At 66.8% G+C, this 55618-nt stretch carries 54 protein-coding genes (2 of these 54 only partly in view); 17 read left to right on the top strand and 37 right to left on the bottom strand.

Features of this window, described 5'->3' with window-relative positions:
- Window positions 1-209: the end of a heme exporter protein CcmB gene (locus ACOTSS_RS05370; protein ID WP_448690493.1), read on the top strand. It extends 439 nt beyond the left edge of the window; the window shows 209 of its 648 coding nt (coding positions 440-648); its start codon lies beyond the left edge, outside the window; the stop codon is at window positions 207-209.
- A 24-nt stretch (window positions 210-233) separates the two neighbouring features.
- Here the strand turns inward: ACOTSS_RS05370 and ACOTSS_RS05365 are convergent, their stop codons facing one another.
- The 6 genes from ACOTSS_RS05365 to secE form a co-directional block, all read right to left on the bottom strand.
- Window positions 234-623, bottom strand: a complete 390-nt coding sequence (locus ACOTSS_RS05365) for a hypothetical protein (RefSeq protein WP_448690492.1) — start codon at window positions 621-623, stop codon at window positions 234-236.
- A 116-nt stretch (window positions 624-739) separates the two neighbouring features.
- Window positions 740-1435 carry a 50S ribosomal protein L1 gene (rplA, locus tag ACOTSS_RS05360; RefSeq protein ID WP_095383393.1) on the bottom strand — a complete coding sequence of 232 codons (696 nt, stop codon included), beginning with the start codon at window positions 1433-1435 and terminating at the stop codon, window positions 740-742.
- Window positions 1436-1439: 4 nt separating this feature from the next.
- On the bottom strand, window positions 1440-1871 hold the full coding sequence (gene rplK, locus ACOTSS_RS05355) for a 50S ribosomal protein L11 (protein ID WP_095383380.1): 432 nt from the start codon (window positions 1869-1871) through the stop codon (window positions 1440-1442).
- A 359-nt stretch (window positions 1872-2230) separates the two neighbouring features.
- Window positions 2231-3166: an acyl-CoA thioesterase gene (locus ACOTSS_RS05350; protein ID WP_448690491.1), complete on the bottom strand. Its 936-nt coding sequence runs from the start codon at window positions 3164-3166 to the stop codon at window positions 2231-2233.
- Window positions 3167-3275: 109 nt separating this feature from the next.
- Window positions 3276-3812, bottom strand: coding sequence for a transcription termination/antitermination protein NusG (nusG, locus tag ACOTSS_RS05345; RefSeq protein ID WP_095383375.1), 537 nt, complete (start codon window positions 3810-3812; stop codon window positions 3276-3278).
- Between the two features lie 28 nt (window positions 3813-3840).
- The gene (gene secE / locus ACOTSS_RS05340) at window positions 3841-4038 is read right to left on the bottom strand and encodes a preprotein translocase subunit SecE (protein WP_095383372.1); all 198 of its coding nucleotides are present in this window, start codon (window positions 4036-4038) and stop codon (window positions 3841-3843) included.
- 509 nt (window positions 4039-4547) lie between these two features.
- Between secE and ACOTSS_RS05335 the strand changes: the two genes are divergently transcribed.
- Window positions 4548-5168 carry a PilZ domain-containing protein gene (locus tag ACOTSS_RS05335; RefSeq protein WP_448690490.1) on the top strand — a complete coding sequence of 207 codons (621 nt, stop codon included), beginning with the start codon at window positions 4548-4550 and terminating at the stop codon, window positions 5166-5168.
- A 23-nt stretch (window positions 5169-5191) separates the two neighbouring features.
- Here ACOTSS_RS05335 and sugE read toward each other — a convergent pair whose 3' ends face one another.
- The 4 genes from sugE to ACOTSS_RS05315 form a co-directional block, all read right to left on the bottom strand.
- On the bottom strand, window positions 5192-5512 hold the full coding sequence (sugE, locus tag ACOTSS_RS05330) for a quaternary ammonium compound efflux SMR transporter SugE (protein ID WP_448690489.1): 321 nt from the start codon (window positions 5510-5512) through the stop codon (window positions 5192-5194).
- 151 nt (window positions 5513-5663) lie between these two features.
- The gene (locus tag ACOTSS_RS05325) at window positions 5664-7772 is read right to left on the bottom strand and encodes a malate synthase G (RefSeq protein ID WP_448690488.1); all 2109 of its coding nucleotides are present in this window, start codon (window positions 7770-7772) and stop codon (window positions 5664-5666) included.
- Between the two features lie 103 nt (window positions 7773-7875).
- Window positions 7876-9075: a GGDEF domain-containing protein gene (locus ACOTSS_RS05320; protein ID WP_448690487.1), complete on the bottom strand. Its 1200-nt coding sequence runs from the start codon at window positions 9073-9075 to the stop codon at window positions 7876-7878.
- 403 nt (window positions 9076-9478) lie between these two features.
- Window positions 9479-11188 carry a chloride channel protein gene (locus ACOTSS_RS05315; protein WP_448691294.1) on the bottom strand — a complete coding sequence of 570 codons (1710 nt, stop codon included), beginning with the start codon at window positions 11186-11188 and terminating at the stop codon, window positions 9479-9481.
- 131 nt (window positions 11189-11319) lie between these two features.
- Between ACOTSS_RS05315 and ACOTSS_RS05310 the strand changes: the two genes are divergently transcribed.
- Window positions 11320-11763: a MarR family winged helix-turn-helix transcriptional regulator gene (locus tag ACOTSS_RS05310; protein WP_448690486.1), complete on the top strand. Its 444-nt coding sequence runs from the start codon at window positions 11320-11322 to the stop codon at window positions 11761-11763.
- A gap of 16 nt (window positions 11764-11779) precedes the next feature.
- On the opposite strand, the gene ACOTSS_RS05305 is transcribed toward ACOTSS_RS05310, so the two are convergent.
- The gene (locus tag ACOTSS_RS05305; RefSeq protein ID WP_448690485.1) at window positions 11780-12430 is read right to left on the bottom strand and encodes a cation transporter; all 651 of its coding nucleotides are present in this window, start codon (window positions 12428-12430) and stop codon (window positions 11780-11782) included.
- A 139-nt stretch (window positions 12431-12569) separates the two neighbouring features.
- Here ACOTSS_RS05305 and ACOTSS_RS05300 point away from each other — a divergent pair, with 139 nt between their 5' ends.
- The 5 genes from ACOTSS_RS05300 (at window position 12570) to ACOTSS_RS05280 (ending at window position 17359) form a co-directional block, all read left to right on the top strand.
- The gene (locus ACOTSS_RS05300; protein ID WP_448690484.1) at window positions 12570-13778 is read left to right on the top strand and encodes a hydrolase; all 1209 of its coding nucleotides are present in this window, start codon (window positions 12570-12572) and stop codon (window positions 13776-13778) included.
- Window positions 13775-14776, top strand: a complete 1002-nt coding sequence (locus ACOTSS_RS05295; RefSeq protein WP_448690483.1) for an arginine N-succinyltransferase — start codon at window positions 13775-13777, stop codon at window positions 14774-14776. The genes ACOTSS_RS05300 and ACOTSS_RS05295 overlap by 4 nt, the downstream gene beginning before the upstream one ends.
- Window position 14777: 1 nt before the next feature.
- Window positions 14778-16025, top strand: a complete 1248-nt coding sequence (locus ACOTSS_RS05290) for an N-succinylarginine dihydrolase (RefSeq protein WP_448690482.1) — start codon at window positions 14778-14780, stop codon at window positions 16023-16025.
- A gap of 279 nt (window positions 16026-16304) precedes the next feature.
- On the top strand, window positions 16305-16553 hold the full coding sequence (locus tag ACOTSS_RS05285; RefSeq protein ID WP_448691293.1) for a hypothetical protein: 249 nt from the start codon (window positions 16305-16307) through the stop codon (window positions 16551-16553).
- Between the two features lie 50 nt (window positions 16554-16603).
- Window positions 16604-17359 carry an alpha/beta fold hydrolase gene (locus ACOTSS_RS05280; protein WP_448690481.1) on the top strand — a complete coding sequence of 252 codons (756 nt, stop codon included), beginning with the start codon at window positions 16604-16606 and terminating at the stop codon, window positions 17357-17359.
- On the opposite strand, the gene ACOTSS_RS05275 is transcribed toward ACOTSS_RS05280, so the two are convergent.
- From ACOTSS_RS05275 to ACOTSS_RS05265, 3 genes are all read right to left on the bottom strand, one after another.
- A complete protein-coding gene (locus tag ACOTSS_RS05275) occupies window positions 17310-18347 on the bottom strand; it encodes an alpha/beta fold hydrolase (RefSeq protein WP_448690480.1) in 1038 nt (345 codons plus the stop codon). The two genes, ACOTSS_RS05280 and ACOTSS_RS05275, sit on opposite strands and share 50 nt — an antisense overlap.
- Window positions 18348-18408: 61 nt before the next feature.
- Window positions 18409-20028, bottom strand: coding sequence for an MFS transporter (locus ACOTSS_RS05270; RefSeq protein ID WP_448690479.1), 1620 nt, complete (start codon window positions 20026-20028; stop codon window positions 18409-18411).
- Between the two features lie 190 nt (window positions 20029-20218).
- Complete coding sequence (locus ACOTSS_RS05265; RefSeq protein WP_448690478.1) at window positions 20219-21598, bottom strand: DEAD/DEAH box helicase; 1380 nt, start codon at window positions 21596-21598, stop codon at window positions 20219-20221.
- 335 nt (window positions 21599-21933) lie between these two features.
- On the opposite strand from ACOTSS_RS05265, the gene ACOTSS_RS05260 reads away from it, so the two are divergent.
- Window positions 21934-23406: a glycerol kinase gene (locus ACOTSS_RS05260; protein WP_448690477.1), complete on the top strand. Its 1473-nt coding sequence runs from the start codon at window positions 21934-21936 to the stop codon at window positions 23404-23406.
- Window positions 23407-23418: 12 nt separating this feature from the next.
- On the opposite strand, the gene rpmE is transcribed toward ACOTSS_RS05260, so the two are convergent.
- From rpmE to ACOTSS_RS05195, 13 genes are all read right to left on the bottom strand, one after another.
- Window positions 23419-23646: a 50S ribosomal protein L31 gene (rpmE, locus tag ACOTSS_RS05255; protein ID WP_053554681.1), complete on the bottom strand. Its 228-nt coding sequence runs from the start codon at window positions 23644-23646 to the stop codon at window positions 23419-23421.
- Between the two features lie 227 nt (window positions 23647-23873).
- Complete coding sequence (fabZ, locus tag ACOTSS_RS05250; protein ID WP_448690476.1) at window positions 23874-24353, bottom strand: 3-hydroxyacyl-ACP dehydratase FabZ; 480 nt, start codon at window positions 24351-24353, stop codon at window positions 23874-23876.
- 4 nt (window positions 24354-24357) lie between these two features.
- A complete protein-coding gene (locus tag ACOTSS_RS05245) occupies window positions 24358-25062 on the bottom strand; it encodes an OmpH family outer membrane protein (protein WP_448690475.1) in 705 nt (234 codons plus the stop codon).
- On the bottom strand, window positions 25062-27752 hold the full coding sequence (gene bamA, locus ACOTSS_RS05240; RefSeq protein WP_448690474.1) for an outer membrane protein assembly factor BamA: 2691 nt from the start codon (window positions 27750-27752) through the stop codon (window positions 25062-25064). Before bamA ends, ACOTSS_RS05245 begins: the two co-directional genes overlap by 1 nt.
- 71 nt (window positions 27753-27823) lie before the next feature.
- Window positions 27824-28954, bottom strand: coding sequence for an RIP metalloprotease RseP (rseP, locus tag ACOTSS_RS05235; RefSeq protein WP_448690473.1), 1131 nt, complete (start codon window positions 28952-28954; stop codon window positions 27824-27826).
- Window positions 28947-30110 carry a 1-deoxy-D-xylulose-5-phosphate reductoisomerase gene (locus ACOTSS_RS05230; RefSeq protein WP_448690472.1) on the bottom strand — a complete coding sequence of 388 codons (1164 nt, stop codon included), beginning with the start codon at window positions 30108-30110 and terminating at the stop codon, window positions 28947-28949. The genes rseP and ACOTSS_RS05230 overlap by 8 nt, the downstream gene beginning before the upstream one ends.
- 1 nt (window position 30111) lies before the next feature.
- Window positions 30112-30789, bottom strand: coding sequence for a phosphatidate cytidylyltransferase (locus ACOTSS_RS05225; protein WP_448690471.1), 678 nt, complete (start codon window positions 30787-30789; stop codon window positions 30112-30114).
- A gap of 3 nt (window positions 30790-30792) precedes the next feature.
- Window positions 30793-31479 carry a polyprenyl diphosphate synthase gene (uppS, locus tag ACOTSS_RS05220; RefSeq protein ID WP_448690470.1) on the bottom strand — a complete coding sequence of 229 codons (687 nt, stop codon included), beginning with the start codon at window positions 31477-31479 and terminating at the stop codon, window positions 30793-30795.
- A 122-nt stretch (window positions 31480-31601) separates the two neighbouring features.
- Entirely contained in the window at window positions 31602-32156 is a 555-nt protein-coding gene (gene frr / locus ACOTSS_RS05215) for a ribosome recycling factor (RefSeq protein WP_448690469.1), read from the bottom strand.
- Between the two features lie 13 nt (window positions 32157-32169).
- On the bottom strand, window positions 32170-32901 hold the full coding sequence (gene pyrH / locus ACOTSS_RS05210) for a UMP kinase (protein WP_448690468.1): 732 nt from the start codon (window positions 32899-32901) through the stop codon (window positions 32170-32172).
- Between the two features lie 116 nt (window positions 32902-33017).
- A complete protein-coding gene (gene tsf, locus ACOTSS_RS05205) occupies window positions 33018-33944 on the bottom strand; it encodes a translation elongation factor Ts (protein WP_448690467.1) in 927 nt (308 codons plus the stop codon).
- Between the two features lie 142 nt (window positions 33945-34086).
- On the bottom strand, window positions 34087-34920 hold the full coding sequence (gene rpsB / locus ACOTSS_RS05200) for a 30S ribosomal protein S2 (RefSeq protein WP_448690466.1): 834 nt from the start codon (window positions 34918-34920) through the stop codon (window positions 34087-34089).
- Window positions 34921-35182: 262 nt separating this feature from the next.
- Window positions 35183-35392: a hypothetical protein gene (locus tag ACOTSS_RS05195; RefSeq protein ID WP_448690465.1), complete on the bottom strand. Its 210-nt coding sequence runs from the start codon at window positions 35390-35392 to the stop codon at window positions 35183-35185.
- Window positions 35393-35727: 335 nt separating this feature from the next.
- Here ACOTSS_RS05195 and ACOTSS_RS05190 point away from each other — a divergent pair, with 335 nt between their 5' ends.
- Window positions 35728-35988, top strand: a complete 261-nt coding sequence (locus ACOTSS_RS05190; protein WP_448690464.1) for a hypothetical protein — start codon at window positions 35728-35730, stop codon at window positions 35986-35988.
- Here ACOTSS_RS05190 and ACOTSS_RS05185 read toward each other — a convergent pair.
- Window positions 35951-36745: a CDP-alcohol phosphatidyltransferase family protein gene (locus ACOTSS_RS05185; protein ID WP_448690463.1), complete on the bottom strand. Its 795-nt coding sequence runs from the start codon at window positions 36743-36745 to the stop codon at window positions 35951-35953. The two genes, ACOTSS_RS05190 and ACOTSS_RS05185, sit on opposite strands and share 38 nt — an antisense overlap.
- Window positions 36746-37480 (bottom strand): phosphatidylserine decarboxylase, encoded by a 735-nt coding sequence (locus tag ACOTSS_RS05180; RefSeq protein WP_448690462.1) that lies wholly within the window; start codon window positions 37478-37480, stop codon window positions 36746-36748. It lies immediately after the preceding gene.
- Window positions 37481-37618: 138 nt separating this feature from the next.
- On the opposite strand from ACOTSS_RS05180, the gene ACOTSS_RS05175 reads away from it, so the two are divergent.
- Window positions 37619-38833 carry an NADP-dependent isocitrate dehydrogenase gene (locus tag ACOTSS_RS05175; protein WP_448690461.1) on the top strand — a complete coding sequence of 405 codons (1215 nt, stop codon included), beginning with the start codon at window positions 37619-37621 and terminating at the stop codon, window positions 38831-38833.
- A 341-nt stretch (window positions 38834-39174) separates the two neighbouring features.
- Window positions 39175-40962 (top strand): cation:proton antiporter domain-containing protein, encoded by a 1788-nt coding sequence (locus ACOTSS_RS05170; RefSeq protein ID WP_448690460.1) that lies wholly within the window; start codon window positions 39175-39177, stop codon window positions 40960-40962.
- A 7-nt stretch (window positions 40963-40969) separates the two neighbouring features.
- On the opposite strand, the gene ACOTSS_RS05165 is transcribed toward ACOTSS_RS05170, so the two are convergent.
- Complete coding sequence (locus ACOTSS_RS05165) at window positions 40970-43924, bottom strand: M16 family metallopeptidase (protein WP_448690459.1); 2955 nt, start codon at window positions 43922-43924, stop codon at window positions 40970-40972.
- Window positions 43925-44019: 95 nt separating this feature from the next.
- Here ACOTSS_RS05165 and ACOTSS_RS05160 point away from each other — a divergent pair, with 95 nt between their 5' ends.
- Window positions 44020-44874 carry a carbon-nitrogen hydrolase family protein gene (locus ACOTSS_RS05160; protein WP_448690458.1) on the top strand — a complete coding sequence of 285 codons (855 nt, stop codon included), beginning with the start codon at window positions 44020-44022 and terminating at the stop codon, window positions 44872-44874.
- A 134-nt stretch (window positions 44875-45008) separates the two neighbouring features.
- Here the strand turns inward: ACOTSS_RS05160 and ACOTSS_RS05155 are convergent, their stop codons facing one another.
- Together ACOTSS_RS05155 and ACOTSS_RS05150 are read right to left on the bottom strand one after the other, a co-directional pair.
- Window positions 45009-45245, bottom strand: a complete 237-nt coding sequence (locus tag ACOTSS_RS05155; RefSeq protein WP_448690457.1) for a hypothetical protein — start codon at window positions 45243-45245, stop codon at window positions 45009-45011.
- Between the two features lie 174 nt (window positions 45246-45419).
- Window positions 45420-46217, bottom strand: coding sequence for an NUDIX hydrolase (locus tag ACOTSS_RS05150; RefSeq protein ID WP_448690456.1), 798 nt, complete (start codon window positions 46215-46217; stop codon window positions 45420-45422).
- Window positions 46218-46318: 101 nt separating this feature from the next.
- On the opposite strand from ACOTSS_RS05150, the gene ACOTSS_RS05145 reads away from it, so the two are divergent.
- The 3 genes from ACOTSS_RS05145 (at window position 46319) to dgcA (ending at window position 49338) form a co-directional block, all read left to right on the top strand.
- The gene (locus ACOTSS_RS05145; protein WP_448690455.1) at window positions 46319-46933 is read left to right on the top strand and encodes a DUF4126 domain-containing protein; all 615 of its coding nucleotides are present in this window, start codon (window positions 46319-46321) and stop codon (window positions 46931-46933) included.
- Between the two features lie 324 nt (window positions 46934-47257).
- Window positions 47258-48136, top strand: coding sequence for a MurR/RpiR family transcriptional regulator (locus ACOTSS_RS05140; RefSeq protein ID WP_448690454.1), 879 nt, complete (start codon window positions 47258-47260; stop codon window positions 48134-48136).
- Between the two features lie 215 nt (window positions 48137-48351).
- Window positions 48352-49338 carry an N-acetyl-D-Glu racemase DgcA gene (gene dgcA / locus ACOTSS_RS05135; RefSeq protein WP_448691292.1) on the top strand — a complete coding sequence of 329 codons (987 nt, stop codon included), beginning with the start codon at window positions 48352-48354 and terminating at the stop codon, window positions 49336-49338.
- A 225-nt stretch (window positions 49339-49563) separates the two neighbouring features.
- Here the strand turns inward: dgcA and ACOTSS_RS05130 are convergent, their stop codons facing one another.
- Genes ACOTSS_RS05130 through ACOTSS_RS05110 form a run of 5 tightly spaced genes read right to left on the bottom strand, consistent with a single transcriptional unit; the run spans window position 49564 to window position 53799 of the window.
- Window positions 49564-50409, bottom strand: a complete 846-nt coding sequence (locus tag ACOTSS_RS05130; protein WP_448690453.1) for a hypothetical protein — start codon at window positions 50407-50409, stop codon at window positions 49564-49566.
- On the bottom strand, window positions 50406-51374 hold the full coding sequence (locus ACOTSS_RS05125; RefSeq protein ID WP_448690452.1) for a hypothetical protein: 969 nt from the start codon (window positions 51372-51374) through the stop codon (window positions 50406-50408). The genes ACOTSS_RS05130 and ACOTSS_RS05125 overlap by 4 nt, the downstream gene beginning before the upstream one ends.
- Window positions 51371-51856, bottom strand: a complete 486-nt coding sequence (locus ACOTSS_RS05120; protein WP_448690451.1) for a hypothetical protein — start codon at window positions 51854-51856, stop codon at window positions 51371-51373. Before ACOTSS_RS05120 ends, ACOTSS_RS05125 begins: the two co-directional genes overlap by 4 nt.
- Before the next feature lie 15 nt (window positions 51857-51871).
- Window positions 51872-53314: a hypothetical protein gene (locus ACOTSS_RS05115; protein WP_448690450.1), complete on the bottom strand. Its 1443-nt coding sequence runs from the start codon at window positions 53312-53314 to the stop codon at window positions 51872-51874.
- A gap of 14 nt (window positions 53315-53328) precedes the next feature.
- Window positions 53329-53799, bottom strand: a complete 471-nt coding sequence (locus ACOTSS_RS05110) for a penicillin-binding protein activator LpoB (protein ID WP_448690449.1) — start codon at window positions 53797-53799, stop codon at window positions 53329-53331.
- Here ACOTSS_RS05110 and ACOTSS_RS05105 point away from each other — a divergent pair.
- Window positions 53753-55618, top strand: partial view of a hypothetical protein gene (locus tag ACOTSS_RS05105; RefSeq protein WP_448690448.1) — the 5' portion only. 177 nt of this gene lie beyond the right edge of the window; the window shows 1866 of its 2043 coding nt (coding positions 1-1866); it begins with the start codon at window positions 53753-53755; the stop codon falls past the right edge of the window. The genes ACOTSS_RS05110 and ACOTSS_RS05105 overlap by 47 nt on opposite strands.

Below are 55618 nucleotides of genomic sequence, written 5' to 3'. Positions count from 1 at the left end.
GCGCCGCGCTGACCGCGAACCTCAAGAGCGGCAGCGCGATCGGCGGGCTGCTCGTGCTGCCGCTCGCGGTGCCGCTGCTGATCTTCGGCGCCGGAATGCTGGACCCGTCAGGACGCGGGGCGGTGAAGCTGCTCACGGCGTCGAGCCTGCTGCTCACCGCGATCGGGCCCTTCGCGGCGGGTGCGGCGCTCAGGGGGCTAAGGGAATGACCGCAAGCGACCGATTGCGGATGGTCAGTGGGTTACTTGCTCGTAGCTGATCTTTACCCCGGACAATTTTCCCGCCTGCGCAAAGAGGCGGGATTTGGCGGCGTAACGTATCAGCAAATGGTCTGGAGCAAGCCATCTCATCTCTGCCCAAGGGCCGCCCCATTCACCTGTGGTGGCAGCGCCATGATCGTCGTCGGCGCGAAAAATGTTGCCGATACCGGACGGCATAGCCCCCCGCTTCACCACGGAGATTTGTGTCGAAAAGGTGGTGGTAGCGCCACAGTCGCGCTGAAACATCACTGCGCTGTACAGTCCATCAGGAGAGTCGGCGCGGCTGATCCGGCTGTTGGCGCATCCATCGGAGCACCCGCTCACAGCCATCAGTCCAACGCTGAGGATGCCGATGCGTAGCATGGAGGGAGGTGTAGCTTATGCGCCCCCGGGGTCAATGGCGGCTTCCCACCCCATAGCCGCCATAAGAAAAGGGCCGGAGTTTCCCCCGGCCCTTCCCTATAACGTGTGCGCTTCGATCAGGCGCCGATTTCGGCGGTGTCGACCTTCACGCCCGGGCCCATCGACGACGACAGCGCGATCTTGCGGACGTACTTGCCCTTCGCGCCGGCCGGCTTCGCCTTGACGATCGCGTCGACGAAGGCGTCGAAGTTCTGGCGGAGCTTTTCCTCGCCGAACGACAGCTTGCCGATGCCGGCGTGGATGATTCCGGCCTTTTCGACGCGGAACTCGATCTGACCGCCCTTGGCGGCCTTCACGGCTTCGGCGACGTTCGGGGTCACGGTGCCCAGCTTCGGGTTCGGCATCAGGCCCTTCGGACCCAGCGTCTTGCCGAGGCGGCCGACGATGCCCATCATGTCCGGCGTCGCGATGACGCGGCCATAGTCGAGGTTGCCGGCGAGCATGTCTTCCATCAGGTCCTCGGCGCCCACCTTGTCGGCGCCGGCGGCCAGCGCCTTGTCGGCATTGTCGCCGCGCGCGAAGACCGCGACCTTGACGTCCTTGCCGGTGCCGGCGGGCAGCGTCACGACGCCGCGGACCATCTGGTCGGCGTGGCGCGGATCGACGCCCAGGTTCATCGCGATTTCCAGCGTTTCGTCGAACTTGGTCGACGCGAGCTCGCGCACGGTCTTGATCGCTTCATCGACGGCGTGCAGCTTCAGCGCGTCGACCTTGCCCTCGAGGGCCTTCTGCTTCTTGGTCAGCTTTGCCATCGGTTCAGCCCTCCGTCACTTCGAGGCCCATCGAGCGGGCGCTGCCTTCGATGATCTTCGTCGCCTGCTCGATGTCGTTGGCGTTCAGATCCTTCATCTTGATCTCGGCGATCTCGGCGAGCTTCGAGCGCGCGATCTTGCCGCCGCTGATCTTGCCGGGCTCCTTCGAACCCGACTTCAGGTTCGCGGCCTTCTTGATCAGATAGGTCGCCGGGGGCGTCTTGGTGACGAAAGAGAAGCTCTTGTCGGCATAGACGGTGATGATGGTCGGGGTCGGGGTGCCCTTGTCCATGGAATCGGTCGCGGCGTTGAACGCCTTGCAGAATTCCATGATGTTGACGCCGCGCTGACCGAGCGCCGGCCCGAGCGGCGGCGACGGGTTCGCGGTGCCGGCGGGCACCTGCAGCTTGATGTAGCCGCTGATCTTCTTGGCCATGATGGCCTCCTTTCTTTCTGTCGCCCCGGACCTTGATCCGGGGCTCAAAATAAGCGGTCGAACGGAAGGGCTTGTGCCCCTTCCTCCCGCGCGGAATCACGCCCGTATCTGACGCGAAGCGCGGCGCATAGGCGCAAGCGGGGAAAATTGCAAGCGGAGGCGCAGGCCGGTGGTGACTCGGTTTGAAGGCAAGCGTGCGATTTTTCTTTCTTCGTCACCCCGGACTTGATCCGGGGTCCCGCTTTCCCCGCCGCTCTAGCGGGACCCCGGATCAAGTCCGGGGTGACGAGGCAGAGAACGGCGCCTTCCAAATCCAAACTGAGCCACCACCCGCAGGCCGGGATCTCGCCCTGGCGTTCCTATCCGGTCGGCGGCCGATACCGCACAAGTCCTTCCTGCACCGCGGTCGCGATCAGCGTGCCGTCGCGGGTGTAGATCGACCCGCGGCACAGGCCCCGGTCGCCGCCGGTCCACGGGCTGTCCATGACGAAGACGAACCATTCGTCGACGCGAACGTCACCATGAAACCACATCGCATGGTCGAGGCTGGTCGACACGAGCCCCGGCGTCCAGAAATTCACCCCATGCGGCAGCATCGCCGAAGACAGCAGCCCCATGTCCGAGGCGAAAGCGAGGAAGCCGCGATGGACGAGCGGGTCGTCGCCGATCGGCGCCGCGACGCGGAACCATTGATAATGCTGCGTCGCCTTCGCCGACGCGGGCGGGCGATAGCTGCGCACCTCGAACGGCCGGCGGCGCGCCATATGCGCGAGATGCCGGTCCGAGATATGGGGATCGGCCGCGATGAAATCGGTGAAGTCCCAGCATTCCTCGGGGGGCAGCAACTCGGGCATCGCGACCTGGTGCGACAGGCCGGCGGCGGGATGCTGGAACGAAGCGGTCAGGTTGAAGATGACCTTGCCGTCCTGGCGCACCACGACGCGGCGGTTGGAGAAGCTGCGCCCGTCGAAGTCGCGGTGGATGCGGAAATGCAGCGGCTTGGTCTCGTCGCCGCCGCGCAGGAAATAGGCGTGGAGCGAATGGACCTGCTTGCCCTCATCGACGGTGCGCGCCGCCGCCATCATCGCCTGCGCGATCACCTGCCCGCCGAAGATGCGGTCACGCGCGGTCGTCGCCAGCGCGGGAAAGGTGAATTCGTCCTCGAGGCCGGGGACGGGGTCGAGATCGAACAGCTTCGCGACCGCGCCGACCACGGTTTCCGGCGGCACGCTGGCGTTGATCTCCCGCGCGCGGTCGATGCGCGCCTGGATTTCTGTGGGAGAAAGAGTGGTCATGATGCAGAACCCCTTTCGTCATTCCGGCGAAAGCCGGAATCTCCCGCTATCATTCTGTCATGACGCACGAGATCCCCGCCTTCGCGGGGATGACGACCTGTCGGGGTCGTCATTTCATCCGTTCGACCTGCTCGAAGTCGAGCTCGACGGGGGTGGCGCGGCCGAAGATCGACACCGAAACCTTGACCCGCGCCTTGTCGAAGTCGAGTTCCTCGACGACGCCGTTGAAGCTCGCGAACGGGCCTTCGAGCACCTTGACCTGGTCGCCGATCTCGTAATCGACGCGGATTTCGGTCTTCGGGCGCGCCGCGGCCTCTTCCTTGCTGTTCAGGATGCGCGCGGCCTCGGCCTCGCTGATCGCCTGCGGCTTGCCCATCGAGCCGAGGAAGCCCGTGACCTTCGGCGTATTCTTGACGAGGTGATAGACATCGTCGGTCATCGTCAGCTTGGCGAGGACATAGCCGGGGAAGAATTTGCGCTCGGCCTGCACCTTCTTGCCGCGCTTGACCTCGGTGACGGTTTCGACCGGCACCTCGACGGCTTCGACGAAATCGGTGAGGCCCATGCGTTCGGCTTCGGCCACGACCGAATCGCGGACCTTGTTCTCGAAACCCGAATAGGCGTGAATGATGTACCAGCGCGCCATAAGTCTGCGTATCCCTGTGAAAGCGCGCTCAGCGCGCGAGCGACGTCAGCCAGCCGACGATCGCGTTGAAAACCGTGTCGATGCCCAGAAAGAACAGCGCGAGCAGCGTCGTCATGATCAGCACCATGATCGTCGTCTGCATCGTCTGGCGGCCGGTCGGCCACACGATCTTGGTGGCTTCGGTCTTCACCTGGTTGACGAATTCGCCAATCTTGGGCTTCGCCATGTCGATCGTCCTGTTCCTGCCTGTTCAATGGTTCCGGCCAGATGGGTTGCCGCTCCGTCCGCGTCAAGCGCGTTTCGGGCAATAGTCCGCCCACCCTCCCCGGCATGCCGGCGAAAGGCGGAACGAAAACGGCGCATCTGTCCGAATGAAAGCGGCCTTTAGCCGTGCCCCCTGTTCTTGGCAAGCGATAGCCGCATGGCGTCGAGCTCGACGGGCGGCACGGCGAAACCCCGTTCGGGTCGCGCGCCTTTTTTTCGCGGAAATTTGTCCCACTTCGCGTCAGAAGCCGGAACGATTGCGACAAGGCTGACAGTAATCGCGATTAAGCTGCTGATAAATCGCAATAATATATAATATTACAAAGGGGTGAAGATTAATATTAGATTAGCGATGTTATGGCGATAATCTTTGTAAATTTACATCATTGCAAATCAGAGCCACCATGGATCGCATAACCAGAACATTCGCTGGCTCTGTCTGGGCGCGCAGGCTTTGATACGGAGAATAGCATGAATGTATCCCGGGTCCCCCACCCATCGGGAATCGCTTCAGACCTGACGGACGCCGATCGGCGTAGCAGCAGTCGTCACTGCACCGTCTATCGCATCGCCACGATCGAGCGCGAGGGCGACGCCGGCTTCTGGCGCGTCCGCAATATTTCTGACGAAGGCATGATGCTCGCGGCGAATGTGCAGGTCGACCCCGGCGAGCGCCTGCAGATTGCGCTGTCGGACAGCATCAGGCTGTCGGGAGAGGTCGTCTGGGCCGAAAACGGGCGCTGCGGCGTCGCGTTCGACACGCCCATCAACGCAGCGGAATTGCTGAAGCAGCTGGCGGCCGGGCAAAAGGCCTCGGGCTATCGCCCGCCGCGGCTGGCGGTCCGCGGCCATGCGACGATCGTGACCGACGACGGCCCCCGCGAAATCGACGTGGTCAATCTGTCGCAACAGGGCGCGGGGCTCGTCCATGACGGCGAGCTCGAGGTCGGAACGAAGCTCGAGCTGGTGCTGTGGGGCGGCATCCGGCGGCGCGGCATCGTCCGCTGGTCGCGGCAGGGACAGAGCGGCGTCTGGCTCACCGCGCCGCTCGAACAGGCCGACCTCGAAAGCATCCGCCGCTTCGAGGACTGACCCGCGCGATGATCGTCGCCGGTTCAGGCCGGCGACGACAGTTTCATCAGCACCAGCCCGGCGACGATCAGCAGCGCCGCCGCGATCCGCATGGCGCTCGCCGCTTCGCCGAGCACCCATATGCCGACCAGAAACGCGCCCACCGCACCGATCCCGGTCCAGATCGTGTAGGCTGTGCCGAGCGGCAGCGCCTTCATCGACAGCGCCAGCAGCGCAAAGCTGGCGGTCATCGCGACGATCGTGACGACCGACGGGCCGAGCTTGCTGAAGCCGTCCGACTGTTTCATCGAAAAAGCCCAGACGACTTCGAGAAGTCCGGCGATCACCAGGTAAATCCACGCCACGGGCAGCCTCCTTCAAGGGCCGCCGGGCCGTCCCGGACTTCAAACCCGCACCGGCGGGCGGGGACGTGGCCCCTATGCTGCCCGGGGAGGGCAGCGGCCAATCCCCTACCCATCCCCCGGCCGGCTGGCAATCCCGCAGGAGCGCGCCGCCTTACGCCGCCTTCTTCGCCTGCCGGAACCTGTGCAGCAGCGGCTCGGTATAGCCCGACGGCTGCGCCGCGCCCTCGAAGATCAGCGCGCGCGCCGCCTGCCAGGCGATGCCGTCAGGGGTCAGCTTTTCATAAAGCGGGTCGCCAGCGTTCTGCGCATCGACCTTCGCCGCCATCCGCGCAAGCGCCGCGTCGACCTGTTCCTCCGTGCAGACGCCGTGGAGCAGCCAGTTGGCGAGCGCCTGCGAACTGATCCGCAGCGTCGCGCGATCCTCCATCAGCCCGACGTCGTCGATGTCGGGCACCTTCGAGCAGCCGACGCCCTGGTCGATCCAGCGCACGACATAGCCCAATATCCCCTGGCAATTATTGTCGAGCTCGCGGGTGACCTCGGCCTCGCTCCAGTTGCGCCCGTTCGCGACGGGGATGGCGAGCAGCCGGTCGAGCCCCGGAACCGCCTCGCCCGCGATCTCCTTCTGCCGCGCGAACACGTCGACCTGATGATAGTGGAGCGCGTGCAAGGTCGCCGCGGTCGGCGACGGCACCCAGGCGGTGTTCGCGCCCGATTTGGGATGGCCGATCTTCGCCTCGATCATCGCTTTCATCAGGTCGGGCATCGCCCACATGCCCTTGCCGATCTGCGCCTTGCCCGAAAGCCCGCAGGCCAGCCCGATGCGGACGTTGCGGTCCTCATAGGCGGCGATCCAGTCCGACGCCTTCATCTCGCCCTTGGGGATCATCGGCCCGGCCTGCATCGAGGTGTGGATCTCGTCGCCGGTGCGGTCGAGGAAGCCGGTGTTGATGAAGACGATGCGGTCCTTCACCGCTTCGATGCAGGCGGCGAGGTTGGCGCTGGTGCGCCGCTCCTCGTCCATCACCCCGACCTTGATCGTGTGGCGCGCGAGGCCGAGCATGTCCTCGGCCGCATCGAACAGACGGTTGGTGAAGCCGCATTCCTCGGGCCCGTGCTGCTTGGGCTTGACGATATAGATGCTGCCCGCGCGGCTGTTGCGGAGCGTGCCGAGTCCCTTCAGATCGTGGAGCGCGCAGAGGCTGGTGATCACCGCGTCGCAGATGCCCTCGGGCGCTTCGGCGCCGTCCGGCAGCCTGATCATCGGCGTCGTCATCAGATGGCCGACGTTGCGCACGAACATCACGCTGCGGCCATGCAGCGCGAAGGCTTCGCCCGACGGCGACGTCCATTCGCGGTCCGCCGCCATCGCGCGCGTCACGGTTTTGCCGCCCTTGTCGAAGCTCTCGACGAGATCGCCGCGCATCAGCCCGAGCCAGTTCGTATAGCCGAGCGCCTTGTCCTCGCCGTCGACCGCGGCGACGCTATCCTCGAGGTCGATGATCGTCGTCAGCGCCGCCTCGAGCAACACGTCGGCGATACCCGCGGGGTCGGTCTTGCCGATCGCGCTGTCCGGATCGATCACCAGTTCGATGTGCAGGCCATTGTGGCGGAGCAGGATGCCACCGGGCTTGCTCCCCACCCATTGCGCGGGATCGGCGAGCACCAGCTCCCCGCCCTGCCAGTCGGCCCAGCTCCCCGACGCGAGCGGCACCGCCTCGTCGAGGAACGCCTTCGCCCGCACGATCACCGCCGCGCCGCGCGCCGCGTCATAGCCGCCGGGCTTCGCCGGCGGCGCGTCGAGCGCATCGGTGCCATAGAAGGCATCGTAAAGGCTGCCCCAGCGCGCATTGGCGGCGTTCAGGGCGAAGCGCGCATTGAGCGCGGGGACGACAAGCTGCGGCCCCGCCATCGTCGCGATCTCGGGGTCGACATTCGCGGTGCCGACCGCGAACGGTGCCGGCTCGGGAACCAGATAGCCGATCTCGCGCAGAAAGGCCTGATAGGCGTCCGCGTCGTGCGCCTGCCCCCCACCAGATTCTTTGGCGCGCGCCTGGTGCCAGGCGTCGATCTTCGCCTGCAGATCCTCGCGCTTGGCGAGCAGCGCCGCATTTTCGGGCGCGAAGCGGCCCAGCAGCGCGGCGAAATCCGCCCAGAAGGCATCGGCGTCGAGCCCGGTTCCGGGAAGCGCCTTCTCCTCGATGAAGGAGACGAGGCGCGAATCGACCGACAGGCCGCGGCGATCGAGAAAATCAGTCATGCAAACACCCTATGGTCGGCGCGAACGCGCATGGGATCCGGGGAGGAAGGGCCCGCGCCCTATGGCGCGAATGGCGCACGATGGCAACCGCCCCGCGCGACGATCAGCCCGACAGCTTGCGCACCCCCACCGGCGTGGGTGTCGGGGGCAGTTCGCCGAACGCGACGCACACCTTGTTCCGTCCGCCTGCCTTCGCCCGGTAGAGCGCGGCATCGGCGCGGCGCGACAGGTCGAACAGGGTATCGCCCGGCATCGCCTGCGCGACGCCGAAAGACGCCGAGACCGTGCCGTCTATCCCCAGCGCGGCGAAGGACGCGGCGCGAAAGGCGCGGCGCGCGGCGTCGGCCTGGCGGCGCCCTTCGGCAAGGTCGGCGCCCGTGAGCAGCACGGCGAACTCCTCGCCGCCCAGCCGGCTCACCACCGCGCCCTCGGCCACGGCATGGCGAAGGACATCGGCGAAATGGGCGATGACGCCGTCGCCGGCCGCATGGCCATAGCCATCGTTGATCGCCTTGAAATGATCGAGGTCGGCGGCGATCAGGACCGCGGGCGCTCCGGAGCGCAGCGCGCGCTCGATGCGCCGCTCGGCGTGCCGGTCGAAACCGCGCCGGTTGAGCAGCCCCGACAGCGAATCGGTTTCGGACCGGACCAGCATCTCGGCCGTCGCATCGCGCATCATCACGAGTAGCAGGACGAGCGCGAGCGCGACCAGCGTCACCGCCCCCATGCTCTGCGAAATCGCGGCATAGGTCGATGTCATATAGGCTTGCGGCGTGCTCGCCGCGCCGATCGTCCAGGCGATCAGCGGCTTGGTCGCATAGAGCAGCGCCGACAGGACCGCGAGCCCGATCAGAAGCAGGTCGAGCGCCTGGCGCCGCCCCGATCGCAGGACTACGAAGCCGAAGAGCAGCTGCGTCGCGACATAGGGGAATTGGTAAAGCACCCGGCGCAGCACCGAAGCCGCGGGCATGGAGAAGAGGAAGGGGATGGCAAGAAGGCTGAGGCCCCAGATCGCGGCCAGCGCTTTCCAGGGCGGCACGACATCATAGTGGCGCGCGACGCCGATCAGGCAGAGGGTGAGCGCGAGCAGGAAGGTCAGGAAGATGCCGATCCCGACCGGCGCGGGATTCGATTGCATCCGCAGCAGGAATTCGAGCGCCGCGTCGACGATACCCATCGCATAGCCCGACGCGATCCACACCGCGCCGCGCGCCGGCCGGTTCGTCGCGGCCACCACGCCAAAGGCAATGGCGAAGATGCCCGCGATGACCATGTTGATGCCGAGGACGAACGCCGCTGTCATATCGCGGCTTGCTTAGCGAATTTCCGCGCTCGCCGCGCGGGGGAATTTCCCGTCGGCGCAATTATTTGGGGATCGTATCGCGCGCGAATGCCTCCGGTCACAACCGGTTGCGGCCGGGAAGACGACGTTATTTTAATCGTCATCCCGGACTTGATCCGGGATCCATTCACGCAGCGCTGGAGGAGTGGATCCCGGATCAAGTCCGGGATGACGAATATCTAAAACCGACCGCTTCGCGACATTCCGCGTCTCATAATCTCGTCATTCCCGCGAAAGCGGGAACCCAGTGTGGGGGCAGCCGACGGACGCTCTGGGTTCCCGCTTTCGCGGGAATGACGAAGGTAGGGGATGTCACCTTCCCACCCCAAAGCCGACGCGCGTTCAAACGCGACCCAATCCCCGTTTATTCGCTCGCCCCCGGCGCCATGAAGCTCGCGCGCGCGGTTTCGGTCTGGCGGTGGCTGTGGCGCGCCTTCAACAGGTCGTGGCGCGACAGGATGCCGACGACCCGGCGCGTCGCCGGATCGACGATCGGGATGCGCCCGACCCCCGATTCGACGATCAGGTCGGCGACCTGCCCGACCGGCGTTTCGGCATAGGCGACCGGCTGCGCGGCGTCGGAGACGAGGTCGGCGAGCGTGCGGTCGGCGGGCATGTCGGCGACCCGCCAGCCGAGCGCGTCGGTGCGCGACGCGAGGCCGAGCAGCCGCCCGGCGGCATCGACGACCGGATAGCTGCGATGGTCGGCCTGTTCGGAGAAAAAGCGCAGCGCGTCACCGACCGTCATCGTCCCCGGCAGCGTCGCGGGATCCGCCGTCATCAGGTCGCGCGCCTGCATCAGGTCCATCGGGTCGACGACATATTCCTGGCGGATGTGGCGGCCGCGCCGCGCGATCTTCTCGGTCAGGATCGAGCGGCGCATGATCAGGACGCTGACCGCATAGGCGGCGCCCGCGCTCGCGACGGTCAGCGGCAGCGCCTCGAACAGCCCCGTCACCTCGGCGGCGAACAATGCGCCGGTCAGCGGCGCGCGCATCGCCCCGCTCAGGATTCCGGCCATGCCGACGAGCGCCCAGACGCCGGGATTGCCGAGGATCAAATGCCCCGCCAGCGCGCCGGCCGCGCCGCCGAGGATCAGCAGCGGCGCCAATATGCCGCCCGAGGTCCCCGACCCCAGAGCGACCAGCCAGACCACACCCTTGACGATCAGCAGCGCGAGCACGACGCGCAGCCCCAGCGATCCGTCGAGCAGCGCCTGGATGCTGCCATAGCCCGCGCCGAGCACATGCGCGTCGATCAGCCCGCCCAGCCCGACGACGATGCCGCCGATCGCGGGCCACCACATCCAGTGGACGGGCAGCCGGTGGAACATGTCCTCGATGCGATAGAGCAGCGCCGACAGCAGCGTCGCCTGCAGCCCCACCGCCAGGCCCAGCGCGCCGGCTGCGGCCAGCGCGGGGCCGATAGCGGGCAGGCCCGCCGTCATCGGGAACATCGGCCCGCTGCCGACCAGCGCCGGCCGGCACGCCATCGCGACCAGCACCGCCGCGACAACGGGAACGAAGCTGCGCGGCTTCCATTCGAACAGCAGCACCTCAAGCGCCAGCAATATCGCGGCGAGCGGGGTACCGAAGATCGCGGTCATCCCAGCGGCGGCGCCCGCGACGAGCAACGTCTTGCGCTCGGCGGCGCTCAGGCGGAAGCATTGCGCGAACAAGGACCCGATCGCGCCGCCGGTCATGATGATCGGCCCTTCGGCGCCGAACGGGCCGCCGCTGCCGATCGAGATCGCCGAAGAGATCGGCTTCAGGATCGCGACCTTGGGCGACAGGCGGCTCTGACCATAGAGGATCGCCTCGATCGCCTCGGGGATGCCGTGACCGCGGATCTTGTCCGATCCGAAGCGCGCCATCAGCCCGACGATCAGGCTGCCGGCAACGGGGATCGCGACGACCAGCAGCCCCACCGACGCGTCGGTGATCGCGGCATGATCGGTCGAGAAACGCCCGAACCAGAAGATGTTGGTCGCGAGCGCGATCAGCTTCAGCAGCACCCACGCCCCGATCGCGCCGCCCGCGCCGACGACGAGCGCCATCGCGGCGAGCAACAGCATGCGCTTGTCGGCGCTATGGTCGGAAAGCTTGGGTGCGGTGGCGGCGGATTGCGATGACACTTTTTGTCCGGCATTGGAGGAACGGGCGCCCGCGCCCATATATCGCAATGCGATATAATTCAATTCCGAGGATGACGATGCCGGAAATCGCCGATTCCCTGTCCGACGCGGACTCCGATTCCCTGTCCGACGCGGACTATGCCGCCCTATCCGATTTCCGCCATGCGCTGCGCCAGTTCCACGCCTTCAGCGAGGCGCGCGCCGCCGAGCAGGGGCTGACGCCGCAACAGCATCAGGCATTGCTCGCGATCCGCGGCGCGGCGCCCGGGGCGCCGACGATCGGCACCGTCGCGCAGCGGCTGATGCTGAAACCGCACAGCGCGAGTGGCCTCGTCGACCGGCTCGAGCTTCTCGATCTCGTCCGCCGCGAAGTCGCCGCCGACGACCGCCGGCGCGCGACGCTGCACCTCACGGAGAAAGCGCACGCGGTGCTGCGTTCGCTGTCGGCGGCGCATCGCGACGAGATCCGCCGCCTCCGCCCGGCGCTCGAAGACATGCTGCGCCATATCGGCTGAGCGGCACGAAAGGCCGCTATGCGGCGTCGCGCACTGCCCGCCGTTCCGCCGCCACGCTCGCCAGTTCGCCGCGCGCCTGGCGGACGATCTGCCACCCGCCGCTGATGCCGAGCGCGGCGAGAATCGCCGCGACGATGATGTCGGGCCAGCCGGTGCCGGTGCCGAACACACCAAGCGCCGCCGCGACCACCGCGATATTGCCGATCGCGTCGTTGCGCGAGCAGATCCAGACCGAGCGGCGATTGGCGTCGCCGTCGCGGTGGCGCCACAGCATGATCGCGCAGGCGATATTCGCCGCGAGCGCGAGGACGCCGATCGCGCCCATCGTCTCTGCATGCGGCAGTGTGCCCGCGAGCGCCATCCAAAGGGTGCTGCCGAGCACCCACAGGCCGAGCAGGAGCAGCGATGCGCCCTTGAACCACGCAGCGCGGGCGCGCCATTGCAGCGCGAGCCCCGCGACGCCGAGGCTGATCGCATAATTGGCGCTGTCGCCCAGGAAATCGAGCGCGTCGGCTTGCAGCGCCGCCGACTGCGCCGCGACGCCGCCCGCGATCTCGACCGCGAACATCGCGGCGTTGATCGTCAGCGCGATCCACAGCACCCGCCGCCACGCCTTGTCGTCAATCGGCAGCGTCGTTTCGGTTCCGCCGCAGCAGCCGCCAGCCATAGGGTCTCCTCCGGATTCGTCCGAAGCAGCATTCCACAGGACCGCCGCTACGGCAACAGGGCCGGAACCGGCATGACAAAATGATGTCGGCGAGTCAGCGGGGGTGCAAAAGCATCGCGACGCTCGCTATAGGCGGGCCATGACCAGCCTCACCGCCACCGAAACCGCGACGCTCGATCGCGCCGCCGACGCGCCGATGCTGGCGCAGGTCGAGCGCTGGGCGGCGGTGAACAGCGGCACCGGCAATCTTGCGGGGCTGAAGACGGTCGCGGGCCTGCTCGCCGACGCCTTTGCCGCGCTGCCGGGCGAGGTCCGGCTGATCGCGCCGGCGCCGGTCGAGAGCGTCGATCCCGCCGGGACGGTGCGGACGACCCAGCGCGGCGATCACCTCCACCTGCGCGTTCGTCCCGACGCCCCGGTGCAGTTGTTGCTCACGGGCCATATGGATACGGTTTTCGCCGCCGACCATCCGTTCCAGTCGCTCCAGTGGCTCGAAGACGGCGTTCTCAATGGCCCCGGCACCGCTGACATGAAGGGCGGCATCGCGGTGATCCTCGCGGCGCTGTCGGCGCTCGAAACCTCGCCGCTCGCGAGCCGCGTCGGCTATGACGTGATGATCAACAGCGACGAGGAGACCGGAAGCCACGCCTCGGCTGGCCTGATCGCCGAACTTGCCGCGGGCAAGACCGCCGCGCTCACCTACGAACCCGCCCTTCCCGACGGCACGCTCGCGGGCGCGCGGCCGGGGAGCGGCAACTTCAGCATCCTGATCCACGGCCGCCCGGCCCACGCCGGCCGCAACCCGGAGGAGGGCCGCAACGCCCTCGTCGCCGCCGCCGACCTGGCGCTGCGACTGAATGCGCTCAAATCATTGGAATTAAAGGTTAATCCTGCAAAGATCGACGGCGGCGGTCCCAATAATGTCGTCCCCGACCAGGCGATCCTCCGCATCAACCTCCGCCCCGCGACCCCCGAGGCGATGGCGGCCGCCGAAGCCGCGCTCCGCGACACTATCGCCAACATCGAACGCGACCATGACGTCCACTGCCACCTGCACGGCGGCTTCAACCGCCCGCCCAAGCCGCTCAACCCCGCCGCGACGCGCCTGTTCGAGCTGGTGCGGACATGCGGCGTCGCGCTGGGCATCGACATCGCATGGAAAGCGACCGGCGGCGTATGCGACGGCAACAATATCGCCGCCTGCGGCATTCCGGTGGTCGACACCATGGGGCCGCGTGGCGGCGCCATCCATAGCTCCGACGAATTTCTGATCGCCGGGAGCCTTGTCGAGCGGGCGCAATTGTCGGCGCTCACCATGATGAGGATAGTAGAACGGGGGACGGTGTGAACTATGTGATCCGGGCAGCCAAGCCGGGCGATTTGCAGAGCATTTACGAAATGGCGAAGCTGACGGGAGGCGGCTTTACCAACCTGCCCCCCGACAGGCTGGCGCTGCGCGCCAAGCTCGAGCGCGCCGAGGCGAGCTTCGCCTGCGACAAGGAATATCCGTCGGACGAGCTCTATCTGCTCGTCCTCGAAGACACCGACAGCGGAGAGGTGCGCGGCACCTGCCAGATCTTCGGGCAGGTCGGCCAGCGCTGGCCCTTCTATTCCTATCGCATCGGCACCGACAGCAAGCATAGCGAACAGCTCGGGCGCACCTTTCACGCGCAGATCCTGATGCTGAGCAACGACCTCAACGGGTCGAGCGAGGTCGGCGGGCTGTTCCTGCACCCCGCGGCGCGCGCCGGCGGGCTCGGCCTGCTGCTTGCGCGCTCGCGCTACCTGTTCATTGCACGCCACCGCGCGCGCTTCGGCGACCGCGTCCTTGCCGAGTTGCGCGGGGTGATCGACGAGGCCGGCGGGTCGCCCTTCTGGGACGGGGTTGCGGGCAAATTCTTCGGCATGAATTTTCAGGAGGCCGACCAGTTCAACGCGGTCCACGGCAACCAGTTCATCGCCGACCTGATGCCCAAGCACCCCGTCTATATCGCGATGCTGCCCGAAAGCGCGCGCGCGGTGATCGGCGTCCCGCATCCGAGCGGGCGCGCGGCGATGCGGATGCTGGAGAATGAGGGCTTCGCCTTCGAAAATTACGTCGACATCTTCGACGGCGGCCCGACGATGACCGCGCGCACCGATCAGGTCGTGAGCGTGCGCGACGCAAAGCATGTCGAGGTCGCGGGGATCGGCGACGGCGGCGAGGAGGCGCTGATCGCGACCGGGCAGCTCGCCGATTTCCGTTGCTGCTTCGGCCGAGTTGGCGCCGACAGCGCGATCGATGCAGCAAGTGCGGCGCTGCTCGGGGTCGGAAAAGGCGACGCGATCAGTTGGATCGGGCGCTGAGATGCTCACCGAAATCAATTTCGACGGGATCATCGGCCCGACGCACAATTATGCCGGGCTGAGCCGCGGCAATATCGCCTCGGCAAGCAACGCCGGCGACGTGTCGCAGCCGCGCGCCGCGGCGCTGCAGGGCGTCGAGAAGATGCGCCACAATCTTGCGCTCGGTCTGCCGCAGGGTTTCTTCCTGCCGCTCGATCGCCCCGATGCCGCCTGGCTCGAAGCTTTGGGAACGACCCTTGACGCCGCCGAGCCGCATTTGCGCGCGCAGGCGTGGTCGGCGTCGTCGATGTGGGCAGCCAATGCCGCGACCGTCTCGCCCGCACCCGACAGCGGCGACGGCAAATGCCATCTGACCGTCGCCAACCTGGTCACCATGCCGCACCGCAGCCACGAATGGCAGGGCACGCTCGCGCAGCTTCGCCTCGCTTTCGCCGATCCCGCCTTCACCGTGCACGGCCCTGCCCCCGCTCCCTTCGGCGACGAGGGCGCGGCGAACCATATGCGGCTGTGCACCGGGCACGACGCGCCGGGGGTCGAGATTTTCGTCTATGGCGTCGGCGGCGGCCGCTTTCCGGCGCGCCAGCATCTCGACGCGTCAAAGGCCATCGCACGGCACCATCGCCTCGATCCGAAGCGTACGCTCTTCATTCGCCAGTCCGACACCGCGATCCAGGGCGGCGCTTTTCACAATGATGTCGTCGCGGTCGCCAACGAACATGTGCTCTTCACCCACGAAACCGCCTTTCACGACCGCGCGGCCGCGCACGCCGATATCCGCGCCGCCTTTCCCGAGGTCGAGATCGTCGAGGTGCCCGCTGACGCGGTGAGCCTGGCGGAGGCGATCAAATCCTATCTGTTCAACGCCCAACTCGTCAGCCTGCCCGGCGGCGGCATGGGACTGGTGCTACCGACCGAAGCGAAGGAAACGCCCGCGGTGTGGAACTGGCTCGAGGCGCATGTCGCAGGCAACGGCCCGATCCGGACGCTGCTCCCGGTCGACGTCCGCCAGTCGATGGCGAACGGCGGCGGCCCCGCCTGCCTGCGGCTGCGCGTCGTCGCCGATCCGGCGCGGGTCGATCCGCGCTTCCTCGCCGACGAGGCCAAGCTCGACGGGATCGCCGAAGTCGTGGCGAAGCACTGGCCCGAGACGATCGCGCCGGGTGATCTGGCTTCGGCGGCGCTGGTCACCGACGTGCGCCGCGCGCGCGCGGCGTTGCTGGAGGCGGTTGGATTGTCGACGCTGCTCTGACGGGGGCTTTCGACCGGTTGCTGCCATATCCGACGTGTACCCCGGCGAAAGCCGGGGCCCAGGGCTTCGTCGCGCATCCCTAGCTTTTTATCGCCCTGGACCCCGGCTTTCGCCGGGGCACACAATGGAATGGAAACGTCCGCTTCCCACCCCAAAACCGACCATTAACCATCAACTGCCCTTCCCACGCTTGTCGGATTAACTTACAGTTTACCATAAGCTCGGCGCGCCGATTCCCCAATTTCCGCCAGTGGCATGGCTTTTGCTGGACCGACGATGATGTGGACCAAAATCAAACGACTCTTCGTCATCAAGACCCGGTTCGAGGCCTGCCTGATCATCTATGCGCTCGGCGTCGGCGCGATGGCGCGCGGCATGGCCTATCTCGACCATTATCCGGGGATCGGCGGCAAATTGCTGCTCGTCGCGTGCAGCGGCTCGGTGTTCCTCGCGGGCGCGAAGATTTTCGACTGCCTGCGCTATGAACAGGCCGCGAAGGAGGCTGCGGCGTCCCAGCCTGCGACATAGGCGGCGCCCGGACTTTCCCCCGTCATCAGGATATGCCAAGGCAGCCCGCGATGAGCAGGATCGCCGGCAACCCCATTCTCGACGTGCAGCGCGCCTATGGCCTGGCGCTGCGCGTCGCGCGCTGGCGGGAGGGCGCGGCCGGGACGCCGCTCGTCTTCCTCAATGGCATCGGCGCCGACATCGCCGCCGCCGCGCCGCTGCTCGCGCAGATATCGGGGCGCGAGGTGTGGACGCTCGACATGCCCGGTGTCGGCGGCTCGCCCGATGCGCTGATGCCCTATGGCGCGCCGACGATGGCGGCGATCGTGATGGAGATCGCCGACCGCTTCGGCCACGACGCGATCGATCTCGCGGGCTTTAGCTGGGGCGGCGCGCTGGCGCAGCAGATCGCAGTCCAGTTTCCGGGGCGCGTCCGCCGCCTCGTGCTGATGGCGACCACTCCGACGGTCGCGGCGCCGGGAATCGGCTGGGCGGCGCTGCTCGACGACGACATGCTCGCGAGCGGACTCAAGCTGCCGACCGCGACCCCGCTCGGCCTCGCCTATCAGGCGGCGGCGATGGCGGGCTGGACGAGCGCGCCGATGCTGCCGTCGCTGAAGAATCTGCCGACGCTGGTCCTGATGGGCGAACGCGACGGCGTCGTCCCGGCGTGCCACGGCCAGACGATCGCCGAGCTGATCGACGGCGCGGTGCTGGAGGTGGTGCCGGGGTCGCACCTCTTCCCCTTTACCCATGCCGCGACGGTCGCGGCGCGGATCACGGCGTTTCTGGACCAACCGCAGACGGCGGCGCGAGCCGCCGCTTGAGGAAATCGGCGATCGCCGCCGCGGTCGCGTCGGGCGCCTCCTCCATCGGCAGATGACCGATCCCGCCCAGCAGCACGACCTCCGACCCCGCGATACGCTCGTGGAAGGTCTCGGCCGCGCTCGGGTTGATCAGCCGGTCCTCCTTGCCGAACAGGATCAGCGTCGGCGCCTTGATCGCTCCGATCCGGTCGGCCATCGCCGGTTCGCGATCGAGCTTCGCGCGGAGCGAGGTCGCCTCGCGGTTGCCCGGAAAACGCAGCAGCTCCCAATAGCGGTCGACCATCGCGTCATCGACGATCTCCTGCCGCGCGACCGACCCGCGCAGCGATTTTTCGACCAGCGCGCGCGGCGTGATCTGGCTCGCGAGCCAGCGGCCGAACGGATATTGGAGCAGGCGGAAGCCGACGTTCGACGGGGCGCGCTTTTCGCCCTTGCGCAGCGGCATGCCGGCGGCGTCGAGCAGCAGCAGCGCATCGACCCGGCCGGGCTCGGCGAGCGCATAGCGCCAGGCAACCCAGCCGCCCATCGAATTGCCGCCGAGAATGAAATGATCGAGGTCGAGCCGCGCCGCGACGACGTCAAGCGCGGCGATCATGCCATCGGCGCCATAATCCTTGTCGGGCGTCGCGCCGGTCAGCCCGTGACCGGGAAGGTCGAGCGTCACGACGCGATAGCTTCCGCCGAGCCGCTTCACCAGCGGCTCCCACGTCTGAAGGCTGCTGTTCGAGCCGTGGAGCAGCACCATCACCGGCCCGTCGCGCCGGCCCTGGTCGCGATAATGGATGCGTTGCCCCGCCGGGCCCAGCGCGAACTGGGCATCGGGACCGCCATATTTGGCGATCATCGCGTCACGATCGGTATCTGGGGTGCGCAGCGCGAGGAAGGCAACGAGAATCGCCAGTAACACGCCCAGCGGGACCAGGACGCGCTTGCGCCGCAGGAGCGGGCGCCGCGGCGGCGGCCCCTCGAATTCGTCATCGTCGATCATAAAGCCCTCCCCGACCCGCCTTCGACCCTAGCGGGTGGCCGGGCGGGGTCAATCCGCGCGGCTAATGAATCGGGCGGCGGAAGGTTTCAGGAAGGAACAGCAGGCCCACGACAAGGGTCAGCAGCGCGACCGCGACCGGATACCAGAGCCCGTAGTAGATATTCCCCGTCGCCGCGACCATCGCGAAGGCGGTCGTCGGCAGGAAGCCGCCGAACCAGCCGTTGCCGATATGGTAAGGCAGCGACATCGCCGAATAGCGGATGCGGCTGGGAAAAAGCTCGACGAGCAGCGCGGCGATCGGGCCGTAGACCATCGTCACGAGCAGCACGAGCCAGAAGAGGATCGCGACGACGAGCGGCTTGTCGATCGTCTCAGGGTCAGCCTTTTCGGGGTAGCCCGCCTCGGCCAGCAATCGTGGGAGCGCGACACCGAAGCTCGCCTTGTCGGTAACGGGAAGCACGTCTTCGCCAACGTGGACCACCGCTCGACCATCATAGGTCCCATCCTCATTGGAGTAAGGAATCCCCGCCTTGGCCAGCCCGGACTTGGCAATATCGCAGCCGGTCCGGTCGAACGAGGTTCGGCCGATGGGGTCGAACTGGAACGAACAAGTCTCTGCATGGGCGAACACGACGACGGGCGCGCGCTCTTGCGCTTCGGCGAGTGCCGGATTGGCCGCGGCGGTCAGCATCTGGAAGGCGGGAAAATAGGTGAGCGCCGCCAGCGCGCAGCCGGCGAGGATGATCGGCTTGCGCCCAATGCGGTCGCTAAGCCATCCGAAGAGGATGAAAAAGGGCGTGCCGAGCGCGAGCGCGACGGCGATCAATATGTTGGCGGTCGCGCCGTCGACCTTCAGCGTCTTTTCGAGGAAGAAGAGCGCGTAGAATTGCCCGGTGTACCAGACGACCGCCTGGCCCGCGACCGCGCCGAGCAGCGCGACGAGCACCCATTTGAGGTTGATCCAGCGACCGAAGGCTTCGGAGAGCGGCGCCTTCGAGGTCGTGCCCTCTTCCTTCATGCGGCGGAATACCGGACTTTCCTCGAGCTGGAGGCGTATCCACAGCGAGACGCCGAGGAGGATGACCGAGACGAGGAAGGGGATGCGCCAGCCCCAGTCCGCGAACGCCTCCTCGCCGACGAGGAAACGCGTCGCGATGACGACGAGCAGCGCCGCGAACAGGCCGAGCGTCGCGGTGGTCTGGATGAAGCTGGTAAAGAGACCGCGCTTCCCCTCGGGCGCATGTTCCGCGACATAGGTCGCGGCGCCGCCATATTCGCCGCCGAGCGCGAGCCCCTGCACGAGCCGCAGGACGACGAGCAGGATCGGCGCCGCGACGCCCACCGCCGCATAGCTCGGCAGGACGCCGACGAGGAAGGTCGACAGGCCCATCAGGCCCATCGTCACGAGAAAGGTATATTTGCGCCCGACGAGGTCGCCGAGCCGGCCGAAGACCAGCGCGCCGAACGGCCGCACCGCGAAGCCCGCGGCGAAGGCGGCGAGCGCGAAGATGAAGCCGGTGGTTTCGTTGACCCCCGAGAAGAACTGCGCCGAGATGATCGTCGCGAGCAGCCCGTAGAGGTAGAAATCATACCATTCGAAGACGGTGCCGAGCGACGAGGCCAATATGACCTTGCGCTCGCTCTGCCGCGCACCCACCGCCTCTGCCGCGCCGTTCGTCATTCGCTGCCCCCTCATGCCCTCAATGGCGCGAAGGTAAACGGTGTCCGCATCGCGTCAATGCCGCAGATATGATCTGTGGGGAGCCTTCATTGCGACCTCGGCGAAAGCCGGGGGAAGCAATCCAGGGCAGCCTTGCACCGCTCTGGATTGCTTCGTCGCTACGCTCCTCGCAATGACGAGAGTCCGAATATCAACCGACGCGGGTCACCGCTCCCTTGTGCGCGCCGACGCCGCCGCGGCGCGGACGAAAGCGGCGCTTGCGCTGGCCCTGGCCGTCGGCGGCGGGCGCCGCGTCGTGGCGCGGGCCGCGATCGCCGCGTGGCTTGCCGCCGTCACGCTGGCGCTGCGCGTCCTCGCGCTGGCGCTGCGGATCGCGGCCCTTGCCGCCGGTGTTGCGCGGCGGCTGGGCGGGCTTGGGCAGGTTGCGGACCATTTCCGAAAAGCCCTCGGGCAGCTTGACCGGCTCGGCGCGGGTACGCGTGACGCGCTCGATATCGCGCAGATAGGCCTTTTCGTCGGGGGCGACGAAGCTGATCGCGATGCCTTCAGCCCCGGCGCGCGCGGTACGGCCGATGCGGTGGACATATTGTTCGGGGACGTTCGGGATTTCGAAGTTGATCACATGGCTGACGCCCGACACGTCGATGCCGCGCGCGGCGATGTCGGTCGCGACGAGCAGGCGCACCTGCCCCGAGCGGAAGGCCTGGAGCGCGGTGGTGCGCTGTGCCTGGCTCTTGTTGCCGTGGATCGCATAGGCCTGGATGCCCGCGCCCGCGAGGTGGCGGACGACGCGGTCGGCGCCGTGCTTGGTGCGGGTGAAGATCAGCGCGCGGTCGATGTCCTCGGTTTTCAGAACATGGTGGAGCAGCGCCTGCTTCTCCTTCTGCTCGACGAAGGTGATTTGCTGGCGGACCTTTTCGGCGGTCGTCGCCTGCGGCGCGACCGAAACCGTAACCGGATCGTTCAGAAACTGGTCGGCAAGGCCCGCGATCTCGCGCGGCATGGTGGCCGAGAAGAACAGATTCTGACGACGCGACGGCAGCAGCTTGGCGACGCGGCGCAGCGAATGGATGAAGCCCATGTCCATCATCTGGTCGGCCTCGTCGAGGACGAAGATTTCGACATCGTCGAGGCGCAGCGCGCGCTGGTCGATCAGGTCGAGCAGGCGGCCCGGCGTCGCGACGAGAATATCGACGCCTTGGCTGAGGTCGCGAATCTGCTTGTTGATCGGCACGCCGCCAAAGACGGTCGTGACGCTGAGCTTGGTGAAACGGCCATAGTCGCGGCAGCTCTGCGCGATCTGCGCAGCAAGCTCACGCGTCGGCGCGAGCACGAGCATCCGGCAACCGCGCGGGGTGGGCCGATGCGGATAGGTCAGCAAGTGATGGATCGAAGGCAGCGAAAAGCCCGCGGTCTTGCCCGTGCCGGTCTGCGCGATACCGCACAGGTCGCGGCCCTTCATCAGCGGCGGAATCGCCTGGACCTGAATCGGGGTCGGGATGGTGTAATCCTTGGCGGCAAGCGCGCGATTGATGTCGGCATGCAGGCCAAAGTCATTAAAAGTCGTCATAAAATACTCACATAGGGCGACGCGCAGGCGCATCCGTTCGTATCGAACGGACGGCGCACGGCCGCGGGTTCGAAACGACCCGCGTGAAAGGGTGCCTCTGGGGACAAAGCGCACTTCCGGCTCGTCCCGCGCCTGAAACGGACGGGAAAATCACGCTGCCGGTGGTTGCGGCGGATCGATCCGCCATGCTGCGCTGCACAATCATATGGCATGCGTTGCGAAGGATTGCAAGATTATTGCGCCTACCGTCACCCCGGGGTTGACCCGGGGTCTATCTTTCCCTTCAAAACAGGCAGGCCCCGGGTCAAGCTCAGGGTGACGATGGGAGAGATATCTTGGCCGAGAAGATCATCGTCATCGACGAAGGCACCACTTCTACCCGCACGATGTTGTTCGCCGCCGATGGCACGCCGCTCGGCAGCGCGCAGCGCGAGTTTCGGCAGCATTACCCCGGCCCCGGTCTCGTCGAGCATGATGCCGCCGAAATCTGGAACGCGACCCTCGCCTGCACACGGTCGATGATCGACAAGGCAGGCGGCGCCGACCGAGTTGCCGCGATCGGCATCACCAATCAGCGCGAAACCATCGTGTTCTGGGACCGCCGGACCGGCGAACCGCTCGCCCCCGCGATCGTCTGGCAGGACCGACGCACCGCCGCCGAGTGCGCGGCGCTGAAAGAAGCGGGGCATGAGCCGGCGGTGCAGGCGACGAGCGGCCTGCTGCTCGACCCCTATTTTTCGGGAAGCAAGATCGGCTGGGCACTGAAGAATTGGCCGCAGCTTCGCGAGGCCGGCGATCGGCTCGCGGTCGGCACGATCGAGTCCTATCTCGTCTATCGCCTGACCGGCGGCGCCCATGTCAGCGATGCGACCAACGCCTCGCGCACTCTCCTGATGGCGATCGACGACGCGCACGGCTGGGACGAGGGGCTGTGCGACCTGCTCGGCGTGCCGAGGACGCTGCTGCCCGAGATTACCGGCTGCACCGCGACCGTCGGCACCACCGCCCCCGACCTGTTCGGCGGCGCGATCCCGATCTGCGGCATGGCGGGCGACCAGCAGGCGGCGACGATCGGACAGGCCTGTCTCGCGCCGGGGCAGACCAAGGCGACCTTCGGCACCGGCGCCTTCATCCTCTCGGCAAGCGGGGCCGCCCGTCCGCATTCGGCGAACCGGCTGCTCGCCACCATATTGGTGCAGGAAGGCGACGCGCGGGCCTACGCGCTCGAAGGCTCGGTGTTCGTCGCAGGCAGCCTGATCCAATGGCTGCGCGACGGGCTCGGCCTGCTCGCAAGCGCGGGGGAGAGCGAGGGGCTGGCGCGCTCGGTCGCCGACAATGGCGGCGTCTATCTGGTGCCCGCGCTCTCGGGCCTCGGGGCGCCGCACTGGCGGCCCGACGCGCTCGCGGCGCTGTCGGGGCTCAGCTTCGCGAGCGGCAAGGCGCATGTCGCGCGCGCCGCGCTCGAGGCGCAGGCCTATCAGGCGCACGACCTGAAATCGGCCTTCGCCGCCGACGGGGTCGACTGGGCCGACCTGCGCATCGACGGCGGCATGGCGGCGAACAACTGGATGGCGCAAGACCTGGCCGACATGCTCGATCTGACCGTCGAGCGGCCCGAATTCGTCGAGAGCACCGCGCTCGGCGCCGCGATGCTCGCCGCGACCGGAGCCGGGCTCTACCCCGACCTCGCGAACGCGGCACAGGCGATGCGCGGACGCACGACGCGCTTCACCCCGGCGCTGGGCGCGGACCAACGCAAAACGCGCCTTGCCGGGTGGCAAAGCGCGCTTGCAAAGGTTTTGAGGTAAGTTCGAAGCGCCTTAGCGCTTGAGCGTCAGCCCGCCGAAACGCTTGTTGAACTTCGCGACCTGACCGCCGGTGTCGAGCATGCGGCCCTGGCCGCCGGTCCACGCCGGGTGCGCGGTGGGATCGATTTCGAGCGTCATCACGTCGCCCTCGCTGCCCCAGGTCGAGCGCGTCTGATATTCGGTGCCGTCGGTCATCTTGACGGTGATCATATGATAGTCGGGGTGAATGTCTTTTTTCATCTTATAGCTCCTGTGCCGCTGGTTTCCGACCAGCGGCTGAGTCCGTGCGCCCGGGGACGCGAAGGCGCGCCCTTACCGGGCAATCGCGGGAAAAGCAACACCCTCCCCTCGTCATTGCGAGCGAAGCGAAGCAATCTCCAGCTATTGGTCTTGCGCAAGGCCGATAGCTGGAGATTGCTTCGTCGCTGCGCTCCTCGCAATGACGGCGAGAACGAAATGGATTGGGTTCAGTCGCCCGGCGGATCGGCGATCATCGCGGTGAACTGGCATTCGGTCGCCAGTTGCCCGTCCAGCATCGCCCGCCCTTCGAACTTGCAGATGTTCCGCTTCGCCTGAAGAATGGTGACGTGAAGGTCGAGCAGGTGGCCGGGTTCGACGGGTTTCCTGAACTTCACCCCGTCGATGCCCATGAAATAGACGAGCTTGCCCGTCCCCGCGAGCCCCAGCGATTCGATCGCCAGAACCCCGCCCGCCTGCGCCAGCGCCTCGACGATGAGGACGCCGGGCATGATCGGCCGGCCAGGGAAATGGCCCTGGAAGAAGGGCTCGTTCATCGTCACCGCCTTGACCGCGTGGATCGAGGTGTCCTTCACCATCGCGACCACCCGGTCGACGAGCAGCATCGGATAACGATGCGGCAGCAGCGTCAGGATCCGGCGGATATCCACCGGACCCAGAGCGCCTTCCGCCTTGTCCCCCTCGCCCATCGCCTTAGCGCGTGGTCGGGGGCGTGCCGGCGGCCGGAGCGGGCGCCGCGGGCGCGGCCTGACCCTGACGGGCGCGGGCGGCGTCGACGATCGCCTGATTCTTCTGCTGCATCAGCTGACCCGGCTGGTAGCCGGCCGGCACCGCGATCGAGACGGCCGGCAGCAGGGTGTTGAGCTCTGCGGTGATCGCATCGGTGATGTCCACCGGCGGCTGCGCCGCGAGAACGACCTGCTGATCATAGTTCAGAAGCAGGTCGACCTTGCGCTTGGTCATCGCGCCCTTGACCGCATCGTCGAGACGCACGGTGATCTGGTCGATCACATAGGCGCGCGCCAGTTCATAGGGCTGGGCCATCTGGGCGAGTTCGCGCTGCGCGGCCGCCGACTTGTCCTGGAAAGCCTTGACTGCGGCGTCGATCGCCGCCTTGTTCTGCGGCGTCTTCTTGGCTTCCTCGTTCGCCTTGGCGCGCAGCACGTTCAGCTCGGCGCCCAGCGTCTGATCGCGAGCCTCGACCTGATCGATCTGCGCCTTGTAGGTGGTGCGGATCTGGCCCAGCGCGGTCTGATAGGCGCTCGAGCGCGTCGTCGCCACGTCGAGGTCGGCGATGCCGATCCCGGTCTTCGATTGAGCCGCGGCGGGGGCGGCGACCATGGGCGAAACCGACAGCGCGGCAATCGCCAGCGCCGAAGCGACAAAAATTTTCTTCATCAGAATTGGGTTCCTACGTTGAATGAGAAGCGTTTGGTATCATCGCCCTCTTCTTTGCGAAGGGCGTAAGCGAAGTCGATCCGGAAGGGACCGAAGGGAGAATTCCAGTTGACGCCGGCGCCGATCGACACGCGCGGCATCCAGGTGTCGCCGTAAAAGCGTTCCTCGAACGGGGCCATCGCCGCCGAGCCTTCCGGACAGACGCTGTAGCTTCCGGTCGGAGTGCCGTCGGATCCGGTCGCCTGTGTCCCGAAGCTGGTCGTCCCCGACGCGGCATTGCGGCAGAGATATTTGGTCAGGCCGTCGGACGGGTCGCGGAAATCGGCGAGCGTCGTCAGCTGCGGACGGCGGACGTTGAACACCGACCCGACGTCGAGGAAGATCGACGGGCGCAGCCCCATTTCCTTGGCGCCCGAGCCGAGCGGAATATCGACCTCGACGCGGCCCTGATAATAGGCGCGGCCACCGAGCGCGTCGTCGATCAGCTGGTTGCGGTTGATCGTCGTGTCGAGCACCGGGTTGGCCGGGTCGCTGATATCGACGCTGGAATAGCGGATCACGCGCGGGCCGAGGCCGCGAATGTCGAAGCCGCGCATCTGCGGCTCGCCGAGGAAGAAGCGGTCGGTCAGCCGGACCTTGTCGCTGGTCGGCGTCGGCCGGCCGCCGAGGGGATAGATATAGCCGCCTTCCGCCGAGAGGTTGAGGATGAAGCGGCTGCCGAGGTTGAAATGCTTGCTCGCCGCGGCGCGGCTGCGGACATATTTGACGCTGCCGCCGAGACCCGCGAAATCCTGGCTGAACGAGAAGGACTGGCCGCGCGTCGGACGGCGGCTGTTGTCGCGGTCGTCATAGGCGAGCGTGAAGCCGAGAAGCGACGTCGTGCGCTTGCCGATCGCGTCGCACAGATAGCGGCCGGCCACCAGCGGGTCGCACTCGTCGCCGAAATAATAGATGCTGCGGTCGAGCGACACATCGTCGAAATTCAGGCTGTAGCGGCCGAAGGCCGACATATATTCGGTCAGCGGCACGCCGACGTTGATCTGGAAACCCGTCGTCGTCTGCTCGAACGTCGTCCGGCGGTCGTTGTTGATGAAGTTGAACGAATTGAGGTCGCGACGATAGACGCTGCCGCCGATCGAGATGTTGCGGTCGAACAGATAGGGCTCGGTGAAGCCGAGCTCGACCGACTTCGAATAGCTCGAATAGTTGACCGACGCCTGCAGCTGCTGGCCGAGGCCGCGGAAGTTGCGCTGGCGGATCGACGCCTGGACGAGGAAGCTTTCGATCGACGAGAAGCCCGCCGAGAGCGACAGTTCGCCGGTCGGTTTTTCCTCGACGTTGGTTTCGAGGATGATGCGGTCGGGGGCGCTGCCCTCCTTGCGCTCGATCTCCAGATTCTCCTGGAAATAGCCGAGGCTGTTGAGGCGGCCTTCGGTGCGCTTGACCGCGAAGCTGTTGAACGCGTCGCCTTCGTTGAGGCGGAATTCGCGGCGGACGACCTTGTCCTGCGTCAGCGTGTTGCCGTTGACGTCGATCCGCTCCACGTAAGTGCGCGGGCTTTCGCCGACGTTGAAGGTGATGTCCATCGTCCGCGTTTCGGGGTTGCGATGGAATTCGGGATTGATGTCGGCGAAGGCGTAGCCGAACAGGCCCGCCGTCTCGCTGAGGCTTTCGACCGTGTCCTCGACCTGCTTGGCGTTGTACCAGTCGCCGGTCTTCATCGGCAGCATCGCCTTCATCGTCTCCGGCTTGAAGTCGCGCAGGCTGCTTTCGAGGTTCACGTCGCCGAACTTGTAGCGTTCGCCCTCCTCGACGACATAGGTGATGATGAAGTCCTGCTTGTTGCTCGTCAGCTCGGCGACCGCCGAAATGACGCGGAAGTCGGCATAGCCGTTCTGCAGGTAGAAGAGGCGCACCTTCTGCTGGTCATAGGCGAGGCGGTCGGGATCGTAAGTGGTGTTCGACGACAGCATCGTCAGGAGCCCGGTCTCCTTGGTCGCCATCTCGTCCTTGAGGTCGCCGTCGCTGAACTTCTCGTTGCCGATGATGTTGATCTGGCGGACCTTCGATTTCGGCCCCTCGTTGATCTCGAACACCACGTCGACGCGGTTCTGGTCGAGCTGCACCATCTTGGGCTCGACGGTCGCGGCAAAGCGGCCCTGGCGCTTGTAGAGCTCGATGATGCGCGCGACGTCGGCGCGGACCTTCGAGCGGGTGAAGATCTGGCGCGGCGCGAGCTTGATCTCGGGCCGGATCTTGTCTTCCTTCAGCCGCTTGTTGCCCTCCAGGATGACGCGGTTGATCACCGGATTCTCGGTGACCTGGATCGTCAGCGCGCCGGCATCGTCGGTGATCTGATAATCCTTGAACAGCTCGGTCGCCGCGAGGTCCTTCAGCGCCTGGTCGAGCGTCGCGCGGTCATAGGACTGGCCGACGCGCAGACGCAGATAGGAGAGGATCGTCTGGGATTCGAGGCGCTGGTTTCCGGTGACGGTGATCGACTTGATCGTCGACGCGGTCGGGACGGCTTCGGGCGCAGGAACCGGAAGCGTCGGCACGGCCGGCGGCGGTGTCGGCGCGGCTTCCTGGGCCAGCAGCGGCGCGGCGGGCCATGCCAGCATCGTTCCCGCCATAAGGAGTGCCGACAGCTGCGTCCGCGCCGTGAAATTGTGTGAAGCCACGCTGTTCATCCCGCCAAAATAACTCAAAAGCGACAAACCCGCTTGCCTGCGGGTTGGCGCGCACTCCTGCACCAGTCCGCCTATCCAATCAAGCGCGCGATCCGGTCCCAGGCCCCGATTGAGCCCAAATCGTTGAAAGTCACGACCAACATCAGCACGACGATCGCCACGAAGCCGAACCGGAAGGCCCATTCCTGGACTTCCAGCGGCGCCGGGCGACGCCGGACCGCTTCATAACCGTAAAAGAGCAGATGACCACCATCGAGCATCGGCAATGGCAAGAGATTTATGAACCCCAGATTGATGGAGATGAAGGCGGCGAAGGTGATCAGCATCGCGATCCCCAGCGTCGCGGCTTCGCCCGATGCCTTGGCGATCTTGATCGGGCCGCCCATGTCCTTGATCGACCGCTCGCCCATCACGAACTGGCTGAGCACCGAAGCGGTCATCCGCACGATCCCGACCGTCTGATCGACGCCATGGCCCACAGCGGCGATCGGCCCGACGGATGTATAAACGGGCTTTCCCGAACGAATGCCGATGATCGCACGCGGCATCTTGTTTCCGAACCCGTCGGTTTCGGTGATCATCTTCGGCTTCAGGATCAGCGCGAACCGGCGGCCGTCGCGCTCGACGATCAGGTCGGCCGGCTTGCCGAGTTCGAAGGCGATCGCGCCGGGAATGTCGTCGAACACCCGCATCGTGCGCCCGTCGATCGAGGCGATCCGATCGCCGACCCGAAGCCCCGCGGCGGCGGCCGGAGTCCCCGGCTGAACCGCCCCAATGACCGGGGGCGTCTGGGGTATGCCGTAAGCCGCTGCAAATGCGGCGATGATCAGAATCGCGAACAGGAAGTTGGTAACCGGCCCGGCGGCGACGATCAGCGCCCGTTTCCACACTGGTTGCGCGGGAAAGCTGTGCGCACGCTCGTCGGCCGGCAGATTGTGCCATTCGGCATCGGGCTGGCTGACCGCGTCGCGATCGCCCGCGAACTGGACATAGCCGCCAAGCGGCAGCCATCCGATCTTCCATTCGGTGCCGCGCCTGTCGGTCCAGCCCAATATCTTGCGCCCGAAACCGATCGAAAAGGCATCCGCCTTCACCCCGCACCAGCGGCCGACGATATAATGGCCATATTCATGCACGAAGACCAGCGGCCCGAGCACGAGGAGGAAGGCGGCAAAATAGAGCCAAATCGGCACATTAGGCATGTTCAAGCTGGTCCACAAACTGCTGCGCGGCCGCGCGCGATGCGGCATCGACGCTGAATATGTCCTGAAGCGACGACGGATGGGCGGGCGCCGCGGCGTCGATCACCCGGCGCACCGTCTCGACGATCGCGGGGAAGGAAATGCGCCCGGCGAGGAAGGCGGCGACCGCCACCTCGTTCGCGGCGTTGAGCTGCGCCGGGCGCGCGCCGCCCGCGGCGATCGCGGCGCGGCAGAGCGCGGTCGCGGGGAAGCGCGTCTCGTCGGGCGCCTCGAAATCGAGCCGGCCGATGGCCGCGAGGTCGAGCGGCGCGCACGGCGTTTCCATGCGCTGCGGCCAGGCCAGCGCACTGCCGATCGGGATGCGCATGTCGGGCGAGCCGAGCTGCGCGAGGGTCGAGCGATCGACATATTCGACCATCGAATGGATCACCGACTGCGGATGGACGAGAATCTCGATGCGATCGAGCCCCACCGGAAAAAGATGATGCGCCTCAATGAGTTCGAGGCCCTTGTTCATCATCGTCGCCGAATCGACGCTGATCTTCGCGCCCATCGACCAATTGGGATGCGCGACCGCCTGCGCGGGTGTGACATGCGCCATGTCCGCCGCGCGCATCGTGCGGAAGGGTCCGCCGCTCGCGGTGAGGATGATCCGCCGCACCTGATCGATGCGCCCGCCCGCGAGGCACTGGAAGATCGCATTATGCTCCGAATCGACCGGCAGGATGGTCGCGCCCGACGCGCGCGCCGCCGTGGTCATCAGTTCGCCTGCGGAGACCAGCGCCTCCTTGTTGGCGAGCGCGACATCATGCCCCGCCTCGAGCGCCGCCATCGTCGGGGCGAGCCCCGCGCAGCCGACGATCGCCGCCATCACGAGGTCGGCGGGCCGCCGCGCCGCTTCGACCAGCGCCTCGGCGCCCGCCGCGACCTCGATGCCGGTTCCGGCGAGCGCATCCTTCAGGTCGCCGTAGCGCGCCTCCTCGGCGATCACGGCGAGGGTCGGGCGGAATTCGCGCGCGAGCCTCGCCAGTTCGGCCACATCGCTGTTCGCGGTGAGCACCGATAGCGCCCAGGCGTCGCCGTCCTGCCGGACGAGGTCGAGCGTCGAGCGCCCCACCGAGCCCGTGGCGCCGAACAGCGACAGGCGGCGCGTCATCTCAGCCCGCCGCCCGCACGGCGATATGCCCGAGCGCCGCGAGCGCGCCGAGGACCAGCGCGACCGGCAGCAGCCCGTCGACGCGGTCGAAAAGGCCGCCGTGACCCGGGATCAGCCTGCCCGAATCCTTGACGCCCGCGCGCCGCTTCATCCAGCTTTCGCCCAGATCGCCGAGCTGCGCGAGCAGGCCCATGAACAGGCCGATCCACAAGGGCACGCCGGTGATGCCGCCGCGGTCGCCCAGCGTGGCGCTGACGATCAGCGCCGCGATCATGCCGCCGATCAGCCCCGACCAGGTCTTCGACGGGCTGATTTTCGGCGCGAGGCGCGCGCCGCCGAAGGCGCGGCCGGCGAAATAGGCGCCGATGTCGGTCGCCCAGACCATGCCGAACACCCAGAGTGCCGCGGTGACGCCCAGGCGGTCGCGGATGAACCAGAGCCCGGCGATGGCGCCAAGCACGAGGATCGGCCCCGCCACCATCAGCGCGCCCTTCACCCCGCCGTCGAGCGTCATCGCGCGCACCAGCGCGAACCATTCGACGAGCACCAGCGCGCCGCCGACGAGCAGCAGCAGGCCGAAGGCGATGCCCCCGAACCACAGCGCCGCACCGGCGATCGCGAACAGCACGAGCGCCGATGCGATCCGCACCCCGAGGTCCGATCTTGCCGCTGTCGCCATCCCCTATAATCCTCCGAAGCGGCGTTCGCGCCGCGCAAACTGGTCGAGCGCCGCCGCAAGATCGGTGGGCGCGAAGTCGGGCCACAACCGATCGGTGAAATATAGCTCGGCATAGGCGGCCTGCCACAGCAGGAAATTCGACAGGCGCACCTCGCCCGACGTGCGGATGATCAGGTCGAGCGGCGGCAGGTCGGCGGTGTCGAGATGCGCCTCGATCGCCTCGGCGGTGATCGCCCCCTCCCCCGCCGCGGCGCGCGCGGCGCGCACGATCTCGTCCTGCGCGCCATAGTTGAGCGCGACCGCGAGCGTCGTGCGCTTGTTGCCCGCGGTGCGCGCCAGCGCGTCCTCGATCAGCGCGACGACGTCCGGGGCGAGCGCGCGCCAGTTGCCGATGATCTTGAGGCGCACGTCATTGGCTGCGAATTCGTCGATGTCGCTGATGATGAAGCGCTTCATCAGCCCCATCAGATCGCTGACTTCCTCCTCGGGGCGCTTCCAGTTTTCCGACGAAAAGGCATAGAGCGTCAGCGCTTCGAGGCCGAGATCGCCCGCGGCGCGCACGATCTTCCGCACCGCCTCCACCCCCGCGCGGTGGCCGGCGACGCGCGGCAGGTGGCGCTTCTTCGCCCAGCGGCCGTTGCCGTCCATGATGATGGCGACATGGCGCGCGCGGTGGTCAGTTGCCGACATCAAGAAACCTCAAATCCCGTTCGCATCGAGCGAAGTCGAGATGCTCTTCGGCTTGGCGCTATTCCGATGGGTGTCTCGACTTCGCTCGACACGAACGGAAAAGGGATGGGCGCCGAAAAGCACTAGCCCAGGATTTCCTTTTCCTTCGCAGAGGCCGCGGCGTCGATGTCGGCGATCGTGGCGTCGGTGAGCTTTTGCACCTCGGTCTCGTGGCGCTTGCGCTCGTCCTCGCTGATTTCCTTCTTGTTCTCGTCGGCTTTCAGATTGTCCATGCCATCGCGGCGGACGTTGCGCACGGCGACGCGGGCCTTTTCGGCATATTGGCCGGCGAGCTTCGACAGTTCCTTGCGGCGCTCCTGCGTCATCTCGGGGATCGGCAGGCGCAGCATCTGGCCGTCGACGATCGGGTTGAGGCCGAGGCCCGCCGAACGGATCGCCTTGTCGACCGGGCCGACATTCGATTTGTCCCACACCTGCACGGTCAGCATCCGCGGTTCGGGGGCGCTGACCGAGGCGACCTGGTTCAAGGGCATGTGGCTGCCGTAGACCTCGACCGTCACCGGATCGAGCAGCGCGGTATGCGCGCGGCCCGTGCGCAGGCCCGCAAGGTCGTGCTTCAGCGATTCGACCGCGCCGTGCATGCGGCGCTCGAGGTCGGTCTTGTCATATTTCGCCATTTCTCTTCCTCTCTCAGGCGTTGCCGGCAGCGTCGCCGACGACGGTGGCGACACCCTCGCCAGCCAGGACGCGCGCAAGATTGCCGGGTTCGCGGATGTTGAACACGACGATCGGGATATGGTTGTCGCGGCACAGCGCCACCGCGCTCGCGTCCATCACCTTCAGATTGTCGGCGAGGACGCGGTCGTAGGTCAGCCGGTCGTAGCGGGTCGCGGCCGGATCCTTCTTGGGATCGGCATTATAGACCCCGTCGACGCTGGTGCCCTTCAGGAGCGCGTCGCACTTCATTTCGGCGGCGCGCAGCGCGGCACCGCTGTCGGTGGTGAAATAGGGCGCGCCGACGCCGGCGGCGAAGATCACCACCCGGCCCTTTTCCATATGGCGCTCGGCGCGGCGGCGGATCACCGGCTCGCACACCTTGTCCATCTCGATCGCCGACTGGACGCGCGTTTCGACGCCGAGCTGTTCGAGCGCGTTCTGCATCGCGAGCGCGTTCATCACGGTGGCGAGCATCCCCATATAGTCGGCCTGCGCGCGATCCATGCCCTTGGCCGCGCCCGCCATGCCGCGAAAGATATTGCCGCCGCCGATGACGAGGCAGAGTTCGAGCCCGCGGTCCTTGGCCGCCTTCACCTCGGCCGCCATGCTGGCGACCGTATCGGGATCGATCCCGAACGCGCTGGAGCCCATCAGCGCCTCGCCCGACAGTTTGAGCAAGATGCGTTTCAGGCCGGGCAATGCCATGGGGGAACCTCTATCGATGGGGTCACAATATGCGAATGGCGCGCACCCTAGTCAGAGTGCGCGCCATTGCCAAGCGAACTACCGCGCATCGAAGCGCGGCAGCCGCAGCTTTCAAATCAGCGGCCGGCGGCGGCGGCGACTTCGGCGGCGAAGTCGCTCTCTTCCTTCTCGATGCCTTCGCCGAGCTGGAAGCGGACGAAGCCCTTCAAGGTGATCGCCGCGCCGACGTCCTTGCCGGCGGCGGCAACGACTTCGGCGACCGGGGTCTTGCCGTCGATCACGAAGGGCTGCGACAGCAGCGCGTTTTCCTTGCGGAATTTCGCGATCGTGCCGTCGACCATCTTCGACACGATGTCGGCGGGCTTGCCCGACTGGGCCGCCTTTTCCTCGGCGATCGCGCGTTCGCGCGCGACGAGGTCGGCGTCGAGGTCGTCGCCGTTGAGCGCCAGCGGGTTCGCCGCGGCGACGTGCATCGCAAGCTGCTTGCCGAGCGGTTCGAGCACATCGGCGCCAGCGGTCGATTCGAGCGCGACGAGCACGCCGATCTTGCCGAGGCCGGGCGCAGCGGCGTTGTGGACATAGCCGGTGACGACGCCCGAGCCGACCGAGAGGATCGCGGCGCGGCGCAGCGACTGGTTCTCGCCGATCGTGGCGATATTCTGGGTCAGCGCCTCGGCGACGGTGCCGCCCGAGGGATAGGCGGCGGCGGCCAGCGCCTCGGCGTCGCTGATGCTGCCGGCGAGCGCGACCTGGGTCACGTCGCGGACGAAGCCCTGGAACTGTTCGTTCTTGGCGACGAAGTCGGTTTCGCTGTTCACTTCGACCACCGCGCCCTTGGCGCCGTCGGTGGCGACACCGACGAGGCCCTCGGCGGCGACGCGGCCGGCCTTCTTGGCGGCGGCGGCGAGGCCCTTGGTGCGCAGCCAGTCGATCGACGCTTCGATGTCGCCGTTGTTTTCGGCGAGCGCCTTCTTGCAGTCCATCATGCCGGCGCCGGTGCGGTCGCGCAGTTCCTTGACGAGAGCGGCCGTAATCTCAGCCATGGGAATATCCTTTCCAAAAGCGGCAGGCCCTTGCTGTCGGCCTGCGATCTGCCCGCGCGCATGGCGGGGCGATAAGTCAAAGTGATGACCGGGACGGCGCGCCGGCTGTCGCCGCGCGCCGTCCCGTCATGCGAGCGTTCGCTCAGGCGTCGCTCTGACGTTCGGTTTCGGCAGCGGCCTCGGCCGGGACCTGCTCGTCCTCGGTCGCCGGAGCGGCGGCCTCTTCGACGAGCGCGGGCTCGGCGACGGGCTCGACCGCCGCGCCCAGATCCTCGCCGCGATCGGCGCGGGCCTGCTGGCCGCCACGGGTCGCCGCCTGGGCGACCGCGTCGCAATAGAGGCGGATGGCGCGCGCGGCGTCATCGTTCGCCGGAACCGGGAAAGCGATGCCGTCGGGCGAGACGTTCGAATCGAGGATCGCGACGACGGGGATGCCGAGGACGTTGGCTTCCTTGATCGCCAGCTCTTCCTTGTTCGCGTCGATCACGAACATCACGTCGGGAATGCCGCCCATGTCGCGGATGCCGCCGAGGCTCAGCTCGAGCTTGTCGCGTTCGCGGGTCTTGTTGAGCACTTCCTTCTTGGTGAGGCCCGAAGTGTCGCCCGAAAGCTGTTCCTCGAGCGACTTGAGGCGCTTGATCGAGTTCGAGATCGTCTTCCAGTTGGTGAGCATGCCGCCCAGCCAGCGGTGGTTGACGAAATGCTGGCCCGACGCGCGGGCCGCATCGGCGATCGGACCCTGCGCCTGGCGCTTGGTGCCGACGAACAGCACCTTGCCGCCCGCGGCCGAGGTCGACGAGATGAAGTCCAGCGCGCGCGCGAAAAGCGGCACGGTCTGCGACAGGTCGAGGATGTGGATGCCGTTGCGCGCGCCGAAGATATACGGCTTCATGCGCGGGTTCCAACGGTGGGTCTGGTGGCCGAAGTGGGCGCCCGCTTCGATAAGATTCTGCATCGTGACGACAGGTGCCGCCATAGTCTTTCTCCTTCCGGTTAGTCCTCTGGAAGGCAAGAACCGAGGCATCCGCGAAGGGATGGACCCGGCACCGGTATGTGCGCCTTCCATGTGGAATGGGCGGGCCGTTAGCGGCGTTCGCGGCGAAAAGCAAGCGGGAAGGAGGAAAGGGGCTGGGCTGGTGGGGCTTCGGTGAGGGTGGCATGACATGGCTGACGTCGACCGGTTGCAGCCATTTCACCATCGTCACCCTGAACTTGTTTCAGGGTCCATGGCCTGCCGTCTACTTCGACGCGGCATCGAACGAGAGGTCTGGCCATGGATGCTGAAACAAGTTCAGCATGACGTGATCTTGAACGGCCACTCCCCACCCCAAAGCAGGCATCGGCGTCAAATAGGCCTTTCCTACATTATCGGGCTGTGCCAGTTTTGTATCCGGCTCTTTCATTTGGTGGATAAAAGCGATGACGGTCCAGCTTGCGGGGGCGGCCACGGCGAGGCGTGCTGGGCGCGTTCAGCGCTCCTCAAGGCCCCGATTGGGCATGCAATAGGCTGAACTTTCCTGAACTTTGGAATGATCGCGCGCTCCTTGCGCCGACCAGCCTCCGGGATCCAAGCTGCGATAACGCAAGAAGGCAGGGCAGATTTCCACCCCGAAACCGACGCGCCTTCGATCATCATCCTGCCCCGCGCATACTCGATTCATCGACGAAACAACTCGCTTCATCGCAATATCGTTGAGAACAAATAGGGAACATGGAACGAGGAGCGCAAGGAAACCGTCCGCTGGGCACGGGTTTCGCACACAGAAGCCGGAAGGACAAGATCATGGTTCAGATCGCCGCCGCTCTCCTCTTCGCTCTGGCCGCCGGGCTCGGCATCGCCGTGATATTGGGCATGCTGAGGACCAATGGCGAGGCGATCCTCTCGGCGCTCGTCGGCGAAGGCGCCTTCCCGATCGCCGCGGGACCGCAGACCGGCCCGTCGTCGAAGATCGTGCCGCTGCGCCGTGCGACCGGCCGCCGCGATGCGCCGCGGCCGGTGCGGATCGCTATGCCCGTTCGCTCGCCGCTGAACCGCGCCGCCTGACCTTCGCATAGCTCGCGATGCCGAACGGCAGCAGCACGAGATAGATTGCGCAGACCACGAGCAAGGTCGGCCACGGCGCGGTGACCAGCGCTGCGCCGAGCAGGCCGACCCCGGCGAGCGCGAACAGCCGCCACGAACGGCGGAGGCGGATCGACGACCAGCTGTAGGTCGGGATCGCCGAGATCATCAGCATCGCGACGCCGAGCGCCCAGGGCATCACGACATACCAGGCGCGGAACAGCTCGTGACCTGTCGCGAGCCAAAGATAGACGGGAACGAAGGCCAGCCCGGCGCCGGCGGGAGCCGGAATGCCGGTGTTGAAACCCGCCGACTTGTGCGGCTGGAAATCGGCCTCCATGCGCGAGTTGAAGCGCGCGAGCCGCAGGGCGCAGCAGACCGCGAGCGCGAGCGCCGCGGTCCAGCCGAACTTCGGCGCGTCGTCGAGCGACCAGAGAAAGAGGATCATCGCCGGCGCGACCCCGAAGGCGATCACGTCGGACAGCGAGTCGAGCTCGGCGCCGAATTTGCTCTGCGCGCGCAGCAGCCGTGCGATGCGCCCATCCATTCCGTCGAGGACGCCGGCGAAGATCACCGCCGCAAGCGCCTTTTCCCACTCCCCGCCGATCGCGAAGCGCACCCCGGTCAGGCCGAAGCAGAGCGCCAGCGCGGTGATCGCATTGGGTGCGAAGGCGCGCAGCGGAATGCCGCGGATGCCGCGCCCCGGCGCGCCGGGCGAAGGAACGGCCGGTTCGGTCATCTATTGTCCGACGCCGTCGAGGATCGCGCCGTCGCCGATCCGGGCGACGATCGTCTCGCCTGCCAGCGTGCGCTGGCCGAGCAGCACCTGCGGCGTCGTGCCGGCGGGCAGATAGACGTCGACACGACTGCCGAAGCGGATCAGGCCGACGCGCTGTCCGGTCGAAAGCTCGGTCCCCATGCTGACGAAGGGCATGATCCGGCGCGCGACGAGCCCGGCGATCTGGGTGAAGCCGATCCGGATGCCGTCGGGCCGCTCGACCACGAAATGCTGGCGCTCATTATCCTCGCTCGCCTTATCGAGGTCGGCATTGAGGAAACGGCCCGGAATATAGGCGAGCTTGCGCAGCGTGCCCGCGACCGGCGTGCGGTTGATGTGGACGTCGAAGACGCTCATGAAGATCGACACGCGCAGCATCGGCGCGTCGCCGAGCCCGTCGGGGCCCGCGATCTCGGGCGGTGGCGCCACCTCGGCGATCTGCGTCACCAGCCCGTCGGCGGGCGCGATCACGAGGTCGGCGCCGAGCGGCGTGATGCGCTCCGGGTCGCGGAAGAAGGCGCCGACCCAGACGGTCAGGCCGAACATCAGCCACCCCGCGATTTCCCAGCCGAGCAGCCAGAAACAGAGGGTGATGATCGCCGCGATCAACAGGAATTTGCGGCCTTCGGGGTGGATCGAGGGCCAGCGCCACTTGATGCCGCCGCCGGGGCGGTTGGAAGAGATGGTCGTGGACATGGCGGTTCTTCTACGGTGCGCTCCCCACACTGACAATCGAATTAGGGCGGCGCCGGGTTCCGTCAGGGCAGTTGATCAATCGGGCCGCATTGCCTAAGGCCCGCTGCAATTCGACTCCCCACAGGAAAAGGCACGCATATGGGCAAGATCAAGGTAGCCAACCCCGTCGTCGAACTCGACGGCGACGAAATGACCCGGATCATCTGGCAATGGATCCGCGAGCGGCTGATCCTGCCCTATCTCGACATCGACCTCCATTATTACGACCTGGGAATCGAGGAACGCGACCGCACCGACGACAAGATCACGGTCGAGGCCGCGAACGCGATCAAGAAGCACGGCGTCGGCGTGAAGTGCGCGACGATCACCCCCGACGAGGCGCGCGTCGAGGAGTTCGGGCTCAAGAAGATGTGGAAGTCGCCGAACGGCACGATCCGCAACATCCTGGGCGGCGTCGTCTTTCGCGAGCCGATCGTGATGAAGAACGTCCCCCGCCTCGTCCCCGGCTGGACCGACCCGATCGTCGTCGGCCGCCACGCGTTCGGCGACCAGTATCGCGCGACCGACTTCCGCGTCCCCGGCCCCGGCAAGCTGCGCATGGTGTTCGAAGGCGAGGACGGCACCGTTATCGACGAGGAGGTGTTCCAGTTCCCCTCGTCGGGCGTCGCGATGGGGATGTACAATCTCGACGATTCGATCCGCGACTTCGCGCGCGCCAGCCTGAACTACGGCATCGCGCGCCAGTGGCCGGTCTATCTGTCGACCAAGAACACGATCCTCAAGGCCTATGACGGCCGCTTCAAGGATCTGTTCGAGGAAATTTACCAGACCGAATTCAAGGCGAAGTTCGACGAACTCGGCATCACCTACGAGCATCGCCTGATCGACGACATGGTCGCTTCGGCGCTCAAGTGGAGCGGCAAGTTCGTCTGGGCCTGCAAGAATTACGACGGCGACGTCCAGTCGGACACGGTCGCTCAGGGTTTCGGCTCGCTTGGCCTGATGACCAGCGTGCTGATGACCCCCGACGGCAAGACGGTGGAATCGGAAGCCGCGCACGGCACCGTCACCCGCCACTATCGCATGCACCAGCAGGGCAAGGCGACCTCGACCAACCCGATCGCGTCGATCTTCGCCTGGACCGGCGGCCTCAAGCACCGCGGCAAGCTCGACGGCACGCCCGAAGTGGTGAAGTTCGCCGACGACCTCGAGAAAGTCTGCGTCGCCACGGTCGAGAGCGGCAAGATGACCAAGGACCTCGCACTCCTGATCGGGCCCGACCAGAACTGGCTGACCACCGAAGGCTTCTTCGAGGCGATCGTCGAGAATCTCGACAAGAAGATGGGCGCCTGAAGGCAGGCGCTTTGGGGTGGAGCGCGAACACTTCCCTACCTTCGTCATCCCGGGCTTGACCCGGGATCCGCCTCTTATTTCAAGAGAGGCAGACCCCGGATCAAGCCCGGGGTGACGAGGAAAGAAATGTGACGTTCCGGTTGGCATTCTGTGATCCCTGGCGAAAGCCGGGGTCTACGAAGACATAATGAGGCCCAGACCGCATGGACCCCGGCTTTCGCCGGGGATCACATGTCCGCATCCGGCCGTTTCCAGCCTTCGCATGGCCATGCCATCCTCAAACAAGCGTTTTGATTGACAAAGGCATAGCCAAGCCCCGCCCCGCTCCCTAAGACCGTTTCATGTCCATCGAAACGGAAGCATCCAGCCTCAGCAACGCCCTCGTCGTGCTGGGAGCCGCGGGGATCGTGATCCCCGCCTTCGCGCGCTTCCGCATCACCCCGGTGATCGGCTTCATCCTCGTCGGCCTGCTCGTCGGCCCGTCGGGGCTCGGTGCGCTCGTCGGCGACTATCCGTGGCTGCGGCACATCACGATCCGATCGCCCGAGGACATCGCGCTGTTCGGGGAGTTCGGCATCATCCTGCTGCTCTTCTCGATCGGCCTCGAACTGTCGTTCCGGCGCCTCTGGCAACTGCGCAAGCTCGTTTTCGGCGTCGGCGCGGCCGAGCTGCTGATCAGTGGCGCGATACTCGGCGGCCTGCTCTACATGATCGGGACGCTGTCGCCGCCCGCGGCTTTCGGACTCGGCATCGCCCTCGCTCTCTCCTCGACCGCACTCGTCCTGCCGATCGCGGGGACCAAGTCGGCGGTCGGCCAGGCGTCCTTTTCGATGCTGTTGTTCGAGGATCTCGCGATCGTCCCGATCATCTTCGTCCTCGGCGCCTTCGCCCCCAGCGCGGGGGGCGACAATGCCGAACTGTTGCTGACGACCCTCTGGCAGGGCGCGCTCGTCGTCGCCGCGCTGGCGATCGGCGGGTGGTTCCTGCTGCCGCGCATCTTTGCCCAGGCGGCGCGCGCGAAGGACCCCGAACTATTTCTCGCCGCAAGCCTGCTCGTCGTGATCGTCGCCGCGCTGGCGACCGCAACGGTCGGCCTGTCGCCGATCGTCGGCGCGCTGCTCGCGGGACTGATGATCGCCGAGACCGAATATCATGGCGAGGTCGAGGCGATCACGGCGCCGTTCAAGGGGCTCGCGCTCGGGGTCTTCCTGATCAGCGTCGGCATGGGCCTCAACCTGAAGACGATCGCCGGGCAATGGCCCGCGCTGGTCGCCGCGGTCGTCGGGGTCGTCGCGATCAAGGCGATCGTGACCGCCATGATGCTGCGCTTTTCGGGATCCGCCAGCCGCGGCACCGCCGCCGAGGTCGGCCTGCTGATGGCAAGCCCGTCGGAAACCACCCTGATCGTGCTCGCCACCGCCTTCCAGGCACAGCTTATCAGCCGCCAGACCGCCGAATTCTGGCAACTTGTCACCGCGATCGGGCTGACCATCACCCCGCTGCTCGCGCGCATCGGCCACGACATCGCGCGGCGCATCGAAATGAGCAATGTCGAGGCAGAGGCCGACGATGCACCGCCGAAACGGACCGTCATCGTCGGCTTCGGCCGCGTCGGGCGCATCGTCGCCGAACTGCTGCGCGAGCATCAGCGGCCCTATATCGCCGTCGATGCAGACATCGACGCAGTGGCACAGGCGCGGCGCGACGGCTTCGTCGTCCGCTATGCCGATGTCGCGCGGCCCGGCAGCCTCGACAAGCTGGGGATCGAAAGCGCCGAGGCGGTCGTGCTGACGATGGACGATCCGGTACAGCAGCTGCGCATGACGCGCCAGCTCCGCCGCAAATATCCCGAACTGCCGATCATCTCGCGCGCGCGCGGCTCCGACCACGCCGCCGCGCTCTATCAGGCGGGAGCGACCGACGCGGTGCCCGAAACGCTCGAAAGCTCGCTGCAACTCGCCGAAGCCGTACTGATCGACCTCGGCGTCGCCATGGGGCCCGTGATCGCCTCGATCCACGACGTGCGCGCCAAGATGCGCCACGATATCATGACCAAAAGCCATCTCGACCGCGAACCGAGGATTCGCAGGGTGCGATCGACGCCGGCACCCGCGGGCGACGAGGGCTAAGCTTTCTTCAGCGCCCGCCCGCAGGCGCGGCCGGTGCAACATTCAGCGCCGCGGCGTCGGCGAGCGTCATGCCCTTGGGCAGGATCGCCAGCGACCATTGCCGAGCGGGCTGGAGATATTGCTTTGCGAGCCGTTGGATATCGGCAGGGGTGACCGCCATGATATCGTCCTGGACCGACAGCGCCGCCGCGGCGATCCGCGGGTCGCGCGTCGCGCCCTCTAGCAGGTACATCCAGTAGACGTTGCCGGTCGAGGCGCGCGCGACCTGCTCGCGGATCGGGCCGGCGTTGCGCGCCAGCTCGTCGGCGGTCACCGGATTGGCGACAAGGTCGGCGGCGATCCCCTTTGCGATATCATAGAAGCGATCGACATCCTTCGGCGCCAGCAGGCTGCCGACGAGCAGATAGCCCCCGCTGTCGAAGCCGGTCGGCCAATGGCTGTCGACCACCGGGCCATAGCTCGCGCCCTGTTCGGCGCGCAGCCGGTCGAACAATCGGTCATTGAAGATCGCGGCGAGTACCTGAAGTCCCTGCTGGTCGCGCGGCGCGGCAAGACCTCCGCTCGTCGGCCAGGCGGTCATCGCCGCCGCCTGCCCTTTCTCGCCGCGATGATAGGCGAGTTCGGGCACCGTCACATGCCTGGCGAAGGCGACCTTCTGCCCACCCGGCGGCGCGAGCGGTTTGCGCGGCGGCAGCGCGCCGAGCGTGCTTGCCAGAATCTTCTTGTAGTCGACCGTCGAAAGATCGCCGAAAATCTGCACCTCGATCGGTCCGCTCGCAAGGCGCGGCGCCCAGAAGGCCTTGAAGGCCGCGGGAGTCAGCGCCTCGATCTCGGCGCGATCGGGCGGCGCCCAGCGCGTGTCGCCCCCGGACAGCCAGCCACGCAGGTTGCGGTCGAGCACGGCATTGGGGGTCGCGTCATTGAGATCGTAACCGGTCAGATAGCCGACGCGCAGCCGATCGACCGGCGCCGCGTCCCAGCGCGGGAAGGCGAGCTTCCCGGCGATCAGCTTCATCTGGTCGGCAAGGTCTGCGGGCTTGCTTTCGGCCGACAGTTCGAACGCGTCGTCGTCGACCGCGAAGTTGAGCTGGATCTGGCGGCCGTTGGTCAGCTGGTCGATCGCATTCTGGCCCCACGGCCCGATGCCGCTGGCGACGAGCGCATAGTCGCCGGTCCACAGAAGGTTCGGCGCGTCGGCGGCGACGCTGCGGTTGCCGCTGCCGAAACGGACGTTGACGCGGACCTTGCCGGGTTCTACCGGGTTGTTCGACACTAGCGCGGTGACGCCGTTGGCGAATTCGATCCGCTCGGCGCGCAATCCGCCGATCGTCGTGTTCGAGACAATCGTGCCCGGCGTGCCGATCGGCGGGAGCTGGCTGAAATCGGCCTTGATGGCGGCCAGCCGCTCATCCTTGATCGTCGCGGGGCGCGCGAGCGCAGCGAGCAGCGCACCGTCGCCACCCTCGACGGGGGTGGGCGTGGTGAGGACGAGGCGCGTCGCGGGCCCGGTGAAGATGGCGCGGCTGATATCGAGCATCACCTGCGGCGTCGCCGAAGCACGGATCGCCTTGAACATGTCGACCTGTGCCTGCGGGCTCGTCACCGTTTCGTTGATGTCGACCGCGCGGACGAGGTCGTCGGCGAGACGCGCGCCGGATTCGTTGCGGGCGTTCTCCAGTTCCTTTTGCAGAAACGCCTCGATCTCGTTCGCCTCGCGGTCGATGTCGGCCTGCGACGGCGGCGTCTTCATCGCGTCGGCGATGACGCCGCGCACGTCGGCAAGCGCGGCCTGCCAGTCGGTGAGCGGGACGATCTGCGCCATGGTGATGTCGGCGCTGCGGTTCATATATTCCTGCTCGACCGTCGCGACGAGATAGGAACCGCCGCTGCGCGCCCGATTTTCGAGCCGGCGATTCACCAGCGCGACGGCGAGGAACTCGAGATAGAGCCGGCGCGTGTTCTCGACCGTGTCGACGCGCCTGATCCATGGGCGGACCGTCGCAAGGGTCAGCGACAGCGGCTGGTTGGGTTCGACGATCGTGCGGGCGACGGGGGCCTTGGGGTCGGGCTTGCCGAAATCGGGCTGCTTCGGATTGGGGCCATCACCCTTCCAGTCGCCATAATATTTCTCGATCAGCCGCGCGAATTCGGCCGGATCGGCGTCGCCGACGATGACGACGACGGCGCGGTCGGGCCGGTACCAGCGGTCGTGGAACGCCGCGACGGCGCCGGCGCGCGCGGCGGTCAGCGATTCGATCGTGCCGATCGGCGAGCGATCGCCGAGCAACTGTCCCGCGAACAGGTGCGCCGAGGTCGCGTCGGCGATCCGCTTTTGCGGCCCGTCGGATTCGCGCAGTTCGGACAATACGACCCCGCGCTCCGCGGTCACCGCGGCCTCCGATATGCGCGGCTCGCGGACCATGCCGGCGAGCAATTTCATGCTTTCGTCGAGGCTCGCGGGCGTCACGCTCGGCAGGTCGAGCTGATAGACGGTCTGTGACGGTGTCGTCTGCGCGTTCGAATCGCTGCCGAAGGTCACGCCGAACCGCTGCCAGATGCGCTTCGCCTCCCCATCGGGGATATGCTCCGAGCCGCGAAAGGTCAGATGTTCGAGCAGGTGCGCAAAGCCGCGTTCCTTGTCGGTCTCGAACATCGATCCGACGTCCATACGGACCCGGATCGACACCTGTCCCGGCGGCACGCCATTGTTACGCACGGCATAGCGCAGACCGTTGGGAAGCTCGCCGAACTGCCAGCCGGCATCGCGCGGAATATCGCTGCCCTCGTAAAGCCAGCTGTCCGCCGCGGGTTTGAGCGAAGCGGGCGGCGCGGGCGCAGCCGGCGTCGCGGGAGTGACCTGCTGGGCCTCGGCAAGTGGCGGCGCGACCAGCAGGGCGAGAGCGGCGGCGGACAGGATCGAGCGGGCGAGACGCAGCGGCGCCGGCGCGGGGAGAATGGACATCGGCCGATCTTATCGCGTTCGAACCTTGCTGGCCACTGAACTATGGGCATCGGGAGGTGCTTGCGCGACGGATCGCATCTGCCTAGCGATGCGATATGGAAACCTCGGCGCAGCTTTCCCGCATCGCACTGGTCCAGATGACCAGCGGCGTCGACCCCGACGCGAATCTGGCGGCAATCGACCGCGCGCTCGCGGACGCGGCGGCGGACGGGGCCGCGATGGCGTTTCTGCCCGAAATGTCGCTGTTGCTCGATCGCGACCGCGAGCGATCCGCAGCGCATATCGCACGCGAAGCCGACAGCCCGTGGCCCGCGGCATTGCAGGATATGGCGCGCCGCCATGGTCTGTGGCTGCATTCGGGATCGATGCCGCTGCTCGCGGAAACCGGCGACCGGCGCGTCAACCGCAGCCATGTGATCGCCGCCGACGGCACGATCCGCGCGCGATACGACAAGATCCACATGTTCGATGTCGACCTGCCCACCGGCGAGCGCTGGAGCGAATCGGCGAGCTATGCCGGAGGCGATGCGCTGGCGGTGGTCGAAACGCCGGTCGGGATGCTCGGCCTCAGCGTCTGTTACGACCTGCGTTTTCCCGAGCTCTACAGGGCGCTGGTCGATCGCGGCGCCGAGTTGCTGGCAGTGCCCGCCGCCTTCACCGTCCCTACCGGCGAAGCCCACTGGCATGTCCTGCTGCGCGCGCGGGCGATCGAAACCGGCTGCCATGTCGTGGCGGCGGCGCAATGCGGCCTGCATGCCGATGGCCGCGCGACTTATGGCCATAGCCTCGTGGCCGATCCGTGGGGCGCGATAACGGTCGACGCCGGCGGCCGCGCCCAGGAATCCGGCTTCGTACTGGCTTTTGCGGAGGTCGACGCCGCCGCGGCCCAAAAGGCGCGCGCAGCCATTCCGCTCGCGCGCTCGCGGACGATCCGCAATATCGACCTGTAGCGCGGGCGAGCCTCGTCAAGCCGGCCCGCCCACCGTGCCAAGGCTCGCGCAGACTGGTAAATTCCCGAACACCAAACGCAAAAAGGGCCCCGGACAATGTCCGGAGCCCTCTGAAACTTGCGTGACCGCCGAATTTACGGGCTGGTCGGCGAGTCGTTGTTGTTGCCCGCCGCGATGACGATGCCGCCGATGATGGCGATGAGCGCCAGGAGGCCGATGAGCCAGCCCGAGCTGCCTTCGAGTTCGCTCTGGCCGTCAACACTCGACACAGCGCGAGCATCCGCAGCCACGGGAGCAGCCGAAGCCGCAACAGGTGCCGCAATCATCGAAGTGGCCGCGAGGGAGATCGCAGCTTTCTTGAGCAGATTCATCTTTTTCTCCATCCACTGGAACTTTAATCTTCTCGAATCGGACAGGAGAATCGCTTCCCCCGCTCGTTTCTGCAGGGCTCTTCTAGGCATGGTCGTCAACAATTGCAACGACTTTCGTCCTGTAGCGGCAACCCCGTCGAAAAACGACGATGCGGGAAATCTCCCGGCCCTCGCTTATCCGCGGCGAACGCGCTCGAAGGGTTCGCTGGTAACCGGATAGCCGAGATGCCCGGGGATGCAGAGATGCGATTCGCCGCCGCGTTCTTCGACCCACGGCGTCACCAGTTCAACCGGATGATCGGCGGCATGGATCGAAAATGCGTCGAAATCGTCGACTTGAGCGAGGCGCTCGAGGTTTCGCCGCGTGGGGAAGATGATCGACACCTCGCCGCGGTCGGCCATCGTCAGCGTATCGCGCGCGCTGGCCCAGAAAATATGACTGTGCTCAGCCGCCTCGACGGTCAACTCGTGCCCGTGCGGCGGCGCCGAGACCGCGTAGAATCGGGTGTCGAAGGTCCGCGCTTCCTTGAAATTCGGGCACCAGCGCGCGAAAGGGACCAGCGCGCCCAGCGTGAGCCGGTCGCCCCGCGCCGCCAATATGTCCGAAAGCGGATCGTCGGCGAGCAGCGCACGACGCACCTCGCCCGCGTCCGCTTCGGCAAGTGCCGGCCAGCCGACCGCCAGGCCCGTTTCCTCGAGCGTTTCGCGCAGCGCGGCCACGCGCGCCGCCCCTTCGACATCGCCCTCGGCAAAGCCGTGCCGCGCCGCGACCAGATAGTCGTCGGGGTCGATCCGCCCGCCCGGAAAGACGACCGCGCCGGCCGCGAACGCCATCGTCGTCGCGCGCTTCACCATCAGAATCTCGTCGGACCCGCCGCTCTCGGAGCGTCGCATGATCACCAGGGTCGCCGCGGGAATGGCGCCGGCGGGCAGCGTCGGCGCCGCATTCGTCTGCAAGCTGTTATCCGTCATGAGAAGAGCGATACCGGGCCTTCGCCCCCTTGTCATCCGGCCATTGCAGCGGCGCCGACGGCGGTGCAGGATGCCGTCAAAGCCACAGCCGGGAGCGGGCCATGGGAATCATCGAGATATTGGGGGTCGCGGGCAGCCTCAGCCTGCTCGCCGGGTGGCGGCTCTACCTGACCATCTTGGCGACAGGCATAGCGATGCATTTCGGATGGCTGCCGCTGCCCGAACATCTGAAGGCCCTGCAGATCCTCGCCAATCCGTGGGTGCTTGGCGTCGCTGCGATCGGCACATTTGCCGAATTCCTCGCCGACAAGGTCGCTTGGGTCGATTCGGTCTGGGACGGCATCCACGGCATCGTCCGGCCGCTGGGCGGCGCCTTGCTGGCGCTCGCGCTGGTCGATTCGTCCGACCCCGCGTGGCAGGTCGTCGCCTTCCTGCTCGGCGGCGGCGGCGCGCTGCTCAGCCACGGCGCCAAGGCGACGACGCGGGCGGTGGTCAACGTCAGCCCCGAACCCTACAGCAACGCCGTCGTATCAACCGGCGAGGATGTCGCGACGGGCGGGCTGCTCGCTCTCGCGATAGCCTATCCGCCGCTCGCCATCGTCATCGCGATCCTCCTCGCGATCGCCGCGGTGGTCGTGATCGTCGCGCTGCGCCGCCTGCTCCGCAACATCAAGGCGACGCTCAAGAAGGCGCTCGGCGACGCCGAGGCGAGCTGACCCTGTCCCGTTCAGGTTGAACCGCAGTCCGCCCGTCGAAGGGCGCCGATCGCCGGGAAGCGCCCTTCGACGAACTCGGCGCGGCGGCGCAAGGCGGCGCGCCCACCGCGGCGATGAATGCCCGCGCGAAAATTCCTCCACGAGCGGCGGCGTCCGCTCGGGCCGGGGATCCTGCAGCGGTCGATTCCCGCCGTCTTCAACCAGCCCTCGCCCGTCGGTGCCTTCGCCCGCCCCTCCCTTCGCCATGCCGGATCGGGGCACTTGCATTAGCTCTGCGTTATATTAATAACATCAACAGCATAATGTGTTCAATCGAGGATGAGGATGGCAGATCTTTTCGCAAGGCTCGAGGCCGAGAACGCGCAATATACGGCGGCGGAACGCCAGATTGCCCTGTTCCTGCTCAACAATCGCGAGTTGATCCCGTTCGAAACCGCGGCCTCGATCGCTTCGCGGCTTGACGTCAGCGCGGTGACGGTGGGGCGTTTCTGCCGGATGCTGGGCTTCAAGCATTTCCGGGAGCTCAAGGAGCAACTCCGCGCCTCTGCAAATCTGCCCTGGCTCCAAGGCTCCGATTTCCAGGAGTTCCTGTCCGATTTCAACGACAGCGACAAGCGCCGCAAGACGCTGGAACGCGAGATCGAATTGATGGTGGCCGTCTATGAGCGGTCGCAGAACAAGGTGTGGCGGGAGGCGGTCTCGCTGATCGCCAATGCGCACCACGTCCAGATCGCGGGCTTCCAGACCGAACGCGGAATCGCGGCGCTGCTCGCACACAATCTTCAATATGTCCGGGCGGGGGTCGAACTCGTCGACGGTTCCTCGGGACATTTCGCCGAGGTGCTGCTCGACGAGGGCGACGAGCGCTGCCTGATCATCGTCGACATCCGGCGCTATTCCCGCCAGTCGCGCCTGCTGGCCGAAAAGGCCCACGCGGCGCGAATCCCCATGGTCATCCTGACCGACACGCTGTGCGACTGGGCGCCCCGCCTGACGTCGCATGTGCTGACCGCCGACAGCGACGGAGCGCTGTTCTGGCAATCCTCGGTGCCGATGGTCGCTCTCATCAACCTGCTCGTCAACGATGTCGTCGGCCAAGGGGGCGGACACCAGGTCGAGGCGCGGCTCGACCGGGTCGGCCAGCTCTATGATGAATTCACCGGCTTCGTGCGCCCGTCGCGCGGCAAGGGCGCGGGGACGTGACGCGACTCGAAGGGGCCAACGGCACCTGCTTCGGCTGGTGACCTGACAGGCGCTCGCCGCCGCCTCCGAGGCGCAGGCTCCATCTTGGCAGGCGAACGCGCGATATGCGTACGCTTGCTTATTCTTGTTATAAAGATTACATATAAGTTTATAAGAAGTTTTTATGGCACGGTGAGCGGGACAGATCATCACAAATGAAGGAGCCTCTGTTGGCCATGCAACTCAATGTGATCGCAGAGGATATTCCGCTTCGCGAGCCGTTCCGCATTTCGCGGGTCGAATTCCATCACAGCCAGATTCTCGTCGCCGAGATTTCGGCCGACGGGCACGTCGGGCGGGGCGAATGCGAACCGCATGAATCGGATCCGGCGCTTCGCGACCTCGCGGTGGCGAACTTGCGCGCGCTTGCGCCGCGCATCGCCGCGGGTATCGATCGCGCCGGACTGGAACATCTCCTGCCTTCGGGGCCGCTGCGCAACGCGCTCGACTGCGCGCTGTGGGACCTCGAGGCCAAGCGTTCGGGGCGGACGGTCGCAGATATCGCTGGACTGCCCCGGCCGACAGCGCTGACCACCGTCTATACGCTGGGCATCGACACGCCGGCGGCGATGGCGCGAAAGGCGATCGAATTCGCGACTTGGCCCAGCCTCAAGATCAAGCTCGGCGGCAAGGACGCCAGCCTGGATCTCGAACGCGTCGCCGCGGTCCGGCGCGCGCGCGCCGATGCCGAGATCATCGTCGATGCGAACGGCGGCTGGACGTTTCCGATCCTAAAGCGCATGGCGCTTGCCCTTGCCGATCTCGACATCGCGCTGATCGAACAGCCGCTCGCGATCGGGGCCGACGCCGATCTCGCGGGCTATGACAGCCCGGTCCCGCTCTGCGCCGACGAATCCTGCCTCGATCGCAGTTCGCTTACGCATGTCGTGGGCCGCTATGCGTTCATCAACATCAAGCTCGACAAGACCGGCGGGCTTACCGAGGCGCTGGCGCTCGCCGCCGAAGCGCGCCGCGCCGGACTCGGGATCATGGTAGGGTGCATGACCGGAAGCTCGCTGGCGATGGCACCGGCGCACCTCGTGGCCCAGCAGGCGCGCTTCGTCGATCTCGACGGCCCAATGCTGATCGCGCGCGATCGCGACTGCGCGCTGCGTTACGAGAATGGAATCGTCCAGCCGCCGGAGCGTGCGCTCTGGGGTTGAGCTTCGACGGGTATCGCCGCCGCAACGCGACCGCGCTGGTCCGGTTGGCGGCGCGCGGCGTCGTCGCACCCGATGCGCCCGTCCGCGCGGCAAGAGCTGCGATCCGGGTGGTGCCTTTCTGCCAATCGGCATGATGTCCGCCGCGGCCTATGGCGACGAGGCAAGCCTGATCCGGCTCGCCGCAGTGCCCGCGATGCCACCGGGGTTTCCCTCGCCTGCCCCGGCTTAGCGAAGCCCCACCGCCATATTTTCCATGAGTTCGATCGCGAGTTGCGAGGCGACCTGTGAAGGACCGGGTTCGGGCGCGCTCGCGCGGACGAAGCCGCCGGGCCCGGCAACCAGCGGCTGCGGCGCGGGGCGCGGGCGTCCGTTGGTCATGAAATTGGCCAGCAGCCGGTCGGACCGCAGGTCGCGGACGTTGACGCGAAAGCTGACCCCGTCGGGCGCGCGGCTGTCGGGCGCCATGAGTATCTCGACCAGCCAGTCGGCCGATTGCGACAGCGCCTCCATTTCGAGGCCCTGGACATTGGCGCGCTCGCCCGCCCCGGCGTTGAGGCCCGCGCGCCGCATGATCATGTTGCGGTCGACGATCTGCGCGCCCCCCGCGCGCAGCGTCTGCTGGAAATTCTCCTCCATCTGCCACTGAACGGGCTCGGGCACGAGCTGCGCCCGCTTGCTGCGCACGCGCTTGGTCCCGGCGACCTCCTCGCTCTTTTCGCGCTTCAGGAGGTTGCGGTCGCGCACCGACACCGCGCCGGCGGGGCCACTCGTTTCCTCGACCACCTCGTTTTCCTTTTCGCTGACCATGCCGTCGCGGGTCAGGCGATCCTCATATTCCGAGGCCACTTCGTCGGAGAATTCCTGGTTCCACAGGATGACGATGCGCGGCGATCCTGCCTGCTGATAGGCGCTGCGAAAGCGGTGAAGGGCGACGAGCGCCGGGTCCGCGCGCGGAGGCGGCGGAGGCAGCGTTTCGGGCTGATTGGCGCGCATCTGGGCGGCCGCGGGCGTCGACAGCCCGGCCGCCGCCGCGGCGAGCAGCATAAGCGGTTTGGCGAACGGGTGGCTCAATTTGCAGTCCCTCCTCGAGGCGAATGGCATCCGCCCGGGTGGGCGGCCTCGTCGTGACCGGGGTGACAGCCCGAAGGACCGGAAGCAGGCGCCAACGGCACGACCGGCGGCGGCGCGAACGACGAGCCCAGCCCCATCATCAGATTGTTGAAGAACAGCGCGTCGTTCGCGCCCGAGGCCGCCTGCGCCGCCGCATCGCGCGCCGCCTGCTCCTGTGCCGCCTGTTCGGCGAGGGCCGCCTGATTGGCGTCCGACATCGACATCCGCTTGGCATCGGCGCTGGCGCGGGCCTGGCCGAAATCCAGTTCGGCGCTGCCGAACGCGCTATCCATCGCGCCAATGGCTGCGGCCCCGCCCTTCACTCCCCAGTCGACGACGGTTTCGCTCATGCTCATGCCCGTCGCCTGTTCGAGCTTGTGATCGCAATATTCCACCACCGTCGTCACGGCGGCGACGCACAGCGGCTCGGCGAAGACCGCGCCCGGTCCCGTTGTTCCCACGGTGGCCGCGGTGCAGCCGGCCGCGATCGCCGCACCGATGCACTGGTCGATGACCGCCGCCGCGCCCTTGCGCGCCGCGGCGCCGTAATTTCCCTGACTGATCTCGGTGCCCACCTCGTAGCCGGCTAAACCCACGTCGATCAGCGTCAGCCCGTCCCCGACCTTGTCGAAATATCCGTTCACCCGCTTCACGTCGCGAGCGATGGTCGCGGAGGGATTGGGACTGGCCCCCGCCCCCGCGCCGTTGAAGATCGTCTGCGTCGCGCGGAGCGTATGCTCGCCCGCGTCCTGGAGGCCATAGGCCTCCTTCTTTTCCGCCGCGGCGGGTGGGGTAGCGGTCGGGGAGGCCGGTGCCGCGACGCCAGCGGACGGAGTCGGCGGCGGCGCGCTTTGCGCCGCGGCGACGGCCGGCATCGCCGCCGCCGCAAGCAGGGCCGGCAACGCGAGGCGGGCCGCGCGCATCATTCGGTCCTCAATTCGACCAGATAAGCGGCGACCTTGCCCATGCCGATCGAGCGTTCCTGATAGACGCTCGTTGCGCGCGGCGGGAGGAAGATCGTCTTCCACGCCGAAACGGGCTCGGTCGGGATCTGCGCGGCGTCCATGAAATTCGATCGCGCCTGGACGACCAGCGGCTTCTTGGTACAGTTCACCAGCCGCGCGGTGATCAGCAGCGTGTCGGCTTCGGTTCGCTGCGCCCACAGCCCCTCGACCACCACCTTGCGGGTCAGCGCCTTGTCGGTCATCTGGACGGCGTTGAGGTCGATCGGCGTCATCGCGCGCGGAATATTGGCGACCAGCGCCGGGCCGCCCGTGCTCTTTGCCCCGCGCGCGGCCGAGGTCTTGCATTTCAGCACCCGGTTTTCACGCGATTCGACCGATACGGTGGCGACCAGCGAGGTCGCCAGCAGGGCCGCGAGCGCGCAGGAACGTGTGGCGTTCAGCATATCGAGACCCTTCTCTCAGCGGCCGAGCAGGCTGACGCGGAACGCCTTGTCGCGCTGCTGGATGTCCTTGCGCCTGGCGATCTTCGCCGCAAGCGCGCTGTCCTCGCCCGGGACATCGGCCGATACCGCGTCATCGGCCTGCGACCGTGACCACAGGATCGCGCAGGAGCCGCTGGCGGCGGCCATGATCGGCGTCTTGGTCGCCACGCTTTCCGTGCCGGTCAGATAGTCGACGCGCGCGGTTTTCAGCTTGCCGGGATCCGCGGCTTTTGCGGTCGCGACAGTGATCATGTCGGGCAGCGTGTCCCAGGTCCGGATGTCGGCCTCGGTCTTGGCCGCCGAGGCAAAGAGCGAGAACAGCATGCCCGCCCCCGCCAGGCCGAGCGTTCCCGAATCGAGATTCCCACTCGCCATCGACACCAGCGACGACGTCGTCAGCGCATCGCCGACCGCGCCGGTGGTCGCCTTGAACTCGGCCTTGCCGTTCAGGATCGCATCGATCGCCCGGCCGCCACGCGTCGTCGCCTGATAATAGACGCTGCTGGCCGGAACCGCCTCGAAAGCCGCCGTGTCGCCAAGTTCGAAACGGGCCGCCGTTTCGGCGCTCGGCGGCGGTGCCTCGAAGATCATCTTCTCGGACTGCGCGCCGGCCCGCGCCTTCATCGGCGAATGACCATATTCGGCGACCATCAGCAGCCGGTCGTCGGAGCCGGGCGCGGTGAGGCCGGGCTGCGCTTCGGTCGCGAAGCCGAAGGCTTCCTCGGCCATGCTCGGCTGGTTCTGGCAATGATAGGTCCAACCCACCAGATAGTTCATCACCGCGAAGTCGCTCTTGAATTCTTCGGCTTCGGAGATCGTGTCCTGATATTCGGCGGTACGGAACGAGGCGCGGGCGTTGTCGTAATCGCCGGCGCGCAGGTAGAGCAGGCCGCGGTAATAATAGGCCATCGCCCGTTCGTAGGGCTCGCCCTTGAAATCCTTGTTCGCTTCCTTGCGGAAGGTGTCGCGCGCCGCTTCGGCCTGCTTGTTCTTGGCGTAGACCGCCTCGATCCGCGTCAGCGCCGCGTCGAACGAACGCTCGGCGTCGCTCCACAGCCCGCGGTCCATCGCCGCGAGGCCGAGGCGCTGGAAATTGAGCACCGCGTTGCGCTCGCCGCCGGTAAAGAGCGTGCGATAGAGCGGTTTCAAGGCTTCGGGCTTGTCGGCAAGATAGGCGTCGATCTCGTCGGGATAGGGGCCTTCGCCATATTGCCGCCGGAGGGCCGCGAGCCGCTTCCGCTCGGCCGCTTCCTGGGCGCGCCGTTCCTTTTCGGCCGCCTTGGCCGCGGCCTTGGCGGCCTTGGCCGCCGCCTTGTCGTCGACGACCGGCGCCGCGTCCTGCGCCGCACCGATGGTCGGGACCGCGACCGCGGCGAGAAGCGCGGCGGCCATCCACCGGCTGGTTTGGAATTTCGACATCTTATCCCCCTGTTCTAACGGTAAACAACGTCGTCGCCCGAGGCGCGCAGGATGACATAGGGCTGGCCCGTCCACGGGATTTCGCCGGTTTCCATGTCGACCAGCTCGAACAGGACCTGGGTGCGGCGCTGGGTGAGGCCGCTACGGCCGTCGCGATTGTCGAGCGACGTCATCCGCCCGACCAGCCGGAAATCGAGCCCGGCGACCCCTGCGGTCATGCCGCGCGTCCCGACGTCGGCGACGCCAGTGCGCTTCAGCTCGCGTTCCTGCTGGATGAGGGTCATGGTTTCGCGGCTGATGAACCGGATGCGGCCGTTTGCGGCGCGGTTGAGGCTGGCGCGCAGCGCGTCGGTGATCATGTTGCGGTCGATCCGCTGGCTGCTGTCGTTGTAGAAGGCCGCGCTGTCGACGACGATGCGGGGCGGCACGGCCGAGGCGATGAAATCGGGCCGCGACATGAGTTCGCGCACGACCTGGTCGGCCATTGCGTCAATATCGCGCGATTCGATCCCGATCCCGGAAATCGCGCCGCGCCCGCCCGGGTCGAGCTCGGTCGCCTGCGTTCCCGATTTCTTGGGCCGGGCTTCCGCGGGCCCGACCAGGGCCACAGAGGTCGCGGTCGCCCACGCCAGAATCACATGCCTTGCCGAACCCTTCATCGCCTTCCCCCTGGTTGCTGCCCCCGGCCTAGGGCGCGATCGTCGGGCAAGCGTGAGCGGGGAGTCCGGATTGCGTGAAAAATTGCGTGATAACCCGCGCGGCTGCGCTATGCGTCTGGTCAGGGGGGTGATTTGCTGCATGTCTGATGCCGACGGAAAATTCAGGCTCGACCTGATGGGGCCGTTTCGTTTGTCCGCCGGCGACGGCGGGCGGATCGAAGTGGCGAGCAAACGGGGACAGGCTTTGATCGCAACCTTGGCCGTTTCGCGCGGCGGCGACCGCACGCGAAGCTGGTTGCAGGAGCGTTTGTGGGGATCGCGCCAGCAGCCGCAGGCGCAGGCCAGCTTGCGGCGCGAGCTGTCGAACCTGCGGCGGATCGTCAATGGACCGCACGGCACATTGATCGATGCCGACCACAATCGCGTGTGGATCGAACTGGACCGGGTCGAAGTGGCGGACCTGTCGTCCCATGCGTCAGGGGAGTTTCTGGAGGGGCTCGACATTCAGGGTGAGGAGGCCTTTGAAGACTGGCTGCGCGAGCAGCGGCGCGCGATCGAGGCACGGCTCGAACGCGACGCGATCGGCCAGGTCCGACTACCCGAGACGATCATCGACCTGTCGAAGCCGGTTCCGGGCTTTGCGGGCCGTCCGGCGATCGCGGTCCTCCCGCTCAATAACCTGACTGGCGACGACGCGCTCGCCTATCTCGCCGACGGCATCAGCGAGGAACTGAGCGAAGGGCTCGCCCGGCTCAAATGGCTGCCGGTGATCGCGCGCAGCGCCAGCTTCCTCTACCGGGGGCGCGAGATCGAGCTGCGCCAGATCGGCGCGGCGCTCGGCGCGCGCTACATCGTCGAAGGGTCGCTGCGGCGGTCGCGGGACATCCTGCGGCTGGGGCTGCAGATGGCCGACGTCGAAACCGGCCTGTCGGTGTGGTCGCACACGACCGACATCCCCCTCGCCTTCACGCAGGCCATGCTCGACGAGCTGATCCGCGAAATCGTCGGCGTGATGGACATGCGGATCGACGCCGCGGAAAAAACGCGGGCGAGCGCCCGGACGCCCGACCGGATGGACGTCGACGACCTGATCTGGCGCGGCCGGTGGCATCTGCACCGCTTCACGCGCGAGGATTCCGAGCTGGCCGAATCCTGTTTCCGGGAAGCACTGGCGCTCGCGCCCAACTCGGCCGAAGCCCTGATCCAGCTCACCTTCTTTCACGCGCGCTCGATTTGGGCCGAGCGTAAGGAAGAAGGGAGGATGCGCGAGCTGCGCGCGCTGGCGCAGCGTGCGATCGTCGCCGACGGCGAGGACGGCCGCGGCTTCATGTACGCCGGCATGGCCGAGCTCTGGATGCGCCAGACCCGGAAGGCGCTGGCTCTGTTCGACAAGGCGGTCGAGCTCAACCCCAGCCTGTCGCTGGCGCATGCGCAGATCGGCAGCGCCCATATCCTGCGCGATGCGCCGGCCGCGGCGGAGGCTCCGCTACGCCTCGCCCTGCGCCTGGGCCCCAATGACGAGCATAATTTCTATGTCCTGGGGGAGCTGGCGGTCGCCCATTACATGATGGGCCAATGGGATCGCGCGATCGATCACGCCGATCAGTCGCTGCTGCGCCGCACGGCCTATTGGTACGCCCACACG

The sequence above is a fragment of the Sphingopyxis sp. NJF-3 genome (assembly GCF_053514865.1).
The sequence above is the reverse complement of the archived record's forward strand: the minus strand, read 5'-3'. Positions and strand labels throughout refer to the sequence as shown.

Coding starts and splice junctions, on each gene's coding strand:
- ACOTSS_RS05365 (WP_448690492.1), bottom strand. CDS start 623: ATGCTACGCATCGGCATCCTCAGCGTTGGACTGATGGCTGTGAGCGGG.
- rplA (WP_095383393.1), bottom strand. CDS start 1,435: ATGGCAAAGCTGACCAAGAAGCAGAAGGCCCTCGAGGGCAAGGTCGAC.
- rplK (WP_095383380.1), bottom strand. CDS start 1,871: ATGGCCAAGAAGATCAGCGGCTACATCAAGCTGCAGGTGCCCGCCGGC.
- ACOTSS_RS05350 (WP_448690491.1), bottom strand. CDS start 3,166: ATGACCACTCTTTCTCCCACAGAAATCCAGGCGCGCATCGACCGCGCG.
- nusG (WP_095383375.1), bottom strand. CDS start 3,812: ATGGCGCGCTGGTACATCATTCACGCCTATTCGGGTTTCGAGAACAAG.
- secE (WP_095383372.1), bottom strand. CDS start 4,038: ATGGCGAAGCCCAAGATTGGCGAATTCGTCAACCAGGTGAAGACCGAA.
- ACOTSS_RS05335 (WP_448690490.1), top strand. CDS start 4,548: ATGAATGTATCCCGGGTCCCCCACCCATCGGGAATCGCTTCAGACCTG.
- ACOTSS_RS05325 (WP_448690488.1), bottom strand. CDS start 7,772: ATGACTGATTTTCTCGATCGCCGCGGCCTGTCGGTCGATTCGCGCCTC.
- ACOTSS_RS05320 (WP_448690487.1), bottom strand. CDS start 9,075: ATGACAGCGGCGTTCGTCCTCGGCATCAACATGGTCATCGCGGGCATC.
- ACOTSS_RS05315 (WP_448691294.1), bottom strand. CDS start 11,188: ATGCTGTTGCTCGCCGCGATGGCGCTCGTCGTCGGCGCGGGCGGCGCG.
- ACOTSS_RS05310 (WP_448690486.1), top strand. CDS start 11,320: ATGACGATGCCGGAAATCGCCGATTCCCTGTCCGACGCGGACTCCGAT.
- ACOTSS_RS05305 (WP_448690485.1), bottom strand. CDS start 12,430: ATGGCTGGCGGCTGCTGCGGCGGAACCGAAACGACGCTGCCGATTGAC.
- ACOTSS_RS05300 (WP_448690484.1), top strand. CDS start 12,570: ATGACCAGCCTCACCGCCACCGAAACCGCGACGCTCGATCGCGCCGCC.
- ACOTSS_RS05290 (WP_448690482.1), top strand. CDS start 14,778: ATGCTCACCGAAATCAATTTCGACGGGATCATCGGCCCGACGCACAAT.
- ACOTSS_RS05285 (WP_448691293.1), top strand. CDS start 16,305: ATGTGGACCAAAATCAAACGACTCTTCGTCATCAAGACCCGGTTCGAG.
- ACOTSS_RS05280 (WP_448690481.1), top strand. CDS start 16,604: ATGAGCAGGATCGCCGGCAACCCCATTCTCGACGTGCAGCGCGCCTAT.
- ACOTSS_RS05275 (WP_448690480.1), bottom strand. CDS start 18,347: ATGATCGACGATGACGAATTCGAGGGGCCGCCGCCGCGGCGCCCGCTC.
- ACOTSS_RS05270 (WP_448690479.1), bottom strand. CDS start 20,028: ATGACGAACGGCGCGGCAGAGGCGGTGGGTGCGCGGCAGAGCGAGCGC.
- ACOTSS_RS05265 (WP_448690478.1), bottom strand. CDS start 21,598: ATGACGACTTTTAATGACTTTGGCCTGCATGCCGACATCAATCGCGCG.
- rpmE (WP_053554681.1), bottom strand. CDS start 23,646: ATGAAAAAAGACATTCACCCCGACTATCATATGATCACCGTCAAGATG.
- fabZ (WP_448690476.1), bottom strand. CDS start 24,353: ATGGGCGAGGGGGACAAGGCGGAAGGCGCTCTGGGTCCGGTGGATATC.
- ACOTSS_RS05245 (WP_448690475.1), bottom strand. CDS start 25,062: ATGAAGAAAATTTTTGTCGCTTCGGCGCTGGCGATTGCCGCGCTGTCG.
- bamA (WP_448690474.1), bottom strand. CDS start 27,752: ATGAACAGCGTGGCTTCACACAATTTCACGGCGCGGACGCAGCTGTCG.
- rseP (WP_448690473.1), bottom strand. CDS start 28,954: ATGCCTAATGTGCCGATTTGGCTCTATTTTGCCGCCTTCCTCCTCGTG.
- ACOTSS_RS05230 (WP_448690472.1), bottom strand. CDS start 30,110: ATGACGCGCCGCCTGTCGCTGTTCGGCGCCACGGGCTCGGTGGGGCGC.
- ACOTSS_RS05225 (WP_448690471.1), bottom strand. CDS start 30,789: ATGGCGACAGCGGCAAGATCGGACCTCGGGGTGCGGATCGCATCGGCG.
- uppS (WP_448690470.1), bottom strand. CDS start 31,479: ATGTCGGCAACTGACCACCGCGCGCGCCATGTCGCCATCATCATGGAC.
- frr (WP_448690469.1), bottom strand. CDS start 32,156: ATGGCGAAATATGACAAGACCGACCTCGAGCGCCGCATGCACGGCGCG.
- pyrH (WP_448690468.1), bottom strand. CDS start 32,901: ATGGCATTGCCCGGCCTGAAACGCATCTTGCTCAAACTGTCGGGCGAG.
- tsf (WP_448690467.1), bottom strand. CDS start 33,944: ATGGCTGAGATTACGGCCGCTCTCGTCAAGGAACTGCGCGACCGCACC.
- rpsB (WP_448690466.1), bottom strand. CDS start 34,920: ATGGCGGCACCTGTCGTCACGATGCAGAATCTTATCGAAGCGGGCGCC.
- ACOTSS_RS05190 (WP_448690464.1), top strand. CDS start 35,728: ATGGTTCAGATCGCCGCCGCTCTCCTCTTCGCTCTGGCCGCCGGGCTC.
- ACOTSS_RS05185 (WP_448690463.1), bottom strand. CDS start 36,745: ATGACCGAACCGGCCGTTCCTTCGCCCGGCGCGCCGGGGCGCGGCATC.
- ACOTSS_RS05180 (WP_448690462.1), bottom strand. CDS start 37,480: ATGTCCACGACCATCTCTTCCAACCGCCCCGGCGGCGGCATCAAGTGG.
- ACOTSS_RS05175 (WP_448690461.1), top strand. CDS start 37,619: ATGGGCAAGATCAAGGTAGCCAACCCCGTCGTCGAACTCGACGGCGAC.
- ACOTSS_RS05170 (WP_448690460.1), top strand. CDS start 39,175: ATGTCCATCGAAACGGAAGCATCCAGCCTCAGCAACGCCCTCGTCGTG.
- ACOTSS_RS05165 (WP_448690459.1), bottom strand. CDS start 43,924: ATGTCCATTCTCCCCGCGCCGGCGCCGCTGCGTCTCGCCCGCTCGATC.
- ACOTSS_RS05160 (WP_448690458.1), top strand. CDS start 44,020: ATGGAAACCTCGGCGCAGCTTTCCCGCATCGCACTGGTCCAGATGACC.
- ACOTSS_RS05155 (WP_448690457.1), bottom strand. CDS start 45,245: ATGAATCTGCTCAAGAAAGCTGCGATCTCCCTCGCGGCCACTTCGATG.
- ACOTSS_RS05150 (WP_448690456.1), bottom strand. CDS start 46,217: ATGACGGATAACAGCTTGCAGACGAATGCGGCGCCGACGCTGCCCGCC.
- ACOTSS_RS05145 (WP_448690455.1), top strand. CDS start 46,319: ATGGGAATCATCGAGATATTGGGGGTCGCGGGCAGCCTCAGCCTGCTC.
- ACOTSS_RS05140 (WP_448690454.1), top strand. CDS start 47,258: ATGGCAGATCTTTTCGCAAGGCTCGAGGCCGAGAACGCGCAATATACG.
- dgcA (WP_448691292.1), top strand. CDS start 48,352: ATGCAACTCAATGTGATCGCAGAGGATATTCCGCTTCGCGAGCCGTTC.
- ACOTSS_RS05125 (WP_448690452.1), bottom strand. CDS start 51,374: ATGATGCGCGCGGCCCGCCTCGCGTTGCCGGCCCTGCTTGCGGCGGCG.
- ACOTSS_RS05120 (WP_448690451.1), bottom strand. CDS start 51,856: ATGCTGAACGCCACACGTTCCTGCGCGCTCGCGGCCCTGCTGGCGACC.
- ACOTSS_RS05115 (WP_448690450.1), bottom strand. CDS start 53,314: ATGTCGAAATTCCAAACCAGCCGGTGGATGGCCGCCGCGCTTCTCGCC.
- ACOTSS_RS05110 (WP_448690449.1), bottom strand. CDS start 53,799: ATGGCCGACCAGGTCGTGCGCGAACTCATGTCGCGGCCCGATTTCATC.